The organism is Polynucleobacter sp. HIN7, from assembly GCF_030297595.1.
Lineage (GTDB): Bacteria > Pseudomonadota > Gammaproteobacteria > Burkholderiales > Burkholderiaceae > Polynucleobacter.
In genome coordinates, this window is the sequence record NZ_AP028138.1 from 1,597,364 (window position 1) to 1,655,034 (window position 57,671).

The following is a 57,671-nucleotide window of genomic DNA, read 5'->3' on the forward strand; positions in this document are numbered from 1 at the left end:
TACTTGGATTAGGTGTATCTTTTTTAAGCACCCCAGCCATGGCTGAAAACAAAGCCTTAAGTACCCAAGAGCTCGTGAAGTACTGTCAGCTTCCTGCTAGCTCAGAATTTCGATCCTTTTGTGTTGGCTACTCAACTGCGATTTACGATACCTACCTCGTAACCCGCCATCCAACGAATGCCAAACCGTTTATCTGCCTAAAGCAACCGGCACCCCCGATTGATGCAGTGATTGCCGATTACGTCAATTGGGCAAAGCAAAATCAGCAATATGCTAATACACCTGCAGCCGATAGCGCATTGCGTTACCTTGCTGGTCGCTTTCCTTGTGGCAAATAATCATTTCATTTAGGAGAACTTGATCATGAAAAAATCATTACCCATCATTCTTGGTTCCGCATTGTTGATTACAGGTTGCTCCAATATGGATACCACCCAACAGCGCACCTTATCGGGTGGCGCAATCGGTGCTACCGCTGGAGCGGTTGGTGCCGCAATCTTCCATGGCAACCCCATTTGGGGTGCAGTCGGTGGAGCTGCAGTTGGTGCAGCCTCTGGCTACGTGTATGACATGTACGAAAAAGACAAGCAAGCCCAATACAACAAAGGCTATCAAGCCGGTAAGGCAAGCTCTACCAACTCGAATAGCTCCTCATCAAGCTCAAAGTAACTCAGTATTAATTTCAATAGTGCCAATAAGTGCCTTGTGAACAGGGCATTTATTGGCAATCTCAAGTAATCGCTCTGATTGCTCGGCATCAGTGATGCCTACAAGCTTGATTGAACGCTTGAATTTCTCGATCTCGTTTTCTCGCTCGATATCTACCGTCACAATTGCATCTTGTAGATCCCAGGATTTCCTCTGGGCATACATTTTTAGGGTCATGCCTGTGCAGGCAGCTAAGGCAGCGCCTAAATATTCATGTGGCGATGGTCCTGCAGAATCACCGCCCTTGTCTTTTGCAACATCCGAGACAAAATGATCATTGCCTACCTCTAGGGTCTGCTGAAAATTACCACTACCAAATCGAGATACCACCGCTCTCATACCCAATCCTTTATGCCAAAAGCATTTGATTAATACGTTTTACAAATCCAGCAGGGTCCTGTAATTGACCCCCTTCTGCAAGCAATGCTTGATCAAACAAAATGGTTGCCCAATCATCAAATTGCTTATCTTCATATTTTAATTTGAGAACTAGCGGGTGCTGCGGATTGATTTCTAAAATCGGTTTACTATCCGGGGCCTGTTGGCCTGCGGCTTTGAGCATTCGTAATAAATTTGCGGAGAGCTCATGCTCATCAGCAACTAAGCACGCTGGCGAATCAGTCAGGCGCAACGTAACCCGCACATCCTTCACTTTGCTATCAAGGGATTTTTTCATACGCTCAATCAAATCCTTGTACTGCTCTTCGGTTTCCTTTTGCTCCTTTTTCTCGGCCTCATCGGCCAAGGCACCCAGATCAAGCCCGCCTTTTGCAACCGATACCAAGGCCTTGCCGTCAAACTCATGGAAATACGACAGCATCCACTCATCGACTCGATCCGATAGCAGCAGAACCTCAACCCCTTTTTTCTTGAAAATCTCTAAGTGAGGGCTGTTCTTGGCAGCAGTATAGGATTCACCGGTAACGTAATAAATCTTGTCTTGCCCCTCCTTCATACGACTCACATAGTCAGCAAGCGCAACTGTTTGCTCGGCAGAATCAGTGTGCGTACTAGCAAAGCGCGCTAATTTCGCAATTCGCTCTTGATTACCAACATCCTCTCCGATCCCTTCTTTGAGAACCTGACCAAACTCTTGCCAAAACTGAGCATATAGCTCTTTTTTAGCAGTATCCTCACTATTAGCCAACTCCTCGAGCATCGTTAAAACTCGCTTGGTTGAGCTCTCACGGATAGTTTTGACATCACGTGACTCTTGTAAGATTTCACGAGAAACATTAAGTGGCAAATCAGCCGAATCAATCACACCCGTGACAAAGCGAAGGTACATAGGCATTAGCTGTTCAGCGTCATCCATGATGAAGACGCGTTTGACATATAGTTTGATGCCATTGCGCTTATTGCGATCCCACAGGTCAAAATTGGCTTTCTTGGGAATAAATAAGAGTTGAGTGAACTCACTGCGTCCCTCAACTCGATTGTGCGAGTATGTTAGGGGGTCTTCAAAGTCATGGGAAATATGTTTATAGAACTCCTTGTACTGCTCGTCCGTAATTTCTGACTTTGGTCTGGCCCACAAGGCGGTCGCTTGATTGATGGTCTCAAACTCATCTTTTGTAACCTGCTCTTTCTTTTCTTCATCCCATTCCTCCTTCTGCATCTGAATTGGTAAAGAAATGTGATCCGAATACTTGCGAATAATAGATTTCAATTTCCAAGAGGAAAGCAACTCGTCTTCGCCTTCACGCAAGTGTAAGGTGATCGAGGTACCACGCTCTGGACGATTGATGGTTTCAATCGTGAACTCCCCAGCGCCCTGGGATTCCCAACGCACACCTTCGGATGCGGGCAAACCAGCCCGTCGTGTTTCCACGATGATGTTATCAGCCACGATAAATGCCGAATAGAAGCCAACACCAAACTGACCAATCAGAGCGGCATCCTTTTGCTGATCGCCAGAGAGTTTTGTAAAGAACTCCTTAGTACCCGAACGGGCAATGGTTCCGAGATTGGCGATTACCTCATCCCGGCTCATACCAATTCCGTTATCACTGATGGTGATGGTTCTGGCTTCTTTATTGAAGCTAATTTTGATCTTTAACTCTGGATCAGACTCATACCAATCCGGATGGTTCATCGCCTCAAAGCGTAGCTTGTCAGCAGCATCTGAAGCGTTTGAAATGAGCTCTCGCAAAAAGATTTCCTTGTTGGAATACAAGGAATGGATCATTAACTGCAAAAGTTGTTTTACTTCGGCTTGAAAGCCAAGGGTTTCTTTAACTGCACTCATTAGTAAGCGTCCTCTTTGGTCTTGATTTCGATTGCTTTTATATTGGGGCACCTTAAGCGATTTCAAGAGCCTAAATCGTAGCGATAATCGCCTACAATAGGGGTCTTGCCCCCAGCTATAAACCTGAGATCGGCGTATGAAAAAGCTTTATATCAAAACATTTGGCTGCCAAATGAATGAGTATGATTCGGACAAAATGGCCGACGTACTTCATTCAGCACAAGGCATGAACCAAACGGATCAAATTGAAGATGCTGATGTCATCTTGCTCAATACCTGCTCTATCCGAGAAAAAGCCCAAGAAAAGGTATTCTCAGACCTAGGGCGCCTACGGGAACTAAAGCAATTAAAGCCCGATCTGTTAATTGGCGTCGGCGGCTGCGTTGCGAGCCAAGAAGGTAAACAAATTATTAATCGTGCCCCGCATGTGGATTTTGTCTTTGGCCCACAAACCTTACACCGCTTGCCAAAACTAATTGATGAGCGACTCGCCACTGGTCAATCGCAAGTAGATATCTCGTTTCCCGAAATTGAGAAGTTTGATCATCTCCCGCGCTCACGTCAGACCAAAGGTTCAGCCTTTGTCTCCATTATGGAGGGTTGCTCCAAGTACTGCAGCTACTGCGTGGTACCGTACACGCGCGGTGAAGAAGTATCTCGCCCCTTTGAAGATGTGCTCACTGAAATAGTGGGCCTAACCGAGCAAGGCGTCAAGGAGATCACCCTATTAGGCCAAAACGTCAATGCCTATCGCGGGCTTATGGGCCAAACATCAGAGATTGCTGATTTTGCCCTGCTCCTCGAATACATGTCAGAGATACCGGGGCTGGAGCGGATTCGATTTACCACCAGCCATCCAAAAGAATTTACCCAACGCCTAATTGATGTGTATGACCGAGTTCCACAATTAGTCAGTCATTTACACCTCCCCGTACAGCACGCCTCTGACAAAATTTTGTCAGCCATGAAACGAGGTTATACGAGCTTAGAGTTCAAAAGCATTGTTCGCAAAATGCGTATGGTTCGCCCCAATCTCTCACTTTCCAGTGACTTCATCGTAGGCTTTCCTGGAGAAACCGAAGCTGACTTTGAGAAGCTAATGGATATGGTGACCGAACTGCAGTTTGATAACAGTTATTCATTTATCTTTAGTTCTCGGCCCGGTACTCCTGCAGCCAATCTAGAAGACGACACGCCCTATGAGGTCAAGTTAAAGCGCTTACAACGTTTGATTGCGCAAATTGATTCTCAAGCGCTGACAGTTAGTCAAGCAATGCTAGGCAATCATGAGCGAGTCTTGATTGAAGGCTTGACTCGTGATAAGGCTCATCTGCTGGGGCGCACCGAGAATAATCGCGTGGTCAATATCATTATTCCTGAGGGTGATTCTGATCAACGCTCAGTTGATCAATGGATTGGACAGATGCTAGACGTTAAAGTGACTGAAGTTCTCAAGCACACCCTACGGGGTGAAATTATTCATTCTTAGGTCTAATTGATTCATGAGCCAAACCCTCAATCTTGATCTTCAGTTTGCTACCCAAGCCCTCCAAAGCCAAGTTTTGAGGATAGCGAGTTTGGCGCAAATTCGTAAATGGGCTGGAGCCTGTTTTCAAAGTAAAGTAATCCTCACGATTCGCTTTGTGAATCGAGCCGAGGCCCATGATCTCAACCTATTTTTTCGCGGCTTTGATAAGCCTACCAATGTCCTTACTTTTTCCTACCCAACACAGGGAAAATCAATTGAAGCAGACATTGTTTTATGTTTACCAATTCTGCGCAAAGAAGCCAAAGAACAACAAAAGCCACTCGCGGCTCACCTCGCCCATCTTTTAATTCATGGCTGCTTGCACGCCAAAGGCTATGACCATTTAAAGCCAAAAGATGCTAAACAAATGGAAGCCTTAGAGATCAAGATATTGCAATCGCTTGGCTTTGCAAACCCTTACTAAAAAGATTCGTTTGTCGGACTTTCATCAAAATGTTTTATGCTGTCTACTAATTTATGTCTAATAGCCTGATTGATCGTCTAAGCGCGTTTTTTTCGGACCAGTCCTCTGATCCCAAAGCGCAGCGCAGGGAGTTGATTGAGACTCTTCGTGAAGCCCAAGCCGATGGGCTCATGGATGCCGATGCGCTTTCGATGATCGAGGGCGTTTTTCAGGTTGGCGAATTATCCGCTCGCGATATATTGCTGCCTCGAGCCCAAATTGACTGGATTGACATCAATGCCCCCTTGTCTCAAATCATTGCAGATGTAGTCAAAACTGGCCACTCGCGCTTCCCAGTCTATGAAGGGAGTCGCGATCAAGTCATCGGAATTCTTTTAGCCAAAGATCTTTTGCGCCATTTCACAGAAAAGGATTTTCAGATTCGCGACTGGCTTCGGCCGGCTGTATTTATTCCTGAATCAAAGCGTTTAAGTGTTCTACTGAAAGACTTTCGTAATAACCGCAACCATTTGGCTATTGTGGTCGATGAATACAGTGGCGTGGCTGGAATGATTACGATTGAGGATGTCATCGAACAAATTGTTGGTGATATTGAAGATGAACATGACATCGATGAGGATGCTGACAATATCACCGTCTTAAAAAATGGCGACTATCGCATCAAGGGCATGACCGAATTAGAACAGCTCAACGATGAGTTAAAAACGGATTTTTCGGCAGAAGACGTAGAAACTGTTGCCGGGCTGGTCATTCAACATCTGGGTCGAGTACCAAAATTTGGCGAGCGGGTTCGTATTAATGGTTTTGAATTCGAGGTCCAACGTGCCGATCCCCGTCAGGTCCACATACTTCTAATGCGCCGTATTGCAACCCCCAACGTTTCTGCCACTGATTCTTAATTGCAAAGTAGTCGTCTTCAGGCCAATACCGTTATTTATAGCTCCTTACTTATTTTTTTAGGAGTTCTCTTAGCGGTCGCGAGTGAGCTTCCCTTTAGCGGCTATATTCAAATAGTCTTATTTGCTTACACTTTATACATACTAAATAAAAGTAGCGAGGCAAAATTTAGTCAGGCATTTCGGGATGGATTCTTACTCGGTCTTGGCTATTTTGTAATCGCTCTTTGGTGGATTTTTATAAGCCTGCACGATGTCGGTGGAATGGCGGTCTGGTTATCAAGTCTTGCTGTTTTCGCTCTAGCCAGTCTCATGGCGGTCTATTTTGGATTAGCTAATCTGATTGCAAAGCAAGTTGCTCATTCTGCGTGGCGATCCCTCGCGATCCCTGCAGCGTGGGTACTCACCGAATATTTACGGGGTCAGATTTTTACTGGCTTTCCGTGGATGGGCTTTGCCGAGTCGCAAGTAAATGGCCCCTTTGCCAATATTGCGCCCTATTTTGGCGGTTTAGCTTGTACCTTTTTATGCATCTGGGCCGCCTTGCAATTGAGTCAGCCTCGATTACGAAATATCGCTGGCGTAGTGGGAGCGGTTGCGATTGTCCAGGTCTTGGGAATGTGGTCATTCACAACCCCCAAAGACTCACCCATCACGGTGCGACTGATTCAGGGGAACTTTGAACAAAGCCTCAAATTTAATCCCGCTGAAATCCTAAAACAAATCCATTTTTATCGGGATCAAATTATTAAAGCCCCAGCCGATTTAATCATTGCCCCTGAGACCGCGTTTCCTTGGCCTGAGACCGATATTCCTGATCAGTCTATTGAACGTATTCAAGCGTTTGTGAATGAAACAGATAGTCACGTATTACTCGGCTTAATTGGCAAAATTGCTAAGGGCGATACCGCGGTTCAATATTCCAATCGAGTCAGTGGCTTTTCTAAAGAACAGTCAATCTACCACTACGATAAACATCACTTAGTTCCCTTTGGCGAATTTATTCCCCCGGGTTTTCAGTGGTTTGTGGATGCTTTTAAAGTACCGATGAGTGACTTTGCCAGAGGATCGATTGATCAAGCACCATTTTCAATTCGCCCCCGCTCTAATCCAGATCACCCCCTTTATGCCGCCATCTCAATTTGCTACGAAGATATTTTTGGTAACGAAATCGCTACCCGAATTCGCAATAGTAGAGAGCCAGTTAATCTTTTAGTGAATGTGACCAACTTGGCTTGGTTTGGCCAATCGCAAGCCCCGATGCAACAATTGCGCCTCTCTCAATTGCGTTCTCTCGAAACCGGCCTACCTAGTTTACGTGCCACTAATACCGGAATCACTGCACTGATTGATGAACGCGGACGTGTCATGGCAGATCTTGAGCAATTTGTGCAGGGTGAGCTTGAGCTGCGTGTACAAGCCTTTGAGGGACGAACGCCTTATGTGATTTGGGGTAATTGGCCGATTTTGATCTGGGTACTTTTTGCCTTAGGGATTGGCTATTGGGGAAGAACACGACCGAATTGATTTTTTAACGAGTCCTTGGTTTGCCGAGTAAAATCAAGGTCTTATCTAAAAAATCATTGTGTCGCATGCTAACGTTTCAACAAATTATTCTCAAACTTCAAGATTATTGGGACCAACAGGGTTGTGCGCTTTGTTGCAACCCATCGATCTTGAAGTTGGGGCTGGTACCTCGCATACAGCCACTTTTTTGCGAGCCATTGGTCCTGAACCCTGGAAAGCAGCCTATGTTCAACCTTCACGCCGTCCCAAGGATGGTCGTTATGGTGAAAACCCAAATCGCTTACAACACTACTACCAATACCAAGTTGTTTTAAAACCAGCACCTGCCAACATCTTGGATTTGTATCTGGGCTCCTTGAAGGCTTTGGGGCTTGATCTGCAGCAAAACGATATTCGTTTCGTAGAAGATGACTGGGAGAACCCGACCTTAGGAGCATGGGGCCTTGGCTGGGAAGTTTGGCTCAATGGAATGGAAGTGACTCAATTTACGTATTTTCAGCAAGTGGGTGGCTTAGATTGCAAACCTGTATTGGGTGAGATTACCTACGGAATTGAACGTTTGGCGATGTACTTGCAAAACTGCTCAAACGTCTTTGATCTCGTCTGGACGGACAGTGTGACCTATGGTGACGTCTATCACCAAAATGAAGTGGAGCAATCACGCTATAACTTTGAACACTCCAATACAGACTTCCTGTTCGCAAACTTTAATCAGTACGAAAGCGAAGCAAAGCGCCTCATGGAGCAATCGCTTGCACTGCCTGCATATGAGATGGTTCTAAAAGCAGCCCATACATTTAATCTGCTTGATGCGCGTGGGGCGATTTCAGTAACAGAGCGTGCTGCTTATATTGGTCGTATTCGTAATTTGTCACGCTTGGTCGCACAAGCCTATTACGAATCACGTGAACAACTAGGCTTTCCCATGTTGCAAACTAAAGCGCATTAAGGCATTAATTTTCATATGAACCGTCTCCCCTTGCTACTCGAGCTATTTACCGAAGAGCTTCCCCCAAAATCACTCAAACGTTTAGGTGAATCCCTATCGCAGTCAATCTACGAAGGTTTAAAGAGAGCACAGTTGCTAAGTGCCAGTAGCACCTGTCAGTCTTTTGCCAGCCCAAGACGTCTAGCAGTCCTGATTAGCGATGTTTTGGATCAAGCTTCCGATTATCCGGTGCGCGAGAAACTCTTGCCACTCTCAATTGCCTTTGACGAACAAGGCAAACCCAGTCAAGCGCTTACCAAAAAGTTGGCAAGCTTAGGTCACTCTGATACTCCACTGAATCAACTGGAACGCAGTGGTGAAGGTAAAAATGAAGCGCTATATTTAAATACCATTGCCAAAGGTGCGCGCCTGGAATCGACATTACAACAGGCTCTTATGGATGCAATTCATCATTTGCCGATTGCAAAGATGATGCATTACCAGGTCCAAGGCCAGTCAGGTGGAATTGAAGAGGTCCAATTTGCGAGACCTGTGCACCGCATCATTGCATTACACGGATCGAAGACGCTTGCAATTCATGCTTTGGGAATTGATGCCAGCAATCAAACCGAAGGGCATCGTTTTTTATCACCTGGAATCATTACCATTAGTGACGCGCAGCAATACGAACCCCAACTGGAGGCTGCAAAAGTAATTCCGTCATTTACCAAACGCCGCGCTTATATTGAATTGGAGCTACAAAAGGCTGCCAACGACCTACGAGTTTTAATGCCAGATGCTCTTTTGGATGAAGTGACCGCCTTGGTGGAGTATCCGGCGATCTATACCTGCGAATTTGATCCTGAGTTTTTGGAAGTTCCTCAGGAATGCTTGATTCTGACGATGCAAACCAATCAGAAATACTTTGCCTTGATCAATCAGGATGGCAAGCTAAGCAATCGCTTTCTCATCGTCTCAAACATCCAAACCGATCAACCAGAGTCAATTATTTCAGGGAATGAGCGCGTAATTCGCCCCCGCTTAGCTGATGCCCGCTTCTTTTATCTGCAAGATCAAAAGCGCACTCTTGAATCACGCGTTCCTGATTTAGCTAAGGTGATTTATCACAATCAATTAGGAAATCAGTTACAGCGTTCCGAGCGGGTCCGAGCTATCGCTAGTGGAATTGCCAACAGCCTGAATCAAACTGGATTACAGCTTAATCTACAAGAGCTTGACCGTGCATCACAACTTGCTAAAGCTGATTTATTAACGGATATGGTTGGCGAGTTTCCCGAACTCCAAGGGGTCATGGGGCGGTACTACGCTTTAGCCAATCATGAAGCACCGGATGTCGCTGCCGCGTGTTATGAGCACTATCTTCCTCGATTTGCTGGGGATTTTCTGCCACAAACCATAGTGGGAACCGTATTGGCGATTGCTGATAAATTAGAAACGATTGTTGGGATTTGGGGTGTCGGTCTTGCTCCCACAGGTGATAAGGACCCCTATGCATTGCGACGCCATGCCTTGGGCATTTGCCGGCTGCTACTAGAAAAGAATCTGCCGCTCAATCTCAAGCAACTCATTGGTCTTGCGAAGCAGCAGTTTTCAAATCTAGTTTTGAAGGTCGAGGTTGATGAAGAAGTTATCTATCAGTTTATTCTGGATCGATTAAAAGCATATTTAAAAGATCAAGCCGTTGATGGCGCCACATTTAGCCCCTTAGAAATTGATGCGGTCCTGAGCACCCATCCGCAAAAACTCAATGATCTAATTGCACGTTTAGTAGCCATTCGAAGTTTTAATCAATTACCGCAAGCGGCCGCGCTCGCTGGAGCCAATAAGCGAATTAGTAACATCCTGAAGAAGGTCGATGGCAAAGTGAGTGCAGAGATCAATCCAAGTTTGCTCACGATTGCAGCAGAAAAGAATTTATACACGGCCCTTACTCAACTGCAACCGCGCCTCGATCAGAAGCTCCAAGCCCAACAATTAATTGATCTATTGCAAGACTTGGTCTCACTCAGTGATCCAGTAGATCAATTCTTTGCAGATGTTATGGTGATGGATGAGAACATCGAGCTTCGAAATAATCGTCTTGCTCTACTCCAGCGCCTCCACCAACAAATGAATTTGGTCGCTGATATTGGCAAACTTGCATGACCATTAAAGTCGATAAGCTCATCATTTTGGATCGCGATGGGGTGATTAACCAAGATCGTGACGATTATGTGAAGTCATGCGATGAGTGGATCCCGATTCCTAATAGCTTAGAGGCGATTGCATTACTCTCTCAGGCAGGCTATACCCTGACCATTGCCACCAACCAATCGGGCATTGCACGCGGTTATTACACCTTAAGTGAATTGCATGCGATGCACCAAAAAATGATGGATTTGCTTAAACCATTGAGCGGCAAGATTGATAGTATTTTCTTTTGTCCTCATACCGATGCCGATCAATGCGATTGCCGTAAGCCTAAACCGGGCTTAATGCAGCAAATTGCAAATCGATATTTAAAAAGTCCTGCAAATCCTGCTTTGCCATTAAGCAATGTTCCGATCGTGGGCGACTCATTGCGCGATCTTTTGGCAGGAACGGCTCTGGGCGCCAGTCCGCACTTGGTCCTAACAGGGAAAGGTCGTGGTGTTAAGAGGGCTGAGTTACCTAGCAATACACAAATTCATGAGGATTTGATGGGTTTTGCGCGATCAATTTTGGCGCAGTCATGATTTGGCTTCGTTCTCTTCTTTTTTTTATTAGTCTTGTAGCGTACACGCCGCTGTATGCTGTTTTCTGCTTAATGACATTTCCCTTTCTGAGCGAACATACACGCTATCGCATCATTCAGTTCTGGGGTCAAAGCATTATCTTTTTCTTGCAATTCTTTTGTGGGGTTCGGTTTGAAGTTCTGGGAAGAGAAAATATACAAGCAGTGATTGATCAGCCTGTGGTGATACTTAGTAAGCATCAATCGGCTTGGGAGACCATCGCGTTCTTACAAATTTTTCCCAAAGAGCTCTGCTATGTATTTAAACGTGAACTACTTTGGATTCCATTTTTTGGTTGGGTGATTGGCTTACTGAACATGATTCATATCAATCGCTCTGATGCAGGCGGCTCCGCAATATCGGTTGCCAATCAAGGTAAAGAGCGTTTAAAGGCGGGCAAGTGGATGATTTTGTTCCCTGAGGGTACCCGAACACCCGTTGGATCTCATAAGCCCTATCGCAAAGGCGGGGCCCGCTTAGCCGGACTCACGGGAGCAACCGTATTACCGGTCGCCCACAATGCTGGGCGCTGCTGGCCACGAAATAGCTTTTTGAAGTACCCTGGTCTCATTACAGTCTCGATTGGACCGTCGATTCCCTCCCAGGGCAAGTCTGGGGATCGATTACATGAGGCCGTAGAAACCTGGATCGAGGGTGAAATGCGGCGGATTGACCCAGCAGCTTATCAAGCTAAATAATCATTTTTCTGACAGCATCAACGCCCACTGAATATAACGCTCCACTGAAATATCTTGGGCGCGTGCTTTTAGCTCCGTATCGGTAAGATTTAGTTGCTCAGCAATACTCTGTAAATTACTGCGTAACATTTTGCGACGCTGAGCAAAGGCCAAGGCCACAATCTGACTAAGCGCACCCCATTGTGCTGGTGTTAAAGCAAAATCAGCACGTGGAATCATCCGAATCACTGCAGAATCTACTTTGGGTTGAGGTTCGAACGCAGTCGGCGGCACATCCAATAAGTAATCCACGTGGTACCTTGCTTGCAGCATGACCGATAAGCGGCTGTACTCCGAATCACCCGCTGATGCAGTAATACGTTCTACCACTTCAGCCTGCAACATAAAGACTTGTTCATCAACCCATGGGGCGGCTGCAATCAGATGGAATAGCAAAGGCGATGAAATGTTATATGGCAGGTTACCGATCAAGGCGCAGCGCTCTTTCGATAGCTTGGCTTGCTTAGCCCAGCTAACAAAATCAAATTGAAGAGCGTCCCCTTCGTGAATAATCAGGCCACCTAACTGCTCTCGCTGTTTTGCTTCTTGCCATGTATAAACAATGTCACGATCGATCTCAAGAACTTCGAGTTTTTCAAGTCGCTCAAGTAAAGGTCGAGTTAAGGCGCCAAGTCCAGGACCAATTTCAAGAACGTGCATGCCAGGCGTCGGATTTAAGGCATTCACAATCGCAGCAATTACTCCCTGATCGATCAGGAAGTTCTGTCCAAAGCGCTTACGTGCTCGATGCATCGTGATTCAATTTTGTAAGAGCCAACTCTCTTGCGAGTTGTAAAGCTGCAAACATACTGCGCCAATCTGCCTTACCCTGCCCAGCAATATCGAGGGCGGTACCATGATCAACAGAAGTACGGATATACGAGAGGCCCAAACTGACATTCACTCCCTCCGTGAAACTTGCTAACTTAAAGGGAGCCAAGCCTTGATCATGGTACATCGCCAAGACCGCATCAAATGAATGCAAGCGATCCGCATGAAATAAGGTATCGGCTGGATAGGGTCCAGAGGCCAAGATCCCTTCATGTTTAGCAGCCTCAATCACAGGAATAATCACGTCAAGCTCCTCGCGACCAAGATGACCGTCCTCTCCAGCGTGGGGATTTAAGCCAGTCACCGCAATGCGAGGCTTTGCGATACCAAAGCGTGTCTTTAAATCCGCTTTGATGATTTTCAGAGTATTGAATAAAGACTCAAACTGAATCGCATCGGCAACCTGAAGAATAGGCAAATGGGTGGTGGCAAGAGCGACTCGTAAGGGGATTACTTGCCCTTTACCACTGAGCGCTTGGGGGATTTCGCCGCACAACATCATCACGACCTGGCGTTGCTGATCAAGGTCAGCCAAAAACTCAGTGTGTCCTGTAAATGGATGTTGCGGGGTATCCAAAATACTTTTTTGGACCGGAGCAGTAATTAAGGCGTGATGTTGACCAACTCGACAAGAATCGCTGGCTGCTCGAATGACTGAAAGCACGTAGTGTGCATTAGCTGGATTAAGAACACCAGATTGTGGTGGATGATTTAGAGGGATATGCACAACTTTGATTTGGGGCGGCAATACCTCGTGCGCAAATAACTGCCGATCACCAAATAATCTAATCTCTGCATCAGCATGGGCTGCTATGAAGGCCTTGGCAGCTGCTAATGAAACTTCAGGGCCAATGCCAGCCGGCTCCCCAGTGCTCAGTGCGAGCTTAACGGACTTGCTCATCCAGATTCAAAATCTTGACAGTCGCGGTATCGCGTAATTGGCGCAACCAGTCTTGGTAGGCTTGCTCGAACTTACGCTCTCGAATGGCTGCTCGAGCAAACTCACGTTGCTTCTCAACCGTTAATTGCGCATCGCGCCGCTCCAGTACTTGAATTAAATGCCAACCAAATTCCGTCTTGACTGGATCGCTCACCTCGCCAATTTGCAAGCGATTCATCGCAATCTCGAATGGGGGCACCAATTCGCCAGGACCCATCCAACCCAATATGCCGCCATTCTGGGCCGAGCCATCTTCCGAGAATTTCTTCGCTAAAGACTCAAAATCAGCGGTCTTGGCACGAATCTGATCACGATAACCTTGCAGGCGTCGCTCGACATCCGCGTCTTGCAATCCTTGGCGATGACGAATCAAGATATGTCGCGCTAACGTTTGCGTAACAATCATATTCTGCGGGGTGAGATCCGCTGGATTGGCATTACTGGTAGCTGCGCGTGCCCCTGTACCACTGGAACGTCGATCCATTACTTTTAATACATGAAAGCCGGCCGGGCTTCGAACCACCGATGGCGCCACTTGACCAGGACCAAGATTTCTTACAGCCTCAACAAAGATTTGAGGTAAACGATCTTGGGTTCGATAGCCAAGATCCTGGAACTTAATACGAGAGTTTTCTTTATTGGCTTGTGCGCCCAACTGCATAAAATCTGCGTCACCACGTGCTTCCTTTAATATGGCTTCAGCACGCTTTCTAGCATCAGCTTGAGCGCTGGGACCAGCCCCCTCTTCCACCGGGATAAAAATTTGAGCAACCGCAATCTCTTCAGGACCTGAGCCTGCTGCAGCAGGCTCTGCTCCGCGACGCTGCATCTGCTCAACAATAAAGTTATCGATTTCAGCATCCGAGATCTTAATTTGTGAATCAACCTCCCGCTCTCGTAAACGCGCTTTTAGAACATCTTCACGCAATAGCTCGCGATAGCGCTGAAAACTCATGCCTGATTTGGTGACTGTCTCCCGAAATTCATTGAAGGTCAACTTATTCCGAGTTGCAATGTCTTCAATAATCTTATTGAGCTCTTTATCGTTAACGGCTAAACCAGTTTGCTCAGCTTCCTGAATTTGAATCTTCTCTAAGATCAAGTTTTCGAGCACTTGCTTACGTAGCTCGCTACCCTCTGGCAGTTTTTTTCCGCCAGCTGGTACTTGCTTTTGAATCGAGGCAATCCGATCATCAATTTCCTTACGCGTTACAACCCCAGTGTTCACAACCGCCACTACGCCATCAATGTTGACGATCTTAGGCTCATTGGCAGACGGATTATTTTGTGCGCCCAATGGCTGACTAAACAACACGCCCAAGAATCCACATGCCATCAAATAAGGAAACATGGTGAACTTTAGGAATGAATTACGACACAAAATCATTATTGATAATTTTCGTAGGGTGAGGGTGGCAAAGGCTTGGCTACCGGCTGGTATCCAGGAACGTTTAGACGCATCACATCGACTGGATTATTTCCAACACTAGCAAAGCCTCTAAATTCTAATTGAAAAAGGACCTGGGTAGTAGTGATTTGGGAGGTGTTACGGGCTTGCGAGTAAGCAAAGCGTGCGGTCCAACAATCTGCGTCATACTGCAATCCCACGAGGGTATTTAAGGTCTTTGCTGTTAAGGCGTCATACCCCCAACGGCCTAATACACGATACTTTTTAAATATTGGCCACTCGCCAAAGGCATTGTATTGATCGGTCTGAGTCACACCAGAGTTCGTGCCATCGGTTGGTGGATTCCAAACATTCCGGTAGGCAAAATTAAGGCTGCGGCCCGGAGTCGGTCGCCACCCCGCGCCAACACTGCTTTGTACAAAACGATTCAATTGGGTGTTGTATTGTCCAAATAAATCGACGTTAAAGTTTCCTAGCAAACGGATCGTACTGGCACCCAGCGTATCGGAGTAACGTGTGGGATTTTGGATCGTACCGTTCAAGCCTACCCGTTGACCTGTGAAATCTTGGCGTTGGGCCAAAGTTACCGTGGCTCGCTCGGCGCCAGTGTTCGTTTCTAGAACACGACTTGTCAAGCCCATAGTTAATTTATTGTTATCAGCAACGCGGTCATTACCCACGAAAGTGTTCTCACTAAATATTTGAGTAATACCAAAGCCAGCGTCAGCAGTATCAAAGAGCGGGGTCTGTGCCTGACTTTGGAATGGTGTATACACATAAAAGGCGCGTGGCTCCATGGTCACAATCATGTCGCGCCCAAAGAAGCCCTTCATCTCTCTTGCGTCACGCTCAAACGCCAAACCAGAATCCAAACTAAAGGTTGGTAAGGCAAATCCTTGAATCGGTTGATTTAAGGATTGATTAATCGAAGTTGATGGGCTATTTGTGAGCATCCCAGAATATTGATTGGCCTGAAAACTTAACTTGGGTCTCAAGAAATATCCCGGAGTAACTTGTGGCAAAGCGATACTACCGCGAATCACGGTTCGATCCGCCTGACTAAATGACCCTCCCTGTGGCATGCCAGAGGCTGGTGCATACAGATTATTGGTGTTATATGAAAAGCGAGTGAAGTCTGCGCTGAATGTAATGTCGGGGGCTCGATTAAACCCACCCGAGAATGCTCCAGGGGCGCCCAAGGCACGCTGATTTCGATAATTGGCGGTGACTTGGGGCAAGATGTTGTAGGGAGAAGTGACGGGTGCTGTTGGATCTGGTTGTAGGGTCTGAAAGGTCAGTGCGCGTGCAGTGAAATTCCAGTTTTTGATACCGCCATAATTGGTACCGACTTCTTGCCGAAACTGATTCGTCACTGCACCACCAATGCCGTAGGAAAAATCGATTGGATATAGATTGTCCGATACCTTGCTCACATTCGCGTAACCATTCCACGCTCGACCTAGCATTTGTCGCTGTTGCCAGTCGTACTTCCAACGATCGCGTCCTAAAATTTTGTCGTAGTTCATGAACTGACCGCTCAAGGTTCCTGAATACTTGGGATCAATGTAACGAAAATCGCCGCCTAGTAATGTCCCGCGATGATTCATGAACCGAGGTGTAATGGTGAGATCGCGATTCGGCGCAATATTGACGTAGTACGGTTGTGCAATATCTAAACCATTATTCGAGTTATAACCAATCACAGGCGCCAACAATCCCGAGCGACGTTGATTTGACGTAGGCAAACTAAAGTAAGGTGCGTATGCAATCGGTACATCAAAAAAACGCATCACGCCATTGCGCCCGGTCATTTGTTTTTGTTCTTGATCAACCTCAATCTGAGTAGCCGTGAAATACCAATCTAAATTATCTGGACTGCAAGTGGTATAGGTGGCTTTATCAAAGATAAATACATCGGCCGACTCAATCGTTAGCTTGTTCGCTTTACCACGTCCGCGAACATCCCGAAGCTCATAGTTCGGTTTATCCATCTCTCCCTCACGCGCATCAACCTTAAAGCGTGCGCGGGGCCCTGAGAACTGAGTATTTCCTTTAATGAGCTCGACATTACCAATTAAATTTGCAATATCTGTATCAGGATCGTAATTAATTTCATCGGCCTTAATGATGGTATTGTTCCGACGAATTTGAGCACGCCCCTTCAAGTTCATTTGACGATCAACCACCCCATCAATTTCATCGCTAAAGGTGAAGGTCAAGGCCTCACTATCTGGAATCGGTTTACCAACCCGTAATTGATCATCTAACTTTAAGACCGTGACTTCGGCGCGACTAGGAACTAGGGTTGTGGTTGGGAGCGATCCAACCGGCAATGGTCGGGGTGGCTCGCCAATCGGAACTGGCGCTTGTCTTTGAAGCTCCTGTTGCGCTTGATTTTGTTGGGGCGATGGTAATAATGGTGAAATCGCATTGGTGACTGGGCCTAAGTTTTGTGCCATCAGTGGCAGCGACACAAAGAGTGCGGCGACCAATAGCCCCCTGCCCAGGATCACGAACGGGGTCTTTAAAGATGCAAGATAGGCGCTGATGCCGGCGCGAAGGCGATAATGACTCATGGATCCAGACAGCCCTTATTATACGAATCGATCATGCCTGACAATCGCTTAATTCAACTGAATCAATGGCTTGATAGCCTAGTGGGCCGTTGGGGGCTAGAGCCCACCAGCTTGGCCCCTGCTTCCGCAGATGCCAGCTTTAGACGCTACTTCCGAATCGCTAGCGCTCACCCCCAATACCCCAGCCTGATTGTGATGGATGCTCCACCCGATAAAGAGACCGTTTTACCCTTTATTCAGGTTGCTAATCTTTTAAAAGATGCAGGGCTTCATGTACCCATCATCCTCGCAGAAAACCAGGAAAAAGGATTTTTACTACTCAGTGATTTAGGAAGTCAAACTTATCTGAGCGTCTTATCACCAAGTAATGCAAAAGCACTTTACCGAGATGCCAGCCAAGCCTTAGTAAAAATGCAATATGCCAGTCGTGAGGGTGTTTTGCCACCTTATGATGATGCAACCTTGCAGCGCGAACTCGATCTATTTGATGAGTGGTATTTAAAACGTCATCATCAATACACTCTAAGTGATGATGAGAGAAATCAACTGCATACTATTTTTCGGTTGATCAAAGAAAATAATCTTGCCCAATCGCAGGTGTATGTCCATCGCGATTTTCATTCGCGCAATTTAATGCATTGCTCATCTAACAACCCCGGAGTTTTGGATTTTCAGGATGCTTTATATGGACCGATTACATATGACATTGTCTCTTTATTGCGCGATGCTTATATTGAGTGGACCGAGGAAGAAGTACTTGATTTCTTGATTGAGTATTGGGATATAGCTCGCGCTTCTGGCTTGAAAGTTCCATCTGATTTTGCGGATTTTTATCGGGACTTTGAATGGATGGGCTTACAGCGTCACCTGAAAGTCCTAGGTATCTTTGCGCGCTTATATCACCGCGATGGCAAAGCCAATTACTTAAACGACATTCCCTTGGTTCTCAAATATACGCGTGCGGTTGCAAGTCGTTACGGTTGCTTTAAGCCTCTTTTGCGGATTTTGGATCAAGTTGCAAAACAGTCGTCTTAAACTGTTCACTATCGATGACTGCACAGAATTTACCTTGTCTTTTATTGGCCGCTGGTCGAGGGGAGCGCATGCGTCCATTAAGCGACCATACCCCGAAACCCTTATTAAACGTTCGTGGTAAATCATTGCTCAGCTGGCATCTAGAATCCCTACAGCGGGCTGGGATTCAACATGTGGTGATCAACCATGCCTGGCTTGGTAAACAGATCGAGACGGCCTTAGGGAATGGCCATGAATATGGCCTGTCGATTCAATACTCTCCGGAGGTAAGTGCCCTGGAAACAGCCGGGGGAATCTGCCAAGCATTGCCCATTCTCAAGCCTGCTGACTTTTTTCTGGTGATTAATGGGGATGTTTTTAGTCCTAATTTTCCAATTCATGAATTGATCCAACGTGCTAATCAACTCCGTAACCAAAATCAGTTTTTGGCTCATCTAATTTTGGTTCCCAACCCACCCCATCATCCGACAGGCGACTTTTATCTTGATGGCAGCATCGTGCGCGGGGAGGAGCATTCGAATGCCAATAGTCCAAAACTGACTTTTTCAGGGATTGGTATCTATCACCGGAGCTTATTTGATGGCTTAAATCGGGGAGAAAGTGCTAAATTAGCCCCCATCTTACGCAGGGCAATGCTTAATCATCAGATCTCCGGTGAAAAATATTCAGGTTCATGGCAGGATGTAGGTAGTCCCGAACGCTTAGCTGAACTAAATCGATCCTAAAATCATCAAGATGAATCGTCTTAACTCGCACAATCCGCTCATGAATGCCTGCCAACAGCGTCGTGATCACTTGGCATCCATCATTCAAGCCAAAACAGGTGGTGGGGTAGTCATTCTAGGAACTGCCCCCGAAAAGGCACGCAATCGAGATAGCGATTTTCCTTATCGGCATGACAGTGACTTCTTTTATCTCACCGGTTTCGAAGAGCCTGCGGCTACCCTAGTGATGGTGGTTACAAAATCCAGCTATGAGACCCACCTCTTCTGTCGACCTAAAGATCTCGAACGCGAGATTTGGGATGGATACCGCTTGGGCCCCCAAGAGGCACCTGCCCATTTACTGATAAACGCTGCATACCCAAACTCTGAACTAGACCAAAAACTCCCTGATTTTTTAGCAGATCAAAACGCGGTATATATCAAACTTGCCGCAGCCTCACATGATGATGCATCGATGCGGCAATGGATGAACACGGTGCGCCAGCGCGCCCGCATGGGAATCAATGCCCCGGAGGTATTTCATGACATTGAAACTATTTTGCATGAAATGCGTTTGTTTAAAGGTCCTGAGGAAATCGCCATCATGCGGCAAGCCGCAGCGATTTCTGCCCAAGCTCACATTCGCGCCATGCGCTCTTGCAAACCCGGAAAGCGTGAATATCAATTAGAAGCCGAGTTGCTCTATGAGTTTCGTTATCACGGGGCCGAGAGCGTTGCCTATAACAGCATCGTGGCCGCCGGTGCGAATGCCTGCGTATTGCATCACCGTGCAGGATCGGCTGAACTCATAGATGGTGATCTGTGTTTAATTGATGCCGGGTGCGAGCTTCATGGCTATGCCTCCGACATCACCCGAACCTTTCCAATTAATGGACGATTTAGCAGTGCCCAGCGCACCCTCTATGACATTACACTTGCTGCCCAACAAGCAGCGGTTGATGCGACCCGCCCTGGGCATTCGTTTATCGATCCACACCAAGCCGCAGTAAAAGTTCTGACGCAAGGCTTAATCGATGAAAAGCTGATTCGGATTGGCGAAGTTGGCTCTCTCGACAATGCCATTGAGACAGGAGCCTATAAGCGCTTTTATATGCACCGCACTAGCCACTGGTTGGGCATGGATGTCCATGACGTCGGATCCTATCGCGAACTTCATACTGTGACTCAAGCTGATACCGAAAGACCTTGGCGCACGCTTGAAGAGAACATGGTGCTTACCATCGAACCCGGTCTTTATATACGCCCAGCTGAGGATATTCCGAAGGCCTATTGGAATATTGGAATTCGGATTGAGGATGACGCTCTAGTGACTGCCAATGGTTGCGAACTCATTTCCCGTGGGGTCCCGGTTGATCCAGTTGAAATTGAGTCCATCATCCGCTCTTAATGAATGAGTGTATGAATACATTTCATACAGTTGTCATTCAAGGCGGGGGTCCTGTCGGTCTTGCCTGCGCAGCTTGGCTTTTACAAAAAAATCCACGCATTAGTCTGACCTTGATTGATCGTAATCCTGCAGATGACGAGCAAATTCAGTCGGGCGATCAACGTGGTATCGCGCTATCGCATGGCAGTAAATTATTACTAGATACGATCAATGCTTGGCCATCCAATTGCCCTGCGATTCATCGAATTCACGTCTCTCAGGTTGGCCACTTTGGTCGAGCCCTAATGACGCGTGAAGAACTCGGGCAGGATGCCTTGGGTCATATTAGTCGCTATCGCGATATTCATCTAACCCTCAGAAAAGCACTGCGGGCTCTGGGGGCCCATTCACCGAATTTTGTGTGGCATCACAATGCGGATGAAAGCTTCAATACACCACCAGCTGCATGCATCGTACATGCCGAGGGTGGGTTATTTAAGCAACAGGATTGGGTCGAGTCAGGCCGCGATTACCGTCAAGCGGCCCTCGTGGGCACTGTGGATGTGGAACATCCAATTGCCCATCAAGCGTGGGAGCGTTTTACCGACGAAGGTCCGCTTGCACTGCTGCCCTCGCATCTAGGGCCCAATACACATAATCTAGTCTGGTGCGCCTCCCCAGAATCGAGTCAACGCCGACTAGCTCTTAGTGATGATGAGTTTCTCAATGAACTGGAGCATAGTTTTGGTCGGCGCCTGGGTCGATTTACTAACATCGCTAATCGTCGTTTGTATGACCTTGGCTTGAACTACCGCAAAGAGGTTTGTATTGATCATGAGGTATGGATTGGCAATGCAGCACAAACCTTGCATCCAGTGGCTGGCCAAGGTCTTAATCTTGGCTTACGCGACGCTTACCTACTTGCTGAGAAACTCGCCGATCTCTTTAAGCAAAGACAGGCGGTAACGCCCAATGCCGTAAAAGCCCAACTGCTTGAGTATGCAAAAAGCCGCCAAATTGATCGGCGCGCAACGATTGGCATTACCGACTTCTTAGCACGCGTGTTCACGTCGCCCTTACTCCCCATTCAGGTCTCGCGTGGCCTAGCACTCAGCGCTCTCGCCTGGCTACCGCCTGTAAAAATAACTCTTGCCAAGCAAATGATGTTTGGCCGGCGCTAGATTGCCTAAAAATTAAGCAGTTGAGGAACGGGTGTGGTACAGTGATGCCTCCAATTCAGATCCATTTCCCTCGGTATGCAAATCGGTCCTTACTCACTAGCCAATGCTCTATTTGTTGCGCCGATGGCTGGTGTTACCGATCGCCCCTTTCGACAATTATGTAAAAAATTAGGGGCAGGTTATGCGGTCTCGGAAATGATCGCCTCCAATGCCATGCTATGGAATAGTGAAAAAACCTTGAGGCGCGCTAACCATGTTGGCGAGTTCAAACCCATTGCAGTCCAAATTGCAGGAGCAGATCCAAAGATGATGGCGCAAGCAGCTCGCTTGAATGTGGATCGAGGCGCCCAAATCATTGATATCAATATGGGCTGCCCAGCAAAAAAAGTATGCAATGTCGCAGCTGGTTCTGCCCTCCTAAAAGATCAACCTTTAGTTCAGCAAATTGTGGATTCGGTGGTTCAAGCCGTTGGCACTGGCCCTGATGCAGTGCCCGTGACGCTCAAAATTAGAACCGGCTGGGATCGTGATCATAAGAATGCGCAAGAAATTGCAAAAATTGCGCAAGAGGCTGGAATTTCGATGCTCACGATTCATGGACGTACCAGGGCGGACTTGTACCACGGTGACGCTGAGTACGAAACGATTGCGGCTGTAAAGAGTCGCATTTCAATTCCGGTGGTTGCGAATGGCGATATCAACAGCCCTGAGAAAGCCAAGCAGGTTTTGCACATTACTAGGGCGGATGCGCTCATGATTGGACGAGCTGCACAAGGTAGACCCTGGATTTTTCGGGAAATTGAGCACTATCTAAAAACGGGTGAACTCCTGCCTCCCCCACGGGTTCATGAAATTCAAGCGATTCTTAATGAGCATTTGCTCGATCACTACGCATTCTATGGCGAGTACACAGGTCTGCGAACTGCACGTAAGCATATTGCCTGGTACTGCAAAGGCTTACGCAACTCGCATGCGTTTCGTCACCAAATGAATAGTGCTGAGGATTGCAAAACCCAATTGCAACTCGTCAATGATTATTTTGACGAAATGAAGCTCCACTCCGATCATCTTTTATTTTTAGAAGCAGCCTAATTGAACCATCATGAAAAGCAATAAACATCCTGTTACAGAATGCATTGAAATCAATTTGCAACGCTACCTCGATGACCTCAAAGGCACGCCGCCCAATGATATTTATCAAATGGTCTTGAGTGTGGTTGAAAAACCGATGTTAGAGCTGGTCATGGCGCATGCCAAGCATAACCAATCTTTAGCAGCGTCCTATTTAGGGATTAATCGCAATACCTTACGCAAAAAACTTTTAGAGCATCGCTTAATCTAATCATGATTCGTACAGCCCTCCTCTCCGTATCCGATAAAAGTGGCATTGTTCAGTTTGCACAAGCGCTGCATGGCCTAGGCATAAAACTGATCTCAACTGGCGGCACCGCCAAACTATTGGCCCAAGAAGGCTTACCGGTTACTGAAGTGGCAAGCCTCACCAAGTTCCCCGAAATGTTGGATGGTCGGGTCAAAACCTTACATCCAAAGGTTCATGGCGGCTTATTGGCTCGGCGCGACTCCAAAGAACATATGGCCGCCATTGCCGAGCATGGGATTGAACCAATTGATCTATTGGTAATTAATCTTTACCCCTTTACACAAACAGTGAGTCAAGACAAGTGCAGCTTTGAAGAGGCGGTTGAGAATATTGATATTGGTGGACCAGCCATGTTACGTGCTGCTGCTAAAAATCATCAAGATGTCACCGTACTCATTTCCCCAGCGGATTACACAATGGTTTTGGATGAGATGCGCCGTAATCAGAATACAGTGTCGTTTGCAACCAACTTGGCACTTGCAAAAAAAGTGTTTGCCCATACCGCTCAATATGATGGAGCGATTGCGAACTACTTAAGTTCTTTAGACGATACGCAAGATCATCAAAAGCGCCATCCCTATCCACAGACTCTGCATTTGGCATTTGAGCGCGTTCAAGAAATGCGCTATGGTGAGAACCCTCACCAATCTGCAGCGTTTTATAAGGACCTCGTACCACCGGTTGGCAGTCTCGCTCATTACCAACAGCTTCAAGGCAAAGAGTTGTCATTTAACAATATTGCTGACTCGGATGCTGCTTGGGAATGCGTTAAATCCATTAGTCAGGATCAAGCGGCGTGTGTCATTATTAAACATGCCAACCCTTGTGGTGTAGCAATAGCAGATACCGCAGAAAAAGCCTACCTAAAAGCATTACAAACCGATCCAACTTCTGCTTTTGGCGGAATCATTGCACTCAATCGTCCCTGCGATGAGGCATGCGCTACAGCAATTGCAAAGCAATTTGTTGAAGTGCTGATCGCCCCCTCTTTTAGCGAGTCTGCCAGGGCAATCTTTGCTTCCAAACAAAATGTACGTCTTCTCGAAATTCCGCTTCCCAAGGAAGGGGCTAATCCTCTAAATCAATTTGACTTCAAACGCATTGGGGGCGGTCTGTTAGTGCAATCGAGCGATTCAAAAAATGTGCTCCCCCAGGAATTACAGGTGGTAACCAAGCGTCAGCCGAGTCCTACTGAATTAGCAGACCTGATGTTTGCTTGGCGAGTCGCCAAATTTGTGAAGTCTAATGCAATTGTGTATTGCGCCAATGGCATGACTTTAGGAATCGGTGCTGGTCAAATGAGTCGGATTGACTCTGCCCGAATTGCAAGCATTAAGGCTGAGCATGCTGGCCTAAGTCTCAAGGGTTCTGCGGTTGCGAGTGATGCCTTCTTCCCGTTTCGTGATGGTCTGGATGTGGTGGTGGCTGCAGGCGCGACTAGTGTCATTCAGCCCGGGGGCAGCATGCGGGATCCCGAAGTGATTGAGGCGGCTAATGAGCATGGCATTGCAATGGTGTTCACAAGTACGCGACACTTTAGACATTAATCATGCGCTGGTTAGGTATCGATCCTGGCTTACGAACTACTGGCTTTGGAGTCATTGAACTTGAAGGCCAACAATTACGCTACGTTAGTTCGGGCACGATTGAGAGTGGCGAGGTTGCCTTAGGCTTACCTCATCGTCTTGGAACCTTGTATCAAGGCGTCCAAGAGGTACTCCTTTGCTATCAGCCCGATGCCGCTGCCATTGAAGAAATCTTTTTAAACGTGAATCCACGCTCTACCCTGATGCTGGGTCAAGCGCGAGGTGCCGTGATTGCTGCCCTTGTATCGACTGGTCTTTCGGTCTCTGAATACAGCGCCCGTGGCGTCAAGCAGGCAATCGTCGGTACTGGCCGGGCCAACAAAACACAAATGCAAGAAATGGTAAAGCGCTTACTCAAGCTCAAAAAAAGTCCATCACCCGATGCAGCCGATGCGCTTGGGGTCGCCATTTGTGCAGCTCACCATCATCAGGTTCAAATGAGTAAAGCAAAGCGTTAAGATAGAGGCATGATTGGACGTATCCATGGCACGCTTATTACGATTTCAGCTCCTAAATTGCTGATTGATTGCCATGGGGTCGGCTACGAGGTCGACGTGCCAATGAGCACTCTCTATCAATTACCACCTGTGGGTCAAATGATTACCCTCCTCACGCATTTCCATGTGCGCGAGGATCAACAACAATTGTTTGGTTTTGCCACCGAAGCCGAACGCAACGCCTTCCGAGCGCTTATCAAGATCAGCGGGGTTGGGGCACGTACTGCCCTAGCGGTACTATCAGGTATGAGCGTGAGTGAGTTGATTCAAGCAATTGCTACCCAAGACCCAGGCACCTTAGTTCGGGTTCCTGGTATTGGCAAAAAGACGGCAGAACGCCTTTTGTTAGAACTCAAAGGTAAATTAGCCCCCGATTTAGGAATTTCCCAGAATCCATCTGGCAAGCCTGATACCACTTCCGAGGTGATTCAAGCATTGGTTTCCTTGGGATACTCGGATAAAGAGGCGCATCTGGCAGTTCGCCAAATCCCTGCCGATACCAGTGTCTCCGACGGGATTAAGATCGCCTTGAAATCTCTTTCAAAAGGTTAAGTCGTGGTAATTCATACTGATAACTTAGATGCTAATGATGGTGATGAGCGGATTGTCAGCCCTGGGGCTGGGCAAGCTGAAGCCGTATTTGAGCGCGCCCTTCGACCAAAGCAGCTCGATGAATACGTTGGTCAAAGCAAAGCACGCTCACAACTTGAAATTTTTATCAATGCGACCCGTAAGCGCAAAGAAGCCTTAGATCATGTTTTATTGTTCGGCCCACCCGGTTTAGGCAAAACGACCCTAGCGCACATCATTGCCCGAGAGCTTGGGGTTAATCTTCGACAAACTAGTGGTCCAGTATTGGATCGCCCCGGTGATCTTGCCGCACTTCTTACCAACCTCGAAGAAAACGATGTCCTATTTATTGATGAGATTCATCGGCTCTCACCAGTCGTTGAAGAGATTCTTTATCCAGCTCTTGAGGATTATTCGCTCGATATCATGATTGGTGAGGGTCCTGCAGCCCGCAGTGTGAAGTTGGACCTCAAGCCCTTCACATTAATTGGAGCAACGACGCGTGCTGGTATGCTAACCAATCCCTTGCGCGATCGCTTTGGGATTGTGGCAAGACTTGAGTTTTATTCGTCCGCTGAGCTTACTAAAATTATTGAACGTTCGGCCACCTTACTGAATGCCCAGATTGATCCCCAGGGCGCAAGCGAGATCGCGCGTCGCGCCCGTGGCACTCCTCGGATTGCGAACCGCTTACTTCGTAGGGTTCGGGACTATGCTGAGGTGAAGGGTAGTGGAGTAATCACAAAATCAATGGCTGACGCTGCCCTAGCCATGCTAGATGTTGATCCGATGGGCTTTGATGTCATGGATCGCAAACTACTCGAGGCGATCTTGCATAAATTCAATGGAGGTCCAGTCGGTATTGATAACTTGGCTGCAGCCATTGGCGAAGAACGCGACACTATTGAAGACGTATTAGAACCCTTTCTGATTCAACAGGGATATTTACAACGCACCTCGCGTGGCCGCATTGCGACTCGTCAGTGTTATGAGCATTTTGGCCTCAAGGCGCCAAGCAGCTCTGCAAACCTCGATTTGCTCGACTAAGTGACCTTATTTTAAGAGCGTCACTTTGGCAAAGCGGCGCTTACCAACTTGAACCACATAAGTGCCGGGTTCCAATTTCAGGGTCTTATCACTCACAACTGATCCATCAATCCGTACACCATGTTGCTCAATATTGCGGTTCGCCTCCGAGGTCGATGGCACCAAATTAGCAGCCTTCAAAAGAGCAGCAATACCGAGCGGAGCCCCCGTTAACTCAAGCGTAGGAATATCGTCGGGTATTCCGCCTTTGGCGCGATGATTAAAGTCTTCCAGCGCCTTCTCTGCAGCTACCTGCGAATGAAAACGGGCCACAATCTCTTGACCCAATAACACTTTGCAATCCCGCGGATTTCGACCCGCCGCCACCTCTTGCCTCATGAGATCGATTTCGGCCATCGGTCTAAATGACAATAATGTGAAGTAGCTCCACATGAGCTCATCGGAAATACTCATCACCTTGCCAAACATCTCATTGGCGGGCTCGTTGATACCGATGTAATTGCCCTTGGACTTACTCATCTTCTCAACCCCATCAAGACCCACCAAAAGAGGCATAGTCAAGATGCATTGCGGCTCTTGGCCATACTCTTTTTGTAATTCGCGCCCGACGAGAAGATTAAATTTTTGATCGGTGCCCCCAAGCTCTAAATCACTTTGTAAGGCCACTGAGTCATAACCCTGCATGAGTGGATACAAAAACTCGTGCACCGAAATCGGCACACCACCCCGATAGCGCTTGGTAAAGTCATCGCGCTCTAGCATCCGAGCCACCGTGTATTTAGCCGCCAACGTTATCATGCCGCGCGCGCCTAAGGCATCGCACCACTCGCTGTTGTAACGTACTTCCGTTTTACTGGGATCTAAGATGATGCTAGCTTGCTGATAATACGTTTTTGCATTGACTGCAATCTCTTCTGGGGTTAATGGCGGACGGGTGCTATTGCGCCCAGACGGATCGCCAATCATGCTGGTAAAGTCGCCAATCAAGAAAATGACGGTATGACCTAGATCTTGTAGCTGACGTAGCTTGTTTAGAACAACCGTATGCCCCAAATGAATATCCGGTGCAGTTGGATCCAGGCCCAATTTAATTCGTAAGGGTTTGCGGGTTGCTTCGCTGCGCGCTAATTTTTGCAACCAATCTGCCTCGACCAATAACTCCTCACAGCCACGCTTGGTAACTTCCATAGCCTCAAGAACGCGTGGGGTTACCGGATAGGGTTTTGTGCTCATGCCTAATTTTTTCAGTTAAATTAAGGGTTTAATATCGTTAACGTGATATTGTCGCATTCTCAAGAAAGTTCGCTACACCCTTGAATTCTAATCAAGCAAACGCCTCGAGCTCTCTATGGATTGGGCTCATGTCGGGAACCAGCCTCGATGGTATCGATGCAGTCTTGGCCGAAATCGATGCTACTGGCAAAGCCCGACTGATTCAGTCGCATAGTGTTGGTTTTGATGCGGACCTGAGATCGGAGCTTGCCGAATTGCAATTTGCTTGCAGCAACGAGCTTCACCGCGAACACCTTGCAGCCAACGCGCTTGCCAATGCCTATGCACAGGTATGTCAAGAGCTGTTGCGGATTCAAAATATCCAACCAAGTGCAGTCAGTGCAATTGGTGCCCATGGGCAAACACTGCGTCATCAACCCGCTTCTGATCCGCTTAAAAGCTATACCCATCAGAGCCTAAATGCAGCCTTATTGGCTGAACTCACCGGAATCAAGGTCATTGCTAATTTTCGTGCGCGCGATATGGCCGCTGGTGGCCAAGGTGCACCTCTAGTACCCGCCTTTCATCGTGAGCAGTTTTATGATCCCCTTGAAAATCGCGCCATTTTGAACATTGGTGGGATTGCTAATTTAACGATTCTTCCAGCATCCGGTGAAGTAACTGGTTTTGATTGTGGGCCAGGTAATTTATTACTCGATGCCTGGGTGCATCATCATCTTGGAAGAGCGTTTGACGATGACGGGCGGTGGGCCAGTACGGGTAAACCCAATTCAGAACTCTTAGCACGGATGTTACAAGATCCTTACTTTGCAAAGCATCCTCCAAAGAGTACGGGGCGTGACCACTTTAATTTGCAATGGCTAAACAGTTTGATGACAGGGCTCTCGATTGCCCCTGAAGATGTTCAAGCTACCCTCTTGCAGCTCACGATTGATAGCACCCTTGGTGCATTGCGATCGTTTGCAAGCAATACTCAGACCCTAATCGTGTGCGGGGGCGGTGTTAAGAATATTGCCTTACTTGAGCTTCTTAAAATTCAGGCGCGTCATCAACTACCGAACCTAAGGATTGCGTCATCAGCCCAATTTGGGATTGATCCCCAGTTGGTCGAAGGTCTCGCGTTTGCCTGGCTAGCCTGGGCCTTCATGCAAAAACGGCCAGCAAATGTGCCGGCCGTCACTGGAGCAAAAGGTTTACGAATCCTTGGGACGCTCTACCCCGTCTGAAATCAATTAGGCTGAAAAAGATGATCCGCATCCACAGGTGGTGGTTGCATTTGGATTTTTGATCACGAACTGCGAACCGTTGATATCTTCTTTGTAGTCAATCTCTGCGCCAACAAGATATTGAAAGCTCATCGAATCGACCAACAAGGTCACCCCGTTTTTTTCAAAACTGGTGTCATCTTCATTAACAGCGTCATCAAAAGTAAACCCATACTGAAATCCTGAACATCCACCACCCTGAACAAAGACACGAAGCTTTAACTCAGGATTTCCTTCTTCGGCAATTAAGTCAGCAACCTTAGCGGCTGCACTATCGGTAAATATCAATGGCACTGGTGGCTCAGCCATGGCTGAAGCTTGATCAACAGCGGTATTGGTAGCGGTCATGATTACTCCCTTTTAAGCATCTATACGATTGATTGTAGGCTCTAATTCCCCTATTTGCACAGGGTGAATCATGGCATGAGGGCGATCTGCTCTAGGCCCATGGATTCAGGAAAGCCAAACATGATGTTTAGGCACTGGACTCCTTGGCCCGAGGCACCCTTCACCAAATTATCTTCAACCACCAAAATGACGAGGATATCGCCACCGCCAGGACGATGAACCGCAATCTTCATGCCATTACTACCCCGCACTGAGCGGGTTTCTGGATGGCTACCCGCTGGCATGATATCCACGAAGGGCTCATTGGCATAAAAACTTTCATATAGGGCCTGAAAGTCGACCGATCTACCCTCTGCGGTTAATTGAACGTATAGGGTCGAGTGGATCCCCCGAATCATCGGGGTTAGATGAGGCACAAAGGTCAACGCTACCTGATCATGCCCTGCAATGGCCTTTAAGCCTTGCGTAATCTCAGGTAGATGGCGATGGCCCTTAACGGCATACGCTTTGAAGTTATCGCTCGCTTCAGATAGCAAGGTAGCAATTTCAGCTTTACGGCCCGCACCAGAAGTTCCAGATTTACAGTCGGCAATGATTCGTTGGGCATCAATGAGCGGCTTTGGGAACCCGTTCTTTGGTGATAACAATGGAGCGAGCCCTAACTGTACGGATGTTGGATAGCAACCTGCTAAGCCAACAACCCGAGCCTCTTTGATTTTCTCCCGATTGATTTCAGGCAAACCATAAACAGCTTCCCTCAAGATGTCTGGGCATGCGTGCGGCATTCCATACCATTGCTCAAAGACCTTGGTGTCTTGAAGACGAAAGTCTGCGGCAAGATCCAATATCTTCACGTTGGCTGCGAGTAATTCTTTAGCTTGCGCCATTGCCACACCGTGAGGAGTCGCAAAAAATACAGCGTCACACTCAGTAAGCTTGGCATTCTCTGGTGTCGTAAATTTCAAATCCACGCGATTGCGTAAGGATGGAAACATTTCAGCAACGGCCATGCCAGCTTCAGATCGAGAAGTGATCGAATGCAGTTGAACCTGAGGATGCTGGGCTAAAAGACGAAGCAATTCAACGCCTGTATACCCCGTGCCACCCACAATACCGACTTTAATCATGCTCTTCTCCGTTGCCACTCATCAATAAGCAAATTGTATAAAAATAAAGGGCCGCATTAGCGGCCCCTTCCAGACATTTCGGTGTCGCTTAACGCTTACTAAATTGCTTACGACGGCGAGCGCCGTGTAAACCAACTTTTTTACGCTCAACCTCACGAGCATCACGAGTCACCAATCCAGCTTTTGACAGGGTTGGCTTGAGAGCCGCATCATAATCAATCAGCGCACGGGTTACGCCATGACGCACTGCGCCAGCTTGGCCGGTCTCGCCGCCACCACTAACGTTCACTTGAATATCAAACGTGGTTAGATTGCTAGTCAGCGCTAAAGGCTGACGTGCAATCATGCGTGAGGTTTCACGAGCAAAATAAGCGTCAATGGGCTTACCATTCACGGTAATCTCGCCCTTACCTGATTTAATGAAGACGCGAGCCACTGAGCTCTTGCGACGTCCTGTTCCGTAGTTCCAATTTCCGTACATATCGCTTCCTTAAATCTCTAAAGGTTTAGGCTGTTGAGCCGCGTGGGGATGCGTAGCATCGCCATAGACTTTGAGCTTCTTGATCATGGCGTAGCCAAGGGGGCCTTTAGGCAACATGCCTTTCACGGCCTTCTCAAGAGCGCGCGCTGGAAAGCGTGCCTGCATCTTGTCAAAGTTGGTCGAGCTAATACCACCAGGATAGCCACTATGACGGTAATAAATCTTATTAAGTCCCTTACTTCCAGTGACGCGAAGTTTGGATGAGTTAATAACGACAATGAAATCGCCAGTATCGACGTGAGGGGTAAATTCGGGTTTGTGCTTGCCGCGTAAACGGAGTGCCACTTCACTGGCGACACGACCGAGGACTTTGTCCGTAGCGTCAATCACGAACCACTCGCGCTTTACCTCATGCGGTTTTGCGGAAAAGGTTTTCATGATTACTTTCAAATTGTTTGGTCAACATACTCCAACTCAGAAATCGCACTTTGGCTCCGCTTATGTTTGCAGGCTCGCAGATCAAACTTCTCAATTGGTCCAACAAATTACCGCTGACCGAATCGGTAATTCAGTAAAGCATTGAATTGTATATCAAAAAAAACCCGGGAATCAATCCCGGGTTGAAATCCACCAATGTTTGGGTGGAGGAGACATCAGTAGAATGCAAACTTGATATTCAAAAAACGACTTTAAGTAAATCAAGGTTGACATCAATGAAGAAATTTTAGGACTAAATCTTGTGCATTGCAAGAAAAAATTTGGGTTTACCCTATCTTTTATATAAGACTTACAGAGCCACTTTTTGATATAACGTATTGATTTAAATAGAAATATTATTATTTGAGGATTTTTATATGATGGAATGCAAAATAAACTGGTTGCCTGATGCTGGGATGGCGTTTATGGCACAGACGGGTACAGGTCATATCCTCAATATGGATGGTGCCCCTGAAGCTGGTGGAAATAACTTAGCGCCTCGCCCGATGGAGCTCTTACTGGCAGGCGCCGGGGGTTGTACAGCCTTTGATGTGGTTTTAATCCTACAGCGCTCCCGTCAAGCTGTGAGCGGCTGTGAGGTGTTTGTAAAAGCTGAGCGCGCAGAATCCGATCCGAAGGTATTCACCAAAATAAATTTACATTTTTTGGTGAAGGGCTCGAACTTAGATCCCAGTAAGGTTGAACGGGCGATTACGCTGTCTCACGACAAGTATTGCTCAGCCACTGCAATGCTTGGCAAAACAGCTGAAATTACATATAGCTTTGAGGTAATGCAGAGTTAACCGATAAGCCGGATTCTGTCGCCCTAATTTGCATTAGGGGGCAATCATTCCTCTAGGCCTGCAGTTACCTACAGGCTCAAGCTCCCTACCCGCAAACTCGACGGGCCATGTCAACATTTGCTTACTTGGGATTGCTCCGAGTGGAGGTTGCCGCGTTTCACCGTAACTCAATACGCTCGTCTCTGTGGCCCTATTCCGCACGTCACCGTGGATGGCTGTTAGCCAACACCCTGCCCTATGGAGTCCGGACTTTCCTCTCCCTTCTTACGAAAGCAGCGATTGCCTGGTTAACTCTGCGATGACAGTCTAAACGAGGAAACGAATTTGCACTGCTAAATTAATGGGCGATGGACCAGCCGATGGTTTCACCCGCGCGCAAAGGCACCAGGATCGAAGCGCCCATAGGGTACTCAAATGGTACAGTCTGCGGTTGATTAATCAGAGTAATTGTTTCTGTATGTCGTGGTAAGCCGTAATAGTCAGCACCAAAATGACTGGCAAATCCCTCGAGTCGATCAAGTTTCCCAACACCATCAAAAGCCTCTGCGTAGAGACCCAGTGCATTATGCGCGGTATAGCACCCCGCACACCCACAGCTACTCTCTTTTTCCCCTTTTGGATGAGGAGCACTATCGGTTCCTAAGAAGAAACGAGGGTTACCGCTGGTTGCCATTTCCACTAATGCAACTCGATGCTCCTCACGCTTTAGAACTGGTAAGCAATAGTGGTGAGGACGAATACCGCCAGTAAACAAACTATTTCGGTTCATGAGTAAATGGTGAGCGGTAATCGTCGCAGCCAGGGTGTTCTTGCCATTGGTATTTGCATCACGCACATAGTGGGCCGCCTGCTTCGTCGTAATGTGCTCAAACACGATACGGAGTTCTGGGAAATGCTTACGAATAGGGTCCAAGATGCGATCAATAAATACCGCTTCACGATCAAAGATATCAATCGCCTGCTCAGTAACTTCACCATGAATTAATAGGGGTACCGAATAACGCTGCATCGCCTCTAGGGCAGGGTATGCCTTTTTAATATCTGTGACACCACCATCGCTATTCGTTGTTGCGCCCGCGGGATACAACTTAAATCCAATAATGCCATTCTCGCTGGCTTTTTTAACCTCGTTCGCTGACGTATTGTCAGTGAGATACAAGGTCATGAGCGGGGAGAAATGACTGATTCCCAGTTGTTTTAATGCCTTCCGAATCCGAGCCTCATAGGCTTTGGCTAAATCAACCGTTGTAACTGGTGGCTTCAAGTTAGGCATGATGATTGCGCGTCCAAATTGGGCAGCAGTATGCGCTAAGACATCATTTAAGACAGCGCCATCTCGAACATGCAAATGCCAATCGTCTGGGCGCGTGATGGTAAGCGTTCTGTTCATGGTCAGTCGATCAAAATCATCCGAAAATCATTCACATTGGTTAAGGTCGGGCCTGTATGAACTAGGGCATTGAGTTCAGCAAAGAAGCCGTAACAATCATGCGCTTGTTGATAGCGACTGGCACGCAAGTCTTTCTCTTGGGCATGCAAGCGTAGCTCGGGAGTAAACCAAGCACCTGCATTTTTTTCACTGCCATCGATGCCATCAGTATCGGCAGCAATGGCAGATAAAGTCTTTAGGTCAGAAGTCGCTGCAAATAAAGATAGGAGAAACTCTGAGCAACGACCGCCGCGCCCTTGCGTTCCAGGAGGCAAAGTGACTGTGCACTCCCCACCAGAAATCAGCGCCACGGGGAGCTTCCCCCAACTGGCATGATGGGCTAACTCACGTGCGATACCCGCGTGTACAAGACCAACGTCTTTAGCTTCACCGGTAATCGTATCCCCCAGAATAATGGCAGTGTATCCAAGGCCTTTGCAATATTGCGCAGCAGCCTCAAGACTGCGATGTGCTGTTGCAATCACATGGTTGCGCAGGGGATAGCAATGTTGATCGATGTCCGCTTGCTTTAAGGTTTCTGGGATCTCACCCGCCAATCCTTTTTGCAAATGGGTTAATACCGATCCTGGAATACTACGTTCATCTAAATGGTATTTCGCGAAAATTTGTAATGCATCACCATAACTTGAGTAATCTGCTGCACATGGTCCACTCGCAATGTCAGCCGGATGATCGCCAGTCACGTCAGAAATGAGTAAAGCCTCGACTTGAGCACCGCGCGACAGAGCAGAGCGCGCCAAATTACCGCCCAAGATGGCCGACAAATGTTTGCGGACAATATTCATTTCTTCAATCGGTGCACCGCTATTGAGTAAAGCTTCGGTGGTCTTACGCATGTCATCGATCGTGATTCCTGGCTGCGGCAAGGTTAATAAACTCGAGCCACCACCAGAAACAAGCGCAATAAGGGTATCCCCAGGCTGTAAGGTACTGACCAAGCGTAATACTTCCGCAGCACCATCCATTCCAGCCTGATCGGGTACCGGATGACCGGCTTCAACGATCTTGATCTGTTGCGTTGGCGATGCATGACCATAACGAGTAATTACTAAACCATCGATTGATGTATCTGGCCAATGGCTTTTGGCATAGCTCTCTAGAGCACTTGCCATCGCAGCGCTTGCTTTACCTGCGCCAACCACGAGACATCGACCTTGCGGAGCCTTACCCTTTGGAAAAATTTTGGCAAGATACTCTGGAACGATTTTTTTAGGATCGGCAACGGCTAGTGCCGCCGCAAACGCGCCCTCTAAATGCAGCTGACGACTTGAGGAGGGCTGTGAGGTTTGCATTTGCCCATTTTAAGCCTAATTATCAATGGCTTGATCAGGGTCAATCGGTGCGTTTTCTTGTAACTGCCACATGGAAGCATAGCGGCCATTGGACTCTAAAAGCTCATAATGCGTACCGCGTTCGATGATTTGCCCGTGCTCCATGACTAAGATTTGGTCGGCATGTACTACCGTTGACAATCGATGGGCAATGATTAAGGTGGTCCGATTTTTTGCCAAATTGAACAATTCATCCTGAAAGGCGCGCTCGGTCTTTGAATCAAGCGCCGAAGTCGCTTCATCAAAAATTAATAGGGCAGGCTTCTTTAAGAGGGTGCGTGCAATCGCAACCCGTTGCTTCTCACCACCAGAAAGCTTGAGACCGCGTTCGCCCACAGGGGTGTCGTACCCCTCTGGCAGATGTTCAATAAACTGGCTCATCTGTGCGGCACGCGCTGCCTCTACAATCGCCTCACGACTTGCCTGCGGGCTTCCATAGGCAATGTTGTAGGCAATCGTGTCATTGAACAAGACGGTGTCTTGAGGAACAATGCCAATCACTTTGCGTAGACTAGCTTGCTCCACATCTTGAATATTTTGGCCATCCAATAGGATCGCACCAGATTGCACATCGTAAAAGCGAAAGAGTAATCTCGCTAAGGTACTTTTGCCAGCCCCACTTTGCCCAACTACCGCGGTAATCGTCCCGGCTGGAATCGTAAAACTCAAATCCTTCAAAATCTCACGCTTCTCGTTATACGAAAAGTAGACATGCTCAAACCGAACCTCGGGGCCCTTAGCAAAATCCCGAATAAGCAAAGGCTTGGCATTTTTGGAATCGTTGATTTCTTGGTCTTCATTCAAAAGCGTGAACATGTGATCCATATCGGTGATCGACTGCTTCATTTCACGATAAATCACCCCCAAGAAATTTAAGGGGATGTATAACTGAATCATGAGCGTATTCACAAGCACTAAATCACCTAAAGTCATCGATCCATCGACCACGCCCTGAGTGGCTCGCCATAGAATTAAAACCAAGCCGACTGCAATAATTGCCTGCTGACCTAGATTCAGAATCGCTAAAGATTGTTGAGAGAGGATGGCAGCAGACTGATAATGCTTAAGATTTTCGTCGTAGCGACGCGCTTCAAAATGCTCATTTCCAAAATACTTAACAGTCTCAAAGTTAATCAAAGAATCAATCGCGCGTTGATTGGCTTTTGAATCCATTTCATTCATCGTTCGCCGATAATGAGTGCGCCATTCGGTTACTTTGATCGTATAAAAAATATAGATGACTAATGCAACAAAGGTAATAATTGCAAACCAAATATCGTAGTTGTAAGCGAAATATGCCAACACCAAAGCGAATTCAATCATGGTTGGCAAAATACTGTAGAGCGAGAATGAGACCAGAGTTTGAATACCACGCGTCCCACGTTCAATATCGCGACTCACTCCACCGGTCTGACGACCTAAATGAAACTGTAAGCTCAAGGCATGCAAATGCTCAAATACTTGTAACGCAATCTTGCGCACAGCACTTTGGGTCACTTTTGCAAAAAGTAATTCACGTAACTCGGAAAACAGTGATGCAAGTAAGCGCAATGCGCCGTAACCCACAATCAGGCCGGCAGGAACGATTAAATAACTTTGCAAAGAACCGGGCTTGATGTTCATGGCATCAATCAGGTCCTTTAAAACAATCGGGACACCCAAGTTAGCAAATTTGGCAGCCACTAAGCACAACATGGCAAAGAGAACCCGAAAGCGATGCTCAAACAGATATGGCAAAAGATCTTTAATGACTTGCCAATCCGAACGATTAGCGGCTCGCTTGATGGGCAGCATGCCACCCGATGGCTGGTTCTGAGCGCCTCTCATCGTGTCAACTGAGAGGAATCGTTGTAAAACTGCAAAATGGCATCTCGATTGGTATGAGAAAAACACTTTTGTGCAGCCTCTTGATAAGGCAGCCAAACATACTGCAAATGCTCCCGAGGCGCTAACCGAATCGTAGTATTTGTGGGAACCTCCAGAGCAAACCAGTGCTCCGTATTGCGCTCGACCCCCGGGGGGTAGCGATGACGCCAACCTGGATAAATCTCATACTGCACGGCATGATGAAGATTTTGAAGAGCATCCAAAGGCAGGGCTTGGATGTTGATACCGGTCTCTTCGGCCACCTCTCGAATCGCCGCGCTCTCGAGTGGCTCATCAATAAAATCAAGACTACCAGTGACCGATTGCCAAAATCCTGGCCGATCTGCCCGCTCGAGCAGAAGGACTTCCCGATTTCTGTTGTGAATAAGGACTAAAACCGAAATCGGGATTTTCAAATCAACCCACCGGATTGGTATTGCGTAACCGGATATGTAGTTCACGCAATTGACGCTCATCGACAGGACTTGGAGCTTGCGTCAATAAACATTGTGCGCGCTGAGTCTTGGGGAAGGCAATCACATCGCGAATCGACTCTGCACCCGTCATCATGGTCACAATGCGATCCAATCCAAAGGCAATTCCTCCGTGGGGAGGTGCGCCGTATTGCAGGGCATCCAATAAGAAACCGAATTTTGCTTTCGCTTCGTCTGGCCCAATCTTCAGTGCACGAAATACCTGACTTTGGACAACCTCTTGGTGAATACGAACCGATCCACCACCGATTTCGCTACCATTCAATACCATGTCATAGGCTTTTGCCAGGCATTTACCGGGATCAGTTTCTAATAGCTTCAGGTGTTCATCTTTGGGGCTAGTGAAAGGATGATGACAGGCAACCCAACGGGCATCATCTTCATCGTAATCAAACATTGGGAAATCAACCACCCATAATGGCTTCCAACCTTCTGTAAAGAGTCCCTGTTTCTTACCCCAATCCGAATGACCAATTCGCAGACGAAGATTTCCAATCGCATCATTAACGATCTTGGTTTTATCTGCACCAAAGAAAATCAGGTCGCCATCTTTTGCTTTGGTTCTCTCTAATATTCCGGCAATTGCAGCATCGTGTAGATTTTTTACAATCGGCGACTGTAATCCATTGCGCCCTTCTGCAACTGAATTAACCTTAATCCATGCCAAGCCCTTAGCGCCATAGATCGATACGAATTGCGTGTAATCATCGATTTCGCTACGGCTGATTTCTGCTCCGCTAGGAACGCATAAGGCTACAACCCGACCACCCTCTTGATTGGCGGGCCCCGAAAATACTTTGAAATCAACATCACGCATCAGGTCAGTTAATTCAGTAAATTCCATTGCAACCCGTAAATCGGGTTTATCGGAACCATAACGCGCCATCGCCTCTGAATACGGCATGATAGGGAATGGATTGGGTAGCTCCACCTTCATCACGGTTTTAAAAATATGTCGCATCATATTTTCAAAGAGAGAGCGGATCTCAAGCTCGTCTAAGAATGCGGTTTCACAATCAATTTGGGTAAATTCAGGCTGGCGATCCGCACGCAGATCTTCATCACGAAAGCATTTTGTAATTTGGTAGTAGCGATCAAAACCGGCCACCATCAATAATTGCTTGAATAATTGAGGCGATTGGGGCAAAGCAAAAAATTGACCATCGTGAACGCGTGACGGCACCAGATAATCGCGTGCGCCCTCTGGGGTGCTCTTCGTAAGCATTGGCGTTTCAATGTCAATAAATCCGGCCGCATCTAAATAACGTCTTGTTTCCATAGCAACCTGATAACGCAAACGCAAATTCTTTTGCATTTGCGGACGACGTAAATCCAAGACCCGATGGGTCAAGCGCGTCGTTTCAGAAAGATTGTCATCATCAAGCTGAAATGGTGGGGTTACCGATGCATTTAATACATGTAAGTCATGGCACAGAACCTCAACCTTACCGCTGATTAAATCTGGGTTCTCAGTTCCAGCCGGTCTTGCGCGAACCAAGCCTTTAATTTGAATACAGTATTCGTTACGGACCTCTTCGGCCTGTTTAAACATATCGGGACGGTCTGGGTCGCAAACCACTTGTACAAATCCCTCTCGATCGCGCAGATCAATAAAAATGACGCCGCCATGATCGCGCCGGCGATTAACCCAGCCAGCGAGGGTAATTTCTTGACCAATTAAAGAATCAGTAACCTGACCACAGGTATGACTGCGCATCGACATAAGTATTCCTAATGAGGTTGATTGAGGGTCTTGGGTTGAGCGATTCGAGGTGCCACCGAACCCATCGACACAATATGCTTGAGCGCTTCTTGCACGCTCATATCCAGCTCGATTACATTGGCACGCGGCACAATCATAAAAAAGCCGGAGGTTGGATTTGGTGTGGTGGGCAAAAATACATTGACATATTCACCACCCAACTTATTGTTCACTTCAGGCGCTGCGGTGCCGGTTTGGAAAGCGATTACCCATGACTCAAGATGTGGATAACGAATCAACAGAGCTTTACGAAACGCTTGGTTATTTCCAGAAAATAATGTGGAGGAAACCTGCTTCACACTCGAATAAATGGAGCGCACGATTGGGATGCGGGTCACGGTTCGGTCCCAGAGCTTGAGCCACCATTGGCCCGCAAAATTAATTGCAAGGAAGCCCGTAAATCCAATCACTGCCAATACGATCAGAATCCCAAGCCCCGGGATTTCACGGAAATGCCGTAATTCCCCTGAAAATTGACCAGGCGAAAGCGTAATGATGGCCGACATTACCCAGCCAAAAATTTGATCGATGACACCTAGCCCCCATGTGATCACCCAAATCGTGACCGCCATCGGAATCCAAACCAAAATGCCAGCAATAAAGTATTTTTTCATGAGAATTTGTGCCTAACCCGCTATTTTAGCGAGTTAAGGCCAATTCAGGCGGATTTGCCTTAAATGGAGTGGATTCGGACCAAAACCAAAAGAGCGCCGACTAAGAAACCGCTGAGGAATAAAGCGATTCCGAGCCATTGGCGACGTTTGCGTCGCTCATCGATTAACAGCTGTTTCAGCAAATCCAACTCAGGGCGCTGCTCTTTACGGTGAACCTGTTCCAGGTTTTCAGCAATCAGACGTGGCAAGGTAGGCAAAATCTTGGCCCAATTTGGCGCCTCTTTCTTTAGCCCATCAATGAGGCCTCGCAATCCAAGCTGCTGGCTCACCCAGCGCTCCAAAATAGGTTTAGCGGTTTTCCAAAGGTCGAGGTCAGGGTCCAATTGACGACCCAGGCCCTCCACATTTAAGAGGGTCTTTTGCAATAAAGTAAGTTGGGGTTGAATCTCAACCTTAAAGCGACGTGATGTTTGAAAGAGTCGCATCAACACAATACCCAAAGAAATATCTTTCAGTGGTCGATCAAAATAGGGTTCGCAAACGGTGCGCACTGCGCCCTCCAACTCTTCTAATCGAGTATTTGCTGGAACCCAACCTGATTCAATGTGTAACTCGGCAACGCGCCGATAGTCGCGATTAAAGAATGCCAAGAAATTCTGGGCCAAATAATTCTTATCAAACTCGCTCAAATTTCCAACAATCCCGAAGTCGAGGGAGATGTATCGACCAAAGGTGTTGGGGTCCAAGCTGACTAAGATATTTCCTGGGTGCATGTCCGCGTGGAAGAAACCATACTCAAATACTTGAGTAAAAAAGATCTCAACCCCATCGATAGCCAACTTCTTAAAATCAACTCCTGCAGCGCGCAACTCATGCGTTTTACCAATTGAGACGCCATACATCCGCTCCATCACAATCACATTGGTATGACATAAATCCCAAATCATTTCAGGAATCATGAGTTTGTCGGAGTCTGCAAAATTGCGGCGCAATTGGCTAGCATTAGCCGCTTCGCGCATCAGATCAAGTTCATCGTGCAAATAGGTATCAAATTCAGCGACCACCTCTCGTGGCTTGAGTCGTCGACCATCTTCTGAAACTTTCTCGACAATGCGTGCCAAGTCATGCATTAAAGCCAAGTCGCTCTCAATCACCGGCAAAATACCAGGGCGCAATACTTTGATGGCGATCTCTTTATTAGCCCACTCGGGATGCGTCTCGTTACCTCGCAAGACTCCAAAATGAACCTGCGCGACCGATGCACTCGCCACTGGCGTTGCATCAAACGATGAGAAAATCACTTCGATCGGGTGGCCTAATGCTTTTTCAATAATCGCCTTGGACTGCTCATTAGAAAAAGGTGGGACGCGATCTTGAAGCTTCGCTAGTTCATTAGAAACATCATCGGGCAATAAATCCCTACGGGTCGATAGGACCTGACCAAATTTGACAAAAATTGGGCCAAGCGCCTCAAGTGCTAAGCGAATTCGCTCGCCACGAGGTAACTGACTTGGGGAGGTTGATGCAATGAGTCCAAGAAAGAACCGGCGTACACCGGGTCTCAAATTATCGCGAATCAGCCCAAATAAATTAAAGCGCCAAGCCGTATAGAAAATAATGCTTAGGCGAACAATACGACTCACAGTTAATCCCGACTTTTTTGTAAAAAGGAAATTCGCTTTTCAAGGCGCTCAACCGCATCACGAACTGCCTGAATCTCCATTTTATGAGAAACAAAATCGCGTTGATGCAATAAGACTTTTTTTTCCTCACTTAGGTACTCGACCATATTCCCTTGTAAATCAAGGATTGCTTTCTCTGTCGCTTTAGCAAAGCGTTTGGCTTGCGTACTAATATAGTGTGCGGGTGCATCACCGATAATTCTGGCTAAATCTTCCTCGTACTCCCAACGCAATTGATTTGAAAGCTTAGCAATCAATTGAGCCAATTGGGCATCGCCCGTTATTTTGACGGCTCTCATCGCCCGGTCTTTGATGGTTCCCTGCGGGGCGCTAAGCGCTGAAAAGCTGTTGGCATCAACTTCTAAAACCAAATTAGGATGCGGATGCACTTCAGATAAAAGAGCAATAAACGAGTCGTCCTGAATTTGCCATTGCATTGACCCGATTGGCAAAATTAACTCGATTACCTGGCCTTGATGATTACTTAAATCACGCAAAGCCCACTGCTCACGCTCAAGGACATGATTAATGGCGCGCACCAAAGCCGTTTTTGGGAAATCAAAACGCAGATTCATAGTGTAAAAAACCCGCACAGGGCGGGTTTTCCAATCGGGGAAAGGTTAAAGCTTAAACCAATTGCTGAATACCAGCTAGAACCCAGCCCCCAGGAACATTGACAGGCTTCGATAAATTCCAAACCTCCCTAAATGGTTCAGCGGGTCCATCTGCCTGCTCCCGAATCATGCCAGTGAACTCAACGCTGCACAGGTAAGTATTCGCGTCGGTCTCAACGCCCAAGAGTTCAGCGTTTAGCGTAACCACATCCGTTTGATTTACCCCTTCAGCACGGCCCTGCAGATCACGTTGCAAGCTGGCAAACATTTCGGGGGTTGTAAATTCGCGCAATGCCTCAAGATCGCCAGCATCCCAAGCCTTTTGCAAACGCGTGAAGTAGTGTTTTGCATTGGCCAAAAATGCGATTTGATCAAAGCCTTCAGGCAGTTGATAAGCAGGAGCCTCCTCAAGCATTGGGCTTGGCGATCCAAATCCAGTATTCACTGGATGACTAGGCGTAAAGGCAGGCTCTTGCCTCGCGGTTCGTTGCATTCCATTAGAAGCAGGCACTGGGCTTGGCATATTTTTAGCGCTGGCTGGCATAAAGCGGCGCAACACGAATAACAATACAAAACCAACTAAGACGGCCAATAAGAGTCCTGTCAAAAATGAAGCAGCAGCCTCACCTAAACCAAAATGCGAAAGCAAGTAAGCAATTCCAAGACCTGCTGCAAGACCGCCTAACATTCCACCTAAGCCCGAACGCTTAGCTGCAGCGGCTGGCGCAGCAGCTTGAGCAGGTGCCGCAGCAGGTTGTTGCGCTTGCTGTGCTGGTTTTTGCTGGGCCGGAGGTTGTGCTTGTTTTTGCTTAGGCGCATTGGCTGAGCGACCGATGTTCGACCCACCGCCCAAACGCTTTGCGTCAACAACAGCGACATGCCCAACCGATAAAAAAGCAAAGGACAGTGCAAAAACACCGGCTTTTAAATAAGTACTTTTCATTGAATCAGTCTCCCATCTACGATCTGTAAGTATTACTTTACAGTGAATATCTAGTATTTAATACCAATATGCAAGGCGACGATACCCCCAGTCATTCTATGGGTATGGACCTCATCAAACCCAACGCTCTCCATCATGGCTTTGAGGGTTTGGGCATCTGGATGCATGCGGATTGATTCTGCCAAGTATTGATAACTAGCGGCATCCTTCGCAACCTTGTCCCCAAGCCATGGCAGCACCTTAAAGGAATATAGGTCGTAAATTGGGGCTATGAGTGGGTCTGGCTTGGAAAACTCCAAAACCAAAACCTTACCCCCAGGTCGAATCACCCTAGCCATCTCCGACAAGGCACGCTCTTTATGCGTCATATTCCGCAGACCAAATGCAACGCTCACTACATCAAAATGGTGATTTGGGAAGGGGATCTGTTCTGCATCAAACTGAATGCATGGAATTACAAGACCGCGATCCAAAAGTCGATCTCGACCTACCGATAGCATGGATGCATTGATATCGCTTAACCACACCTCAGCCTCAGGATGAATGCCCCATTGCGCAGATTGCGCAAAAGAGTAGGCAAGGTCGCCAGTCCCACCAGCAATATCAAGCACCCGGTCGCCGGCCTTAACATTCGCTTGGGCTAAGGTAAATTTTTTCCAGAGGCGATGCAAACCGGCCGACATCAGATCGTTCATGATGTCGTATTTCGCAGCTACCGAATGGAAGACCTCGGCAACTTTCTCGGCCTTTTGAGACTCATCAACGCTTTGATATCCAAAATGGGTCTTTGACATATTTAGTGCCCACAACCATGGGATTTAGTCACCATCGCAGCATCGCGATCAATACCGGCGACTTTGCAGCGCTCAAGGTAATCTTTCCACAAAGACTCTTGGTTTTCACATAACTCATACAAATAGTCCCATGAATAAAGACCCGAGTCATGACCATCTGAAAAAGTTGGCTTAATCGCGTAATGACCAACTGGCTCAATGTTTAGGATGCCAACGTCTCGCTTACCCGTTTGCAAGACCTCCTGCCCTGGTCCATGACCACGTACCTCGGCTGATGGTGAGTAGACACGCAAAAACTCAAAAGGTAAACGATAGCTCTTTCCATTCTCGTATTGAAGCTCGAGAACCTTTGAGTTTTCATGCACGATTAAATTGCTTGGAATCATTACACTAATACCCTTTCAATTCCGCCTTGGTTGGCCTTAGTTACGTAGCTTTCAAGCCAATTGTCACCCAATAAATGCTTGGCCATTTCAACCACAATGTAATCCGCCTTGGTCTCGCTATCGCCATCAAAACGCGATAAGCCTTGTAAGCACGATGGGCAACTGGTTAATACTTTAACTTCACCAGCAAAGTCTTTCCTTAGTTCGGTCGCACCCTTTTCCATTTCAATTTGCTTGCGATAACGCACTTGAGTTGAAATATCTGGCCGAGTAATTGCTAGCGTACCGGACTCACCACAGCAACGCTCGTTCTTCACAATTGCCGTGCCATCCTCAAGTGTAATCAGCTCATTGACTGTCTTCAAAGGATCCTGAAGCTTCATAGGGGTGTGGCATGGATCGTGATACATATAGCGAACTCCCTCAACACCCTCAAGTCTTAGCCCTTTCTCGAGCAGGTACTCATGAATATCAATAATTCGACAACCTGGGAAGATTTGATCAAACTGATAGTCTGCCAGTTGATCGTAACAGGTACCACAGGAGACCACGACTGTTTTGATATCGAGATAGTTCAAGGTATTAGCCACCCGATGAAATAGCACTCGATTATCCGTAATCATTTTCTCGGCTTTATCAAAGTCGCCGTTTCCCTTTTGCGGATAACCGCAGCACAAATACCCAGGGGGTAGTACGGTTTGCACACCAACGTGCCAAAGCATTGCCTGAGTCGCCAATCCCACTTGTGAAAATAGTCGCTCCGAACCGCATCCTGGGAAATAGAAAACCGCTTCCGTATCAACACTCGTCTCCAAAGGATTACGAATAATCGGTACATAGTCCGCGTTTTCAATATCCAAAAGTGCGCGGGCAGTCTTTTTGGGTAAATTGCCGGGCATCTTCTTATTCACAAAATAAATCACCTGCTCTTTCAAAGCAGGCTTACCAACTGTCGCAGGTGGTGATTGTGTTTGCTGAACGGCCCATTTTTTGAATAATTGATGGGCAAAGCGCTGCAAGCCATAACCCCATTCAATCATCACCTTACGACTCATTCGGATGGTTTCGGGATTAGTTGCATTGAGGAATAACATCGATGCGCTAGTACCTGGATTAAAGCGGCGCTGCCCCATCTTACGTAACAAATTACGCATATTCATGGTGACATCACCAAAATCGATTTTGACTGGGCATGGCGTATAGCACTTATGACAAACTGTGCAGTGCGCAGCAACATCGTCAAACATTTCCCAATGCCGAATCGATACCCCGCGGCGGGTTTGCTCTTCATATAAAAATGCTTCGATTAATAATGAAGTGGCAAGAATTTTGTCTCTGGGGCTATACAACAAATTTGCTCGAGGCACATGAGTTGCACAGACTGGCTTGCACTTTCCACACCGCAAACAATCTTTTACGCTGTCAGCAATCGCTCCGATATCGCTTTGTTGCATGATGATCGATTCGTGACCCATGAGTCCAAAGCTTGGGGTATATGCCATTTGTAGATTGGCATTTGGCATTAGCTTGCCTTTATTAAAGTGGTTGTTTGGATCCACTCGATTTTTATAAGAACGAAATTCTTTGAGTTCCTCGTCCGTGAGGTACTCTAATTTTGTAATACCAATGCCATGCTCACCCGAAATCACGCCGTCCAAGGAGCGTGCCAAAACCATAATGCGATCAACTGCACGGTGGGCATCTTGCAACATCTCATAATCGTCCGAGTTCACCGGAATATTGGTGTGAACATTGCCGTCTCCAGCATGCATATGTAAGGCAACAAATACGCGTTTGCGTAATATCTTCTGATGAATTGATTTAATTTCTTTTAATACCAAATCAAAGGTGGAGCCACCAAAGATGACTTGCAGTGGGGCAAGTAATTCGTTTTTCCATGAAGCGCGCAGGGTCCCATCTTGCAACTGTGGGAAAAACTGATCTATTTTCTCTAACCACTCTGCCCAGCGAGTCCTTACTTCACGTAGTAGTGTCTGGGCCTGAATGACGCGATCGCCCACCATTTCTGCTCGTGAAATATCCTCAATCTCGTCATTTGCACGAATCGGAAGTGTTGCTTGATTGATATATTGCTCGAGGGCATCAAGTAACTGAATTTTATTTTTAAGCGATAGCTCGATGTTAATTTGATCAATTCCATCGGTGTACTCGCCCATTCGCTCGAGCGGAATCACCACATCCTCATTAATCTTGAATGCATTGGTATGCTTTGCAATCGCCGCCGTTCTCGCTCGATCCAACCAAAACTTCTTACGCGCTTCAGCGCTCACTGCTACAAAGCCTTCGCCTACACGCCGATTGGCCATACGCACCACTTCGCTAGTCGCAGCAGCAACGGCCTCCTCATCCTCTCCAGCGATATCACCGATGAGTACCATTTTGGGCAAACCGTTGCGTTTGGATTTTGTGGAGTACCCCACCGCTTTTAAATAGCGGTCATCGAGGTGCTCGAGTCCCGCCAATAGGGGTCCACCTTTTTTACTTAAATCATCCAAATACGCTTTGATCTCAACAATGCTTGGAATGGCTTCACGTGCCTGGCCAAAAAACTCCAAACAAACGGTACGCATATGCTTTGGCATGCGATGCAAAATCCAGATGGCACTCGTAATCAGACCATCGCAACCTTCTTTTTGAATACCCGGTAAGCCGGATAAAAATTTATCCGTCACATCTTTACCCAAACCTGCTTTCCTAAATTTAGCGCCCTCGATTTCTAAAACCTCGGAACGTAAAACCTTGGCTTGAGGTGTCGCCTTGCCATCCGACCAGATCAAACGAAACCGAGCAACGCCTTGATCATGAATCTTGCCAAGGTTATGGTCGAGCCGCTCAATATCGAGCCAATTTCCATCGGGATCCACCATGCGCCAACTAGCCAGATTATCCAAAGCGGTTCCCCATAAAACTGCTTTCTTACCGCCTGCGTTCATGGCGATATTTCCGCCAATGCAGCTGGCATCTGCTGAGGTTGGATCGACAGCAAAAACGAGTCCTTGTTTTTCTGCGGCATCTGCTACACGACGGGTCACCACGCCCGCCCCAGAGAAAATCGTAGGTACCGGAGTACTTAGGCCAGGCAATACAGAATGTACGACCGCTCCAAGATCAATTAACTTTTCTGTATTAATCACCGCCGACATTGCCACCATTGGGATGGCGCCACCGGTATAACCCGTACCACCTCCGCGCGGAACAATGGTCAGTCCTAACTCAATACATGCTCTGACCAAGTTTGGAATTTCTGCTTCGGTATCTGGCTTGAGAACAACAAATGGATACTCGATTCGCCAATCGGTTGCATCGGTAACGTGCGCAACGCGTGACATTCCGTCAAATGCGATATTGTCAACATGCGTAAATTTGCTAAATTCCTTCTTGGCCCGCTTGCGCAATTGCGATACGGTTTGAAAGTTATTCGCAAAGGATTCCACTGCGGTGCGAGCGGCTAATATCAATTCGTTAACTTGCTCAGCAAAATCTCCCGAGATCCGTTTTTCAACCTCACCCAAACGATGCCACAAGGCTTGAATGAGTGCCTCGCGACGTTTGGGGTTATCCAATAAGTCATCTTGTAAGTAAGGATTGCGCTCGACAACCCAAATATCGCCCAACACCTCAAACAGCATCCTGGCAGAGCGGCCTGTACGTCGCACACTCCGTAACTGCTCCAAAATTTCCCATGCCTTGACACCCAAGAGACGAATAACAATCTCTCGATCGGAAAATGAGGTGTAGTTATACGGAATCTCACGAAGACGATGGGATTGCGTATCGATCTCAGACAAGCTATCTAAGGAGATAGGTGCGTTCATGGTGGCCAGTCGATTAAAGCTCTATTTTAGATGAGCTTGATCATTCCCGTTGCCAATCAATTTGGCACAATACTGAATTAATTTAAGGACTTATGTGCCAAGCATGGTACGCTTTCGTGATGAAAAATGATTATTTAAGCCGAATTGAGAACGCCAAGGTCTACGATGTTGCACGCAAAACAGAATTAGAGAAGGCTCGGGATCTAAGCGCACGCTTTCAAAACACGATTCTTTTAAAGCGCGAAGACAGTCAACCGGTCTTCTCATTTAAGTTGCGCGGTGCATATAACAAAATGGCCGGATTGAGCCCGGCGGCTCTTAAAAAGGGGGTGATTGCCGCCTCTGCCGGCAATCATGCGCAAGGTGTTGCACTGTCTGCCGCCAAACTCAAATGCAAGGCGGTGATCGTGATGCCAATCACTACCCCTCAAGTCAAAATTGATGCAGTGAAGGCTCACGGTGGCAAGTGGGTGGAACTGGTCTTGACCGGTGATTCTTACAGCGATGCCTATCAAGAAGCTCAACTGCTTCAGAAAAAGAAGGGGTACACCTTTATCCACCCTTTTGATGATCCAGACGTCATTGCTGGTCAAGGCACGATTGCTAAAGAAATCCTCGATCAACACCCTGATCCAATTGATGCCATTTTTGTGGCAATTGGCGGAGGAGGCCTAATCTCAGGAATCGGCGCCTACATCAAATCAGTTAGGCCAAAGATCAAAGTAATTGGTGTGCAAACGGTTGACTCAGATGCGATGAAACAGTCTTTACAACTAGGTAAGCGCGTTGAACTGAAGGAAGTTGGTCTGTTCTCAGATGGCACCGCGGTCAAGCAGGTGGGCAAGGAGACCTTTAAGATCTGCCAACAGGTAGTTGACGACATTGTCTTAGTCGATACCGATGAAATCTGTGCTGCGATCAACGATGTCTTTACTGATACGCGCAGTATTTTGGAGCCCGCAGGCGCACTCGCTATCGCTGGTTTAAAGAAATATGTTGAGAAGCATCACCTCAAAAAGAAAACTCTGGTAGCCATTGCATGTGGTGCCAATATGAATTTCAGTCGTCTACGATTTGTGGCTGAACGTGCCGATGTAGGTGAATTTCGTGAGGCGATCTTTGCGGTCACCATTCCTGAAGAGCGAGGATCTTTTAAAGCGTTTTGCAAAATGCTTGGTAAACGCAATGTCACTGAATTTAACTACCGCATCGCTCATGCCGATCAAGCGCATATTTTTGTTGGCATTGGAACCCAACGGGCGGGTGATAACAAAACTATTGCCAGCGCCTTTCGTAAAGCCGGATTTGCAACCATTGATCTAAGCCATGATGAGTTGGCCAAAACGCATCTAAGACACATGGTTGGCGGTAGTTCCGCCTTGGCTAAAGATGAACTACTCTACCGCTTTGAATTTCCAGAACGCCCCGGTGCACTGATGCGCTTTCTGGATAGCCTAGCCCCGAACTGGAATATTAGTTTGTTTCATTACCGTAATCACGGGGCCGATTATGGACAAATCTTATTAGGAATCCAGGTACCGAAGAACGAACAGCCGGCCTTTAAACAATTTTTGAAGACTTTAGGCTATCCTCATTGGGATGAAAGCACGAATCCTGCGTACCGCCTATTTCTAAAATAAGATGTCCTATACCCTCGCTGGAAAACTAGTCGTTGCCATTTCATCGAGAGCACTCTTTGATTTTGAAGAGGAAAACCGCCTGTTTGAACAAAGTGATGACAGTGCCTACATGAAATTACAGCTTGAACGCTTAGCGATTCCAGCCCAAGTGGGTGTTGCTTTTCCTCTCGTTAAAAAATTACTGCGCTTTAATCAAGATCAGCCGCGTGTCGAAGTTGTGATCCTGTCACGTAACGATCCGGTCAGTGGTTTACGCGTATTTCGTTCTGCCAAACACCATGGGCTTAGTATTGAACGCGGGGTCTTTACCCGTGGTAGGCCACCGTATCACTACTTAAAATCGCTGCAAGCCAACCTCTTCTTATCAGCAAATGAAGAAGATGTACGCGCCACACTCGATGCCGGCTTTCCGGCGGCGCGCGTCTACCCAGAATCCACCAAAATGGCCGAGAACAACCCTAATGAAATCCGTATTGCCTTTGACGGAGATGCTGTTTTATTTTCAGATGAGGCCGAACAAGTTTTTCAGGATCAAGGTCTACAAGCATTTGTTGATCATGAGAGTCAACGTGCTGCCATCCCATTGCCACCCGGTCCCTTTAAGCCCTTGCTTGCCGCCCTTCACCAACTGCAAACCGAAGCTGAACCTAAAAATGAAATGCGCATCCGCACTGCATTAGTCACAGCCCGCTCGGCACCAGCTCATGAGCGTGCCATTCGCACTTTGATGAACTGGGGAATTGATGTGGATGAGGCGATGTTTCTTGGGGGCCTATCCAAGCGCGAGTTTCTGAAAGAGTTCGAGCCTGACTTTTTCTTTGATGATCAAACCGGTCATTGCAATGCTGCCTCCAGTGTCGCCCCAACGGGGCATGTAATTTCTGGGGTCAGCAATACCAACCGGTCCAAAGCCTAAATTTTTCTATGTCTAAATTTATTCTCGGTCAGCAAAGTGCTTACCCTAATCAGTATGATCCAGGTCTGCTCTTTCCCATCCCTCGTGCCGAGAATCGCCAGAAACTAGGCATTGAGGAGGGCTCACCTCTACCGTTTTTAGGAGTTGACCTTTGGAATGCTTTTGAATTGAGCTGGCTAAACCCCAAAGGCAAACCACAAATCGCATTGGCTGAATTTGCGATTCCTGCAGAGTCGCCATACATGATTGAGTCGAAGTCGTTCAAACTCTACCTCAATAGCCTCAATCAACATCACTTTGACAATATTGGCGCTGTTCGCGAGTGCTTAAGCCGTGATTTAGCCTTAGCCCTTGGTAGTTCATTGCAAATCAAGTTGCTTGACCCATCCCAGATACAAGACCAAAAAAAATACCCATCAATGCAAGAACTAAATGGTCAACTTCTCGATCGCCTTGATATTGAAGTCAATCAAACACAGATTGCTGACCCGCTACTTCTAAGTGCAGATCAAAACTCAGCCCCTATTACACAAACTCTGGTCTCGCATTTACTGAAATCCAATTGCCCGGTTACCGGTCAACCCGATTGGGCCAGTGTACAAATTTATTACCAGGGACGGCCCATCGATGAGGAAGGACTATTACGCTACCTGGTTGGCTTTCGTCAGCTTGGTGAATTCCACGAACACTGCGTTGAAAAAATCTTTTGCGATGTTAAGGCTCGCTGCCAACCCGAGAAGCTCTCAGTTTATGCGCGCTACACCCGGCGGGGTGGTTTAGACATTAATCCGTTTCGGGCGGATTTCAATGCTGCCTGGCCCAACAATATTCGTCACGCCAGGCAGTAATACTAGAACGGAATATCGTCATCCATTGCATCAAGTGCATTTGCGCTTGGACTCGATGTGCTCTCAGCAGGCTTAGAACGACCGCTTGATGATTCCTCTCCAGAGCCAGCCATTCGAGCGCCGAGCATTTGCATGCTGTCAGCAATGATCTCAGTGGAATACTTTTCTTGTCCACTTTGATCCGTCCACTTTCGAGTCCGCAAGCGACCCTCGACATAAACCTGTGAACCTTTTTTTAGATATTGACCCGCAATTTCAGCTAACTTACCGAAAAAGGCAATGCGATGCCATTCGGTGTTCTCTTTCATTTCGCCTGTTTGCTTATCTTTATAGCGATCTGAAGTGGCTACTGAAATATTAGTGACGGCGTCACCGCTGGGCATATACCGTGTTTCTGGGTCACGCCCAACATTACCAACGATGATGACTTTATTGACTGAAGCCATTTTGTCTCCCGAAGAAAATTAAATAAAAAGTGTGGCTAAAGCTACTTTGCGGTTTGCGACGATGGAATATCACGCATTGGCCAAGCAATTATAAGCCAGGCAATGATTAAAACGGTGCCGCCAATGAATACCGAAAGGTTTCCAAAAAGCTGCATCATGAGTCCGCCGAGCGCTGCGCCAGTAAATAATCCGACAGACTGAGTCGTGTTGTAGATGCCCAAGGCCGCTCCTTTTTCATCTTTGGCCCAACGCGATACCATCGAGGGTTGCAAGGCTTCAAGTAAATTAAATCCGACAAAGTAAATCAACAGAGCACTGACAATAGTTGTAATGGAATGAGCTTGCAAGAAGATGATTTGTGCAATCAAAAGGATGACAACGGCTGTTAGCAATACAAGCCGTAATTTCTTTTTCTTTTCTCCATAAATAATCCCTGGCAACATCAAAAAGAATGAAACAACGACCACTGGAAAGTAAATTTTCCAATGATCATCCAATGGCATACCCGCATCCACGAGTAAGCGCGGCACAACCAGGAACATGGCCACTTGGGTGGCATTGAGAACAAACACCCCCACATTGAGCCGGAATAATTCAGGTCTTAGAAAAATTTGCATGAGCGGCTGATGCTCACCCCGAATTTGCTTGGGGGGACTTGGCACCAAGAGCCAGGCAACCAAAAAGCCAATCAAGCCCAACACTGCTAATAACAAGAACATGCCATCCAGGCCAATCGCTCGATAAATTGGCGTCGCAATCACTAATGAAAGGGCAAATGAGATACCGATACTTCCACCCACAATCGCCATTGCCGCAGTTCTCACTTGCTCGCGTGTTAAATCCGCCACCCAAGCAGACACTGCGGCAGAGATTGCTCCTGCTCCCATGAGCCCTCGCCCAATGGCGATCCACAACAAATCATCTCGACTGGCTGCAATCAATGCGCCAGCAATAAATAAACTCAATCCCCATAAAACAACCGGCTTACGACCCACCCGATCCGAAAGAATTCCTAAGGGAATATGGAAAAAGGCCTGAACAATATTAAAAATCCCAAGGGCCAAACCGACCCATAAGGCATTCTCTCCCCCCGGTAAATCCTTGGCATGCAAGGAGAAAACGGGTAACAGCAAGAAAAGTCCCAGCATCCGCAAGCCAAAGATACCGGCAAGGGCAAGGGTTGAGCGTAGTTCGGAAGAGTTCATGGGAAAAGGCTATATTAACAAGTTACGCTAAAAAATCATGAATAACGAAATCAAAATCCGTGGGGCCCGAACCCACAACCTAAAAAATATCAATCTTGATATCCCCCGCGAAAAGCTGGTGGTGTTGACCGGCTTATCCGGTTCTGGCAAAAGCTCTTTGGCTTTCGATACGCTCTATGCCGAAGGACAGCGTCGCTATGTTGAATCACTCTCGGCCTATGCGCGCCAATTTCTGCAGTTAATGGAAAAACCCGACGTGGATGTGATTGAGGGTTTATCACCCGCAATCTCCATCGAGCAAAAGGCAACTAGCCATAATCCGCGCTCAACCGTTGGTACTGTCACCGAGATTCATGATTATTTGCGTCTACTCTTCGCACGGGCGGGCACCCCCTACTGCCCAGATCATGCTCTACCTCTTGAAGCACAGAGCGTCTCGCAAATGGTTGATACGGTGATGGCAATGCCAGCTGATGCCAAACTCATGATCTTGGCTCCTGTGGTGAGTGAACGCAAAGGTGAGTTCGTTGACTTATTTGAAAATCTCCAAGCTCAGGGGTTTGTGCGTTTTCGCATTCGCTCTGGCGGTGGCACGAGTAACGCCGCCAAAGCCGAGATCGTTGAAGCTGATCGTCTGCCGCAACTCAAGAAAAATGATAAGCATTCGATTGAAGTGGTGGTTGATCGAATTCGCGTCAAAGAGGATATTCAACAACGGCTTGCGGAGTCCTTTGAAACTGCCCTACGACTCGCCGATGGCAAGGCCATGGTAGTCAATATGGACACTGGGGAAGAAACCATCTTTTCTAGCAAATTTGCTTGCCCCATTTGCTCCTACTCATTACAAGAACTTGAACCCCGTCTGTTTTCGTTTAATAACCCGATGGGCGCCTGCCCCAGCTGCGATGGACTTGGTCACATCTCCTTTTTTGATCCCAAGCGGGTCGTGGCACACCCTGACTTGTCACTCGCAGCAGGAGCCATCAAGGGTTGGGATCGCCGCAACCAGTTTTACTTCAAGCTCTTGCAAACCTTAGCGAAGTTTGGCGGCTTTGATCTTGAAAAGCCTTTTGAGAAATTACCCAAAAAAGCCCAGGACCTGATCCTCTACGGATCCGGGGATACAACCATTCCATTTGAGTACCTGAATGAAAAGGGTCGCTCGGTTGTGCGCGAACATGCCTTTGAGGGAATCCTTGCTAATTTTGAGCGGCGCTATCGAGAAACTGATTCGTCGGCTGTTCGAGAAGAATTAGCACGCTATCAAAATATTCGTGCTTGTCCAGATTGCGGCGGTACCCGTTTACGCAAGGAGGCGCGCTTTGTCAAAGTGGGCGATGGTCAGCAAGCGCGCGCCATTTATGAAATCAGTGCCCTACCTTTGCGTGAAGCTCAAGACTATTTCAATACCATCCAATTAAAGGGTGCTAAACGCGAAATTGCTGACAAAATCATTAAAGAGATCGCCTCGCGTTTACGCTTTTTAAATGACGTGGGTCTGGATTACTTATCTTTAGAACGAAGCGCCGATACCCTTTCGGGTGGCGAAGCACAACGAATCCGGCTTGCCTCACAAATTGGCTCTGGACTCACAGGCGTGATGTATGTACTCGATGAACCTTCAATTGGTTTGCATCAACGCGATAACGATCGCTTAATTGCAACCCTCAAACACCTGCGCGATCTTGGTAACAGCGTATTGGTTGTAGAGCACGACGAGGACATGATACGGGCCTCAGACTATGTTATCGATATTGGACCTGGGGCGGGCGTACATGGTGGAAAAATTGTTGCCACTGGAACGCCAAGCGAAGTCGAACATCATCCTAATTCATTAACAGGTGCCTACTTATCTGGCCAAGAAAATATTGCAGTTCCCCAAAAACGTACCGAACATGATGGGCGCTTTTTAAGCATCATCGGTGCGAGTGGTAATAATTTGCAAAAAGTGGATGCACACATCCCCGTCGGCTTATTGACGTGTGTCACTGGCGTATCTGGCTCTGGTAAGTCAACTTTAATTAACGACACCTTGCATCATGCGGTTGCCCAACACCTTTATGGCTCGAGCGCTGAACCAGCTGAACATGATCATATCGAAGGTATTGAACACTTTGACAAAGTGATTAATGTGGATCAATCGCCGATTGGCCGCACACCACGCTCGAATCCCGCAACCTATACGGGCCTATTTACTCCGATCCGAGAACTCTTTGCTGGGGTCCCAGCTGCTCGTGAACGGGGATATGAAGCAGGTCGATTCTCCTTTAATGTCAAAGGTGGCCGCTGCGAAACCTGTGAGGGTGACGGCGTTCTCAAGGTCGAAATGCATTTCTTGCCCGATGTCTATGTACCTTGCGATGTGTGTCATGGCAAGCGCTATAACCGTGAGACCTTGGATATTCGCTATAAAGGCAAGAATATTCATGAAGTTCTGTCTATGACGGTAGAGCAAGCCCATGAATTCTTTGAAGCCGTTCCGGTAGTTAAACGAAAACTTAAGACCTTGCTCGATGTTGGTTTAGGGTATGTCTGCCTGGGCCAAAGTGCCACCACCCTTTCGGGGGGCGAGGCGCAGCGTGTCAAGCTCTCGCTAGAACTCTCCAAGCGGGATACGGGACGGACCCTTTACATCCTTGATGAACCAACCACGGGATTGCATTTTCATGACATCAAACTATTGCTTGAGGTGATTCATACCCTGAAAAAGCAAGGGAACACCGTGGTGATCATTGAGCACAATCTGGATGTGATCAAAACCGCTGACTGGTTAATTGATCTTGGGCCGAATGGGGGCGCTGGCGGTGGTCAAATTATTGCCACCGGTACTCCCGAAGAGGTCGCAAATCACCCTGCTAGCTTTACCGGAAAATACTTAAAGCCCCTCCTTAAAAAGCAGGCCAATCCTAGCCCCATCAAGAAAAAAGATCTCGAAAAACTTGGGCTTTAAATCCCACACGGGGGTAGTCAGCATATACTTATCCCCATGAATGCAAAGAACCAACGCGCTCTGGAATTAGCCTGCACCACCCTTGATTTAGAAGCGGATGCGATTCGCAAAATGCGGGATCGCTTAGCCCAAGATGGGCAGTCAGCCTTGCTGCTTTCGGTTCAGCTTCTCGAACAATGCAGGGGCCGGATTGTTGTTTCAGGAATCGGCAAGTCAGGTCACATCGCCCGAAAAGTGGCTGCCACCTTTGCATCAACTGGTTCTCCCGCATTTTTTGTGCATCCCGCCGAGGCAAGTCATGGTGATTTAGGCATGGTCACTCGTGATGATGTATTCGTAGCGATTTCAAACTCCGGTGAAACCGACGAATTACTCACGATTGTCCCCATCATTAAACGAACTGGCGCAAAATTAATTGCCTTAACAGGGGATCCTAATTCTTCACTTGCTAAATTGGCAGATGCACATCTTGATATTAGTGTTGACAAAGAAGCTTGCCCGCTCAATATGGCACCAACCACTAGCACGACGGCAGCCCTGGCTATGGGTGATGCACTCGCTGTTTCTCTATTGGATGCTCGAGGCTTTAAAGCGGAAGACTTTTTACGCTCTCACCCCGGCGGAAGACTAGGTCGAAAATTAATTGCCCATGTCTCAGAGGTCATGCGTGATCTCTCAAGTACTCCTAAAATCAATGTAAAGGCATCGTTTGTAGAAGCACTTGCAGAAATGAGTGGTCAAAAGATGGGTTTGGTCGTGATTGTGAATGACACCAACCAAGTATTAGGTATTCTGACCGATGGGGATCTACGTCGTTTGCTCGAAAAACAGGCAAGCATCGACTCAATTAGTCTGGCAGAAGCCATGACCCCTAACCCAAGAACCATACCGCCTGATTTAATTGCTGAAGAAGCCATCGCAATGATGGAGCAACATCGGATTAATCACTTAATTGTGGCTGATCCTGAAAAACGCTTACTAGGCGCCCTCAACTTGCATGACTTATTTGCAGCTAAGGTAATTTAATTGATGGCACCGACTCTTCAATCACACACCACAAACCCATTATCTAACTATCCTCAAGCACTCGAGCGAGCAGCGCAAGTTCGTATATTGGTACTTGATGTCGATGGCGTTCTCACCAATGGTCAGGTTTTTTTTGGACCAGACGGAAAAGAATCAATGAAGGGCTTTGATATTCAGGATGGCTTTGGCATCAAACTTCTTCAAAGCATTGGGGTTGAGTG

At 47.3% G+C, this 57,671-nt stretch carries 52 protein-coding genes, 1 other RNA gene and 1 pseudogene (2 of these 54 running past the window's edge); 28 read left to right on the forward strand and 26 right to left on the reverse strand.

Annotation, left to right across the window (positions count from 1 at the left end):
• Together QUE64_RS08035 and QUE64_RS08040 are read left to right on the forward strand one after the other, a co-directional pair.
• Positions 1–338 carry the 3' portion of a Rap1a/Tai family immunity protein gene (locus QUE64_RS08035; protein ID WP_108509406.1) on the forward strand. The gene continues 19 nt to the left of window position 1, outside the view, so only the last 338 of its 357 coding nucleotides appear in the window; its start codon lies off the left edge, out of view; it ends in the stop codon at positions 336–338.
• Positions 339–363: 25 nt separating this feature from the next.
• Positions 364–669 carry a glycine zipper domain-containing protein gene (locus tag QUE64_RS08040; protein WP_286223531.1) on the forward strand — a complete coding sequence of 102 codons (306 nt, stop codon included), beginning with the start codon at positions 364–366 and terminating at the stop codon, positions 667–669.
• Here the strand turns inward: QUE64_RS08040 and QUE64_RS08045 are convergent.
• Together QUE64_RS08045 and htpG are read right to left on the reverse strand one after the other, a co-directional pair.
• Entirely contained in the window at positions 661–1,047 is a 387-nt protein-coding gene (locus QUE64_RS08045; protein ID WP_286223532.1) for an OsmC family protein, read from the reverse strand. The two genes, QUE64_RS08040 and QUE64_RS08045, sit on opposite strands and share 9 nt — an antisense overlap.
• A gap of 10 nt (positions 1,048–1,057) precedes the next feature.
• Positions 1,058–2,956: a molecular chaperone HtpG gene (gene htpG, locus QUE64_RS08050; protein ID WP_286225248.1), complete on the reverse strand. Its 1,899-nt coding sequence runs from the start codon at positions 2,954–2,956 to the stop codon at positions 1,058–1,060.
• A gap of 136 nt (positions 2,957–3,092) precedes the next feature.
• Here htpG and miaB point away from each other — a divergent pair, with 136 nt between their 5' ends.
• The 8 genes and pseudogenes from miaB to QUE64_RS08090 all read left to right on the forward strand — a co-directional run bounded on the left by miaB (position 3,093) and on the right by QUE64_RS08090 (position 11,731).
• The gene (gene miaB / locus QUE64_RS08055) at positions 3,093–4,445 is read left to right on the forward strand and encodes a tRNA (N6-isopentenyl adenosine(37)-C2)-methylthiotransferase MiaB (protein ID WP_286225249.1); all 1,353 of its coding nucleotides are present in this window, start codon (positions 3,093–3,095) and stop codon (positions 4,443–4,445) included.
• A gap of 13 nt (positions 4,446–4,458) precedes the next feature.
• Entirely contained in the window at positions 4,459–4,908 is a 450-nt protein-coding gene (ybeY, locus tag QUE64_RS08060; protein ID WP_286225250.1) for an rRNA maturation RNase YbeY, read from the forward strand.
• 53 nt (positions 4,909–4,961) lie between these two features.
• The gene (locus QUE64_RS08065) at positions 4,962–5,807 is read left to right on the forward strand and encodes an HlyC/CorC family transporter (RefSeq protein ID WP_286225251.1); all 846 of its coding nucleotides are present in this window, start codon (positions 4,962–4,964) and stop codon (positions 5,805–5,807) included.
• Entirely contained in the window at positions 5,808–7,331 is a 1,524-nt protein-coding gene (gene lnt, locus QUE64_RS08070) for an apolipoprotein N-acyltransferase (RefSeq protein WP_286225252.1), read from the forward strand. It abuts the gene before it with no gap.
• Positions 7,332–7,396: 65 nt separating this feature from the next.
• A pseudogene (gene glyQ, locus QUE64_RS08075) lies at positions 7,397–8,280 on the forward strand (glycine--tRNA ligase subunit alpha).
• A gap of 15 nt (positions 8,281–8,295) precedes the next feature.
• Positions 8,296–10,425, forward strand: a complete 2,130-nt coding sequence (glyS, locus tag QUE64_RS08080; RefSeq protein WP_286225253.1) for a glycine--tRNA ligase subunit beta — start codon at positions 8,296–8,298, stop codon at positions 10,423–10,425.
• Positions 10,422–10,994 (forward strand): D-glycero-beta-D-manno-heptose 1,7-bisphosphate 7-phosphatase, encoded by a 573-nt coding sequence (gmhB, locus tag QUE64_RS08085; protein ID WP_286223540.1) that lies wholly within the window; start codon positions 10,422–10,424, stop codon positions 10,992–10,994. The genes glyS and gmhB overlap by 4 nt, the downstream gene beginning before the upstream one ends.
• Complete coding sequence (locus QUE64_RS08090; protein ID WP_286225255.1) at positions 10,991–11,731, forward strand: lysophospholipid acyltransferase family protein; 741 nt, start codon at positions 10,991–10,993, stop codon at positions 11,729–11,731. Before gmhB ends, QUE64_RS08090 begins: the two co-directional genes overlap by 4 nt.
• Here QUE64_RS08090 and rsmA read toward each other — a convergent pair whose 3' ends face one another.
• The 4 genes from rsmA to QUE64_RS08110 are packed head-to-tail and all read right to left on the reverse strand — an operon-like array spanning position 11,732 to position 17,525.
• A complete protein-coding gene (gene rsmA, locus QUE64_RS08095; protein WP_286225256.1) occupies positions 11,732–12,523 on the reverse strand; it encodes a 16S rRNA (adenine(1518)-N(6)/adenine(1519)-N(6))-dimethyltransferase RsmA in 792 nt (263 codons plus the stop codon).
• Positions 12,507–13,502 carry a 4-hydroxythreonine-4-phosphate dehydrogenase PdxA gene (gene pdxA, locus QUE64_RS08100; protein WP_286225257.1) on the reverse strand — a complete coding sequence of 332 codons (996 nt, stop codon included), beginning with the start codon at positions 13,500–13,502 and terminating at the stop codon, positions 12,507–12,509. The genes rsmA and pdxA overlap by 17 nt, the downstream gene beginning before the upstream one ends.
• On the reverse strand, positions 13,486–14,892 hold the full coding sequence (locus QUE64_RS08105; RefSeq protein ID WP_286225258.1) for a peptidylprolyl isomerase: 1,407 nt from the start codon (positions 14,890–14,892) through the stop codon (positions 13,486–13,488). The genes pdxA and QUE64_RS08105 overlap by 17 nt, the downstream gene beginning before the upstream one ends.
• Before the next feature lie 35 nt (positions 14,893–14,927).
• Entirely contained in the window at positions 14,928–17,525 is a 2,598-nt protein-coding gene (locus QUE64_RS08110; protein ID WP_286223545.1) for an LPS-assembly protein LptD, read from the reverse strand.
• Between the two features lie 33 nt (positions 17,526–17,558).
• Here QUE64_RS08110 and QUE64_RS08115 point away from each other — a divergent pair, with 33 nt between their 5' ends.
• From QUE64_RS08115 to ruvB, 10 genes are all read left to right on the forward strand, one after another.
• Positions 17,559–18,560, forward strand: coding sequence for an aminoglycoside phosphotransferase family protein (locus QUE64_RS08115; RefSeq protein WP_286225260.1), 1,002 nt, complete (start codon positions 17,559–17,561; stop codon positions 18,558–18,560).
• A gap of 14 nt (positions 18,561–18,574) precedes the next feature.
• Complete coding sequence (gene murU / locus QUE64_RS08120) at positions 18,575–19,285, forward strand: N-acetylmuramate alpha-1-phosphate uridylyltransferase MurU (RefSeq protein WP_286225261.1); 711 nt, start codon at positions 18,575–18,577, stop codon at positions 19,283–19,285.
• Between the two features lie 10 nt (positions 19,286–19,295).
• Positions 19,296–20,672 (forward strand): aminopeptidase P N-terminal domain-containing protein, encoded by a 1,377-nt coding sequence (locus tag QUE64_RS08125; RefSeq protein ID WP_286225262.1) that lies wholly within the window; start codon positions 19,296–19,298, stop codon positions 20,670–20,672.
• A gap of 11 nt (positions 20,673–20,683) precedes the next feature.
• On the forward strand, positions 20,684–21,832 hold the full coding sequence (locus tag QUE64_RS08130; RefSeq protein WP_286225263.1) for an FAD-dependent monooxygenase: 1,149 nt from the start codon (positions 20,684–20,686) through the stop codon (positions 21,830–21,832).
• A 75-nt stretch (positions 21,833–21,907) separates the two neighbouring features.
• Entirely contained in the window at positions 21,908–22,924 is a 1,017-nt protein-coding gene (gene dusB, locus QUE64_RS08135; protein WP_286225264.1) for a tRNA dihydrouridine synthase DusB, read from the forward strand.
• Positions 22,925–22,934: 10 nt separating this feature from the next.
• Positions 22,935–23,174 carry a helix-turn-helix domain-containing protein gene (locus QUE64_RS08140; RefSeq protein WP_286225265.1) on the forward strand — a complete coding sequence of 80 codons (240 nt, stop codon included), beginning with the start codon at positions 22,935–22,937 and terminating at the stop codon, positions 23,172–23,174.
• Positions 23,175–23,176: 2 nt separating this feature from the next.
• The gene (gene purH, locus QUE64_RS08145; protein WP_286225266.1) at positions 23,177–24,760 is read left to right on the forward strand and encodes a bifunctional phosphoribosylaminoimidazolecarboxamide formyltransferase/IMP cyclohydrolase; all 1,584 of its coding nucleotides are present in this window, start codon (positions 23,177–23,179) and stop codon (positions 24,758–24,760) included.
• Positions 24,761–24,762: 2 nt separating this feature from the next.
• A complete protein-coding gene (gene ruvC, locus QUE64_RS08150) occupies positions 24,763–25,257 on the forward strand; it encodes a crossover junction endodeoxyribonuclease RuvC (RefSeq protein WP_286223552.1) in 495 nt (164 codons plus the stop codon).
• Between the two features lie 9 nt (positions 25,258–25,266).
• The gene (ruvA, locus tag QUE64_RS08155) at positions 25,267–25,848 is read left to right on the forward strand and encodes a Holliday junction branch migration protein RuvA (RefSeq protein ID WP_286225267.1); all 582 of its coding nucleotides are present in this window, start codon (positions 25,267–25,269) and stop codon (positions 25,846–25,848) included.
• A gap of 3 nt (positions 25,849–25,851) precedes the next feature.
• Entirely contained in the window at positions 25,852–26,913 is a 1,062-nt protein-coding gene (ruvB, locus tag QUE64_RS08160; RefSeq protein ID WP_458574685.1) for a Holliday junction branch migration DNA helicase RuvB, read from the forward strand.
• A gap of 6 nt (positions 26,914–26,919) precedes the next feature.
• Here the strand turns inward: ruvB and tyrS are convergent, their stop codons facing one another.
• Positions 26,920–28,146, reverse strand: coding sequence for a tyrosine--tRNA ligase (gene tyrS / locus QUE64_RS08165; protein WP_286225268.1), 1,227 nt, complete (start codon positions 28,144–28,146; stop codon positions 26,920–26,922).
• A gap of 80 nt (positions 28,147–28,226) precedes the next feature.
• Between tyrS and QUE64_RS08170 the strand changes: the two genes are divergently transcribed.
• Positions 28,227–29,372 (forward strand): anhydro-N-acetylmuramic acid kinase, encoded by a 1,146-nt coding sequence (locus QUE64_RS08170; protein WP_286223555.1) that lies wholly within the window; start codon positions 28,227–28,229, stop codon positions 29,370–29,372.
• Positions 29,373–29,378: 6 nt separating this feature from the next.
• Here the strand turns inward: QUE64_RS08170 and erpA are convergent, their stop codons facing one another.
• The 4 genes from erpA to rplM form a co-directional block, all read right to left on the reverse strand.
• Complete coding sequence (gene erpA / locus QUE64_RS08175; RefSeq protein ID WP_286223556.1) at positions 29,379–29,759, reverse strand: iron-sulfur cluster insertion protein ErpA; 381 nt, start codon at positions 29,757–29,759, stop codon at positions 29,379–29,381.
• A gap of 68 nt (positions 29,760–29,827) precedes the next feature.
• Entirely contained in the window at positions 29,828–30,886 is a 1,059-nt protein-coding gene (gene argC / locus QUE64_RS08180; protein ID WP_286225270.1) for an N-acetyl-gamma-glutamyl-phosphate reductase, read from the reverse strand.
• 88 nt (positions 30,887–30,974) lie between these two features.
• The gene (rpsI, locus tag QUE64_RS08185) at positions 30,975–31,367 is read right to left on the reverse strand and encodes a 30S ribosomal protein S9 (RefSeq protein WP_108509102.1); all 393 of its coding nucleotides are present in this window, start codon (positions 31,365–31,367) and stop codon (positions 30,975–30,977) included.
• A gap of 9 nt (positions 31,368–31,376) precedes the next feature.
• Complete coding sequence (gene rplM, locus QUE64_RS08190; RefSeq protein ID WP_286223558.1) at positions 31,377–31,805, reverse strand: 50S ribosomal protein L13; 429 nt, start codon at positions 31,803–31,805, stop codon at positions 31,377–31,379.
• Between the two features lie 419 nt (positions 31,806–32,224).
• On the opposite strand from rplM, the gene QUE64_RS08195 reads away from it, so the two are divergent.
• Entirely contained in the window at positions 32,225–32,647 is a 423-nt protein-coding gene (locus QUE64_RS08195) for an OsmC family protein (protein ID WP_286226207.1), read from the forward strand.
• On the opposite strand, the gene rnpB is transcribed toward QUE64_RS08195, so the two are convergent.
• The 13 genes from rnpB to QUE64_RS08260 all read right to left on the reverse strand — a co-directional run bounded on the left by rnpB (position 32,636) and on the right by QUE64_RS08260 (position 48,419).
• An RNA gene (gene rnpB / locus QUE64_RS08200) (RNase P RNA component class A) lies at positions 32,636–32,942 on the reverse strand. The two genes, QUE64_RS08195 and rnpB, sit on opposite strands and share 12 nt — an antisense overlap.
• A gap of 42 nt (positions 32,943–32,984) precedes the next feature.
• Entirely contained in the window at positions 32,985–34,037 is a 1,053-nt protein-coding gene (pyrC, locus tag QUE64_RS08205) for a dihydroorotase (RefSeq protein ID WP_286225271.1), read from the reverse strand.
• 2 nt (positions 34,038–34,039) lie between these two features.
• Positions 34,040–35,389 carry a glycerate kinase type-2 family protein gene (locus QUE64_RS08210; protein WP_286225272.1) on the reverse strand — a complete coding sequence of 450 codons (1,350 nt, stop codon included), beginning with the start codon at positions 35,387–35,389 and terminating at the stop codon, positions 34,040–34,042.
• Positions 35,390–35,404: 15 nt separating this feature from the next.
• Positions 35,405–37,255 carry an ABCB family ABC transporter ATP-binding protein/permease gene (locus QUE64_RS08215; RefSeq protein WP_286225273.1) on the reverse strand — a complete coding sequence of 617 codons (1,851 nt, stop codon included), beginning with the start codon at positions 37,253–37,255 and terminating at the stop codon, positions 35,405–35,407.
• Complete coding sequence (gene nudB, locus QUE64_RS08220) at positions 37,252–37,710, reverse strand: dihydroneopterin triphosphate diphosphatase (RefSeq protein WP_286223563.1); 459 nt, start codon at positions 37,708–37,710, stop codon at positions 37,252–37,254. Before nudB ends, QUE64_RS08215 begins: the two co-directional genes overlap by 4 nt.
• Before the next feature lies 1 nt (position 37,711).
• On the reverse strand, positions 37,712–39,511 hold the full coding sequence (gene aspS, locus QUE64_RS08225; RefSeq protein ID WP_286225274.1) for an aspartate--tRNA ligase: 1,800 nt from the start codon (positions 39,509–39,511) through the stop codon (positions 37,712–37,714).
• A gap of 8 nt (positions 39,512–39,519) precedes the next feature.
• On the reverse strand, positions 39,520–40,164 hold the full coding sequence (locus QUE64_RS08230) for a DUF502 domain-containing protein (RefSeq protein ID WP_286223565.1): 645 nt from the start codon (positions 40,162–40,164) through the stop codon (positions 39,520–39,522).
• 59 nt (positions 40,165–40,223) lie between these two features.
• Positions 40,224–41,807: a ubiquinone biosynthesis regulatory protein kinase UbiB gene (gene ubiB, locus QUE64_RS08235; RefSeq protein ID WP_286223566.1), complete on the reverse strand. Its 1,584-nt coding sequence runs from the start codon at positions 41,805–41,807 to the stop codon at positions 40,224–40,226.
• Between the two features lie 2 nt (positions 41,808–41,809).
• Positions 41,810–42,421: a ubiquinone biosynthesis accessory factor UbiJ gene (locus tag QUE64_RS08240; RefSeq protein ID WP_286223567.1), complete on the reverse strand. Its 612-nt coding sequence runs from the start codon at positions 42,419–42,421 to the stop codon at positions 41,810–41,812.
• Between the two features lie 52 nt (positions 42,422–42,473).
• Positions 42,474–43,403: a Tim44 domain-containing protein gene (locus tag QUE64_RS08245; RefSeq protein WP_286225275.1), complete on the reverse strand. Its 930-nt coding sequence runs from the start codon at positions 43,401–43,403 to the stop codon at positions 42,474–42,476.
• A 50-nt stretch (positions 43,404–43,453) separates the two neighbouring features.
• Positions 43,454–44,197, reverse strand: coding sequence for a bifunctional demethylmenaquinone methyltransferase/2-methoxy-6-polyprenyl-1,4-benzoquinol methylase UbiE (gene ubiE, locus QUE64_RS08250; RefSeq protein ID WP_286225277.1), 744 nt, complete (start codon positions 44,195–44,197; stop codon positions 43,454–43,456).
• A gap of 2 nt (positions 44,198–44,199) precedes the next feature.
• Positions 44,200–44,583, reverse strand: coding sequence for a gamma-butyrobetaine hydroxylase family protein (locus QUE64_RS08255; protein WP_286225279.1), 384 nt, complete (start codon positions 44,581–44,583; stop codon positions 44,200–44,202).
• Entirely contained in the window at positions 44,583–48,419 is a 3,837-nt protein-coding gene (locus tag QUE64_RS08260) for a DUF3683 domain-containing protein (protein ID WP_286225280.1), read from the reverse strand. Before QUE64_RS08260 ends, QUE64_RS08255 begins: the two co-directional genes overlap by 1 nt.
• A gap of 119 nt (positions 48,420–48,538) precedes the next feature.
• Here QUE64_RS08260 and ilvA point away from each other — a divergent pair, with 119 nt between their 5' ends.
• From ilvA to queF, 3 genes are read left to right on the forward strand one after another with little or no spacing between them, the layout of a single operon-like run.
• Positions 48,539–50,059 (forward strand): threonine ammonia-lyase, biosynthetic, encoded by a 1,521-nt coding sequence (gene ilvA, locus QUE64_RS08265; protein ID WP_286225282.1) that lies wholly within the window; start codon positions 48,539–48,541, stop codon positions 50,057–50,059.
• A 1-nt stretch (position 50,060) separates the two neighbouring features.
• On the forward strand, positions 50,061–50,975 hold the full coding sequence (locus QUE64_RS08270) for a 5'-nucleotidase (protein WP_286223573.1): 915 nt from the start codon (positions 50,061–50,063) through the stop codon (positions 50,973–50,975).
• A gap of 8 nt (positions 50,976–50,983) precedes the next feature.
• Positions 50,984–51,823 carry an NADPH-dependent 7-cyano-7-deazaguanine reductase QueF gene (gene queF / locus QUE64_RS08275; protein ID WP_286225283.1) on the forward strand — a complete coding sequence of 280 codons (840 nt, stop codon included), beginning with the start codon at positions 50,984–50,986 and terminating at the stop codon, positions 51,821–51,823.
• 2 nt (positions 51,824–51,825) lie between these two features.
• On the opposite strand, the gene ssb is transcribed toward queF, so the two are convergent.
• Together ssb and QUE64_RS08285 are read right to left on the reverse strand one after the other, a co-directional pair.
• On the reverse strand, positions 51,826–52,269 hold the full coding sequence (ssb, locus tag QUE64_RS08280; RefSeq protein ID WP_286225286.1) for a single-stranded DNA-binding protein: 444 nt from the start codon (positions 52,267–52,269) through the stop codon (positions 51,826–51,828).
• 41 nt (positions 52,270–52,310) lie between these two features.
• Positions 52,311–53,474 carry an MFS transporter gene (locus tag QUE64_RS08285; RefSeq protein ID WP_286225288.1) on the reverse strand — a complete coding sequence of 388 codons (1,164 nt, stop codon included), beginning with the start codon at positions 53,472–53,474 and terminating at the stop codon, positions 52,311–52,313.
• A gap of 37 nt (positions 53,475–53,511) precedes the next feature.
• Here QUE64_RS08285 and uvrA point away from each other — a divergent pair, with 37 nt between their 5' ends.
• The 3 genes in view from uvrA to QUE64_RS08300 are tightly spaced (at most 36 nt apart) and all read left to right on the forward strand, a layout consistent with a single transcriptional unit that may run on beyond the window.
• Positions 53,512–56,424 carry an excinuclease ABC subunit UvrA gene (gene uvrA / locus QUE64_RS08290; RefSeq protein ID WP_286225289.1) on the forward strand — a complete coding sequence of 971 codons (2,913 nt, stop codon included), beginning with the start codon at positions 53,512–53,514 and terminating at the stop codon, positions 56,422–56,424.
• Between the two features lie 36 nt (positions 56,425–56,460).
• Positions 56,461–57,450 (forward strand): KpsF/GutQ family sugar-phosphate isomerase, encoded by a 990-nt coding sequence (locus QUE64_RS08295; protein ID WP_286225290.1) that lies wholly within the window; start codon positions 56,461–56,463, stop codon positions 57,448–57,450.
• A 3-nt stretch (positions 57,451–57,453) separates the two neighbouring features.
• Positions 57,454–57,671 carry the beginning of a KdsC family phosphatase gene (locus QUE64_RS08300; RefSeq protein ID WP_286225291.1) on the forward strand. The gene runs 358 nt beyond the window's last position, so 218 of the gene's 576 nt are visible here — the first part of the coding sequence; its start codon is at positions 57,454–57,456; its stop codon lies off the right edge, out of view.

Excerpts from the sequence above, each read along its gene's own strand:
- QUE64_RS08040 (WP_286223531.1), top strand. The coding sequence starts at position 364 with ATGAAAAAATCATTACCCATCATTCTTGGTTCCGCATTGTTGATTACA.
- QUE64_RS08045 (WP_286223532.1), bottom strand. The coding sequence starts at position 1,047 with ATGAGAGCGGTGGTATCTCGATTTGGTAGTGGTAATTTTCAGCAGACC.
- htpG (WP_286225248.1), bottom strand. The coding sequence starts at position 2,956 with ATGAGTGCAGTTAAAGAAACCCTTGGCTTTCAAGCCGAAGTAAAACAA.
- miaB (WP_286225249.1), top strand. The coding sequence starts at position 3,093 with ATGAAAAAGCTTTATATCAAAACATTTGGCTGCCAAATGAATGAGTAT.
- ybeY (WP_286225250.1), top strand. The coding sequence starts at position 4,459 with ATGAGCCAAACCCTCAATCTTGATCTTCAGTTTGCTACCCAAGCCCTC.
- QUE64_RS08065 (WP_286225251.1), top strand. The coding sequence starts at position 4,962 with ATGTCTAATAGCCTGATTGATCGTCTAAGCGCGTTTTTTTCGGACCAG.
- glyS (WP_286225253.1), top strand. The coding sequence starts at position 8,296 with ATGAACCGTCTCCCCTTGCTACTCGAGCTATTTACCGAAGAGCTTCCC.
- gmhB (WP_286223540.1), top strand. The coding sequence starts at position 10,422 with ATGACCATTAAAGTCGATAAGCTCATCATTTTGGATCGCGATGGGGTG.
- QUE64_RS08090 (WP_286225255.1), top strand. The coding sequence starts at position 10,991 with ATGATTTGGCTTCGTTCTCTTCTTTTTTTTATTAGTCTTGTAGCGTAC.
- rsmA (WP_286225256.1), bottom strand. The coding sequence starts at position 12,523 with ATGCATCGAGCACGTAAGCGCTTTGGACAGAACTTCCTGATCGATCAG.
- pdxA (WP_286225257.1), bottom strand. The coding sequence starts at position 13,502 with ATGAGCAAGTCCGTTAAGCTCGCACTGAGCACTGGGGAGCCGGCTGGC.
- QUE64_RS08105 (WP_286225258.1), bottom strand. The coding sequence starts at position 14,892 with ATGTTTCCTTATTTGATGGCATGTGGATTCTTGGGCGTGTTGTTTAGT.
- QUE64_RS08110 (WP_286223545.1), bottom strand. The coding sequence starts at position 17,525 with ATGAGTCATTATCGCCTTCGCGCCGGCATCAGCGCCTATCTTGCATCT.
- QUE64_RS08115 (WP_286225260.1), top strand. The coding sequence starts at position 17,559 with ATGCCTGACAATCGCTTAATTCAACTGAATCAATGGCTTGATAGCCTA.
- murU (WP_286225261.1), top strand. The coding sequence starts at position 18,575 with ATGACTGCACAGAATTTACCTTGTCTTTTATTGGCCGCTGGTCGAGGG.
- QUE64_RS08125 (WP_286225262.1), top strand. The coding sequence starts at position 19,296 with ATGAATCGTCTTAACTCGCACAATCCGCTCATGAATGCCTGCCAACAG.
- QUE64_RS08130 (WP_286225263.1), top strand. The coding sequence starts at position 20,684 with ATGAATACATTTCATACAGTTGTCATTCAAGGCGGGGGTCCTGTCGGT.
- dusB (WP_286225264.1), top strand. The coding sequence starts at position 21,908 with ATGCAAATCGGTCCTTACTCACTAGCCAATGCTCTATTTGTTGCGCCG.
- QUE64_RS08140 (WP_286225265.1), top strand. The coding sequence starts at position 22,935 with ATGAAAAGCAATAAACATCCTGTTACAGAATGCATTGAAATCAATTTG.
- purH (WP_286225266.1), top strand. The coding sequence starts at position 23,177 with ATGATTCGTACAGCCCTCCTCTCCGTATCCGATAAAAGTGGCATTGTT.
- ruvC (WP_286223552.1), top strand. The coding sequence starts at position 24,763 with ATGCGCTGGTTAGGTATCGATCCTGGCTTACGAACTACTGGCTTTGGA.
- ruvA (WP_286225267.1), top strand. The coding sequence starts at position 25,267 with ATGATTGGACGTATCCATGGCACGCTTATTACGATTTCAGCTCCTAAA.
- tyrS (WP_286225268.1), bottom strand. The coding sequence starts at position 28,146 with ATGAGCACAAAACCCTATCCGGTAACCCCACGCGTTCTTGAGGCTATG.
- erpA (WP_286223556.1), bottom strand. The coding sequence starts at position 29,759 with ATGACCGCTACCAATACCGCTGTTGATCAAGCTTCAGCCATGGCTGAG.
- argC (WP_286225270.1), bottom strand. The coding sequence starts at position 30,886 with ATGATTAAAGTCGGTATTGTGGGTGGCACGGGGTATACAGGCGTTGAA.
- rpsI (WP_108509102.1), bottom strand. The coding sequence starts at position 31,367 with ATGTACGGAAATTGGAACTACGGAACAGGACGTCGCAAGAGCTCAGTG.
- rplM (WP_286223558.1), bottom strand. The coding sequence starts at position 31,805 with ATGAAAACCTTTTCCGCAAAACCGCATGAGGTAAAGCGCGAGTGGTTC.
- QUE64_RS08195 (WP_286226207.1), top strand. The coding sequence starts at position 32,225 with ATGGAATGCAAAATAAACTGGTTGCCTGATGCTGGGATGGCGTTTATG.
- pyrC (WP_286225271.1), bottom strand. The coding sequence starts at position 34,037 with ATGAACAGAACGCTTACCATCACGCGCCCAGACGATTGGCATTTGCAT.
- QUE64_RS08210 (WP_286225272.1), bottom strand. The coding sequence starts at position 35,389 with ATGCAAACCTCACAGCCCTCCTCAAGTCGTCAGCTGCATTTAGAGGGC.
- QUE64_RS08215 (WP_286225273.1), bottom strand. The coding sequence starts at position 37,255 with ATGAGAGGCGCTCAGAACCAGCCATCGGGTGGCATGCTGCCCATCAAG.
- aspS (WP_286225274.1), bottom strand. The coding sequence starts at position 39,511 with ATGTCGATGCGCAGTCATACCTGTGGTCAGGTTACTGATTCTTTAATT.
- QUE64_RS08230 (WP_286223565.1), bottom strand. The coding sequence starts at position 40,164 with ATGAAAAAATACTTTATTGCTGGCATTTTGGTTTGGATTCCGATGGCG.
- QUE64_RS08240 (WP_286223567.1), bottom strand. The coding sequence starts at position 42,421 with ATGAATCTGCGTTTTGATTTCCCAAAAACGGCTTTGGTGCGCGCCATT.
- QUE64_RS08245 (WP_286225275.1), bottom strand. The coding sequence starts at position 43,403 with ATGAAAAGTACTTATTTAAAAGCCGGTGTTTTTGCACTGTCCTTTGCT.
- ubiE (WP_286225277.1), bottom strand. The coding sequence starts at position 44,197 with ATGTCAAAGACCCATTTTGGATATCAAAGCGTTGATGAGTCTCAAAAG.
- QUE64_RS08255 (WP_286225279.1), bottom strand. The coding sequence starts at position 44,583 with ATGATTCCAAGCAATTTAATCGTGCATGAAAACTCAAAGGTTCTCGAG.
- QUE64_RS08260 (WP_286225280.1), bottom strand. The coding sequence starts at position 48,419 with ATGAACGCACCTATCTCCTTAGATAGCTTGTCTGAGATCGATACGCAA.
- ilvA (WP_286225282.1), top strand. The coding sequence starts at position 48,539 with ATGAAAAATGATTATTTAAGCCGAATTGAGAACGCCAAGGTCTACGAT.
- QUE64_RS08270 (WP_286223573.1), top strand. The coding sequence starts at position 50,061 with ATGTCCTATACCCTCGCTGGAAAACTAGTCGTTGCCATTTCATCGAGA.
- queF (WP_286225283.1), top strand. The coding sequence starts at position 50,984 with ATGTCTAAATTTATTCTCGGTCAGCAAAGTGCTTACCCTAATCAGTAT.
- ssb (WP_286225286.1), bottom strand. The coding sequence starts at position 52,269 with ATGGCTTCAGTCAATAAAGTCATCATCGTTGGTAATGTTGGGCGTGAC.
- QUE64_RS08285 (WP_286225288.1), bottom strand. The coding sequence starts at position 53,474 with ATGAACTCTTCCGAACTACGCTCAACCCTTGCCCTTGCCGGTATCTTT.
- uvrA (WP_286225289.1), top strand. The coding sequence starts at position 53,512 with ATGAATAACGAAATCAAAATCCGTGGGGCCCGAACCCACAACCTAAAA.
- QUE64_RS08295 (WP_286225290.1), top strand. The coding sequence starts at position 56,461 with ATGAATGCAAAGAACCAACGCGCTCTGGAATTAGCCTGCACCACCCTT.